This is a genomic window from Escherichia marmotae, assembly GCF_002900365.1.
GTDB classification, from domain to species: Bacteria; Pseudomonadota; Gammaproteobacteria; order Enterobacterales; family Enterobacteriaceae; genus Escherichia; species Escherichia marmotae.
Genome location: NZ_CP025979.1, coordinates 628,817 through 686,487, shown reverse-complemented (window position 1 = coordinate 686,487; position 57,671 = coordinate 628,817). Strand labels below are relative to the sequence as shown.

General features: G+C 50.2%; 55 protein-coding genes and 1 pseudogene (2 of these 56 running past the window's edge). 29 read left to right on the top strand and 27 right to left on the bottom strand.

Annotation, left to right across the window (positions count from 1 at the left end):
• Positions 1–641 carry the 5' portion of a DUF481 domain-containing protein gene (locus C1192_RS03685; RefSeq protein WP_000771407.1) on the bottom strand. Its footprint begins 118 nt before the window's first position, so only the first 641 of its 759 coding nucleotides appear in the window; its start codon is at positions 639–641; the stop codon falls past the left edge of the window.
• A 286-nt stretch (positions 642–927) separates the two neighbouring features.
• On the opposite strand from C1192_RS03685, the gene pfkB reads away from it, so the two are divergent.
• From pfkB to C1192_RS03670, 3 genes are all read left to right on the top strand, one after another.
• Complete coding sequence (pfkB, locus tag C1192_RS03680) at positions 928–1,857, top strand: 6-phosphofructokinase II (protein WP_000251744.1); 930 nt, start codon at positions 928–930, stop codon at positions 1,855–1,857.
• Between the two features lie 100 nt (positions 1,858–1,957).
• Positions 1,958–2,248, top strand: coding sequence for a type V toxin-antitoxin system endoribonuclease antitoxin GhoS (gene ghoS / locus C1192_RS03675; protein ID WP_000896961.1), 291 nt, complete (start codon positions 1,958–1,960; stop codon positions 2,246–2,248).
• Positions 2,249–2,353: 105 nt separating this feature from the next.
• Positions 2,354–3,214, top strand: a complete 861-nt coding sequence (locus C1192_RS03670) for a fructosamine kinase family protein (RefSeq protein WP_000267664.1) — start codon at positions 2,354–2,356, stop codon at positions 3,212–3,214.
• Between the two features lie 40 nt (positions 3,215–3,254).
• On the opposite strand, the gene C1192_RS03665 is transcribed toward C1192_RS03670, so the two are convergent.
• The gene (locus tag C1192_RS03665) at positions 3,255–3,791 is read right to left on the bottom strand and encodes a YniB family protein (protein WP_000222161.1); all 537 of its coding nucleotides are present in this window, start codon (positions 3,789–3,791) and stop codon (positions 3,255–3,257) included.
• A gap of 146 nt (positions 3,792–3,937) precedes the next feature.
• Here C1192_RS03665 and hxpB point away from each other — a divergent pair, with 146 nt between their 5' ends.
• From hxpB to tcyP, 3 genes are all read left to right on the top strand, one after another.
• Complete coding sequence (gene hxpB / locus C1192_RS03660) at positions 3,938–4,606, top strand: hexitol phosphatase HxpB (protein ID WP_000106844.1); 669 nt, start codon at positions 3,938–3,940, stop codon at positions 4,604–4,606.
• A gap of 163 nt (positions 4,607–4,769) precedes the next feature.
• A complete protein-coding gene (locus C1192_RS03655; RefSeq protein WP_001516308.1) occupies positions 4,770–5,360 on the top strand; it encodes a metal-dependent hydrolase in 591 nt (196 codons plus the stop codon).
• A gap of 132 nt (positions 5,361–5,492) precedes the next feature.
• Positions 5,493–6,884 carry a cystine/sulfocysteine:cation symporter gene (tcyP, locus tag C1192_RS03650; protein ID WP_016261973.1) on the top strand — a complete coding sequence of 464 codons (1,392 nt, stop codon included), beginning with the start codon at positions 5,493–5,495 and terminating at the stop codon, positions 6,882–6,884.
• Positions 6,885–6,929: 45 nt separating this feature from the next.
• Here tcyP and cedA read toward each other — a convergent pair whose 3' ends face one another.
• Positions 6,930–7,193, bottom strand: a complete 264-nt coding sequence (gene cedA, locus C1192_RS03645; RefSeq protein WP_001241549.1) for a cell division activator CedA — start codon at positions 7,191–7,193, stop codon at positions 6,930–6,932.
• Positions 7,194–7,375: 182 nt separating this feature from the next.
• On the opposite strand from cedA, the gene katE reads away from it, so the two are divergent.
• The gene (katE, locus tag C1192_RS03640; RefSeq protein ID WP_038354298.1) at positions 7,376–9,637 is read left to right on the top strand and encodes a catalase HPII; all 2,262 of its coding nucleotides are present in this window, start codon (positions 7,376–7,378) and stop codon (positions 9,635–9,637) included.
• 141 nt (positions 9,638–9,778) lie between these two features.
• On the opposite strand, the gene chbG is transcribed toward katE, so the two are convergent.
• The 7 genes from chbG to osmE form a co-directional block, all read right to left on the bottom strand.
• Positions 9,779–10,537, bottom strand: a complete 759-nt coding sequence (gene chbG, locus C1192_RS03635) for a chitin disaccharide deacetylase (protein WP_000440424.1) — start codon at positions 10,535–10,537, stop codon at positions 9,779–9,781.
• A gap of 12 nt (positions 10,538–10,549) precedes the next feature.
• A complete protein-coding gene (gene celF / locus C1192_RS03630; protein ID WP_038354297.1) occupies positions 10,550–11,902 on the bottom strand; it encodes a 6-phospho-beta-glucosidase in 1,353 nt (450 codons plus the stop codon).
• 119 nt (positions 11,903–12,021) lie between these two features.
• Positions 12,022–12,864: a transcriptional regulator ChbR gene (gene chbR / locus C1192_RS03625; protein ID WP_072274912.1), complete on the bottom strand. Its 843-nt coding sequence runs from the start codon at positions 12,862–12,864 to the stop codon at positions 12,022–12,024.
• A 7-nt stretch (positions 12,865–12,871) separates the two neighbouring features.
• Entirely contained in the window at positions 12,872–13,126 is a 255-nt protein-coding gene (locus tag C1192_RS03620; RefSeq protein ID WP_038354296.1) for a PTS lactose/cellobiose transporter subunit IIA, read from the bottom strand.
• 51 nt (positions 13,127–13,177) lie between these two features.
• Positions 13,178–14,536, bottom strand: a complete 1,359-nt coding sequence (gene chbC, locus C1192_RS03615; RefSeq protein WP_016248655.1) for a PTS N,N'-diacetylchitobiose transporter subunit IIC — start codon at positions 14,534–14,536, stop codon at positions 13,178–13,180.
• 80 nt (positions 14,537–14,616) lie between these two features.
• Positions 14,617–14,937 (bottom strand): PTS N,N'-diacetylchitobiose transporter subunit IIB, encoded by a 321-nt coding sequence (gene chbB, locus C1192_RS03610; RefSeq protein ID WP_000412169.1) that lies wholly within the window; start codon positions 14,935–14,937, stop codon positions 14,617–14,619.
• Between the two features lie 300 nt (positions 14,938–15,237).
• Positions 15,238–15,576 carry an osmotically-inducible lipoprotein OsmE gene (gene osmE, locus C1192_RS03605; RefSeq protein WP_001039038.1) on the bottom strand — a complete coding sequence of 113 codons (339 nt, stop codon included), beginning with the start codon at positions 15,574–15,576 and terminating at the stop codon, positions 15,238–15,240.
• 200 nt (positions 15,577–15,776) lie between these two features.
• On the opposite strand from osmE, the gene nadE reads away from it, so the two are divergent.
• Positions 15,777–16,604 (top strand): NAD(+) synthase, encoded by an 828-nt coding sequence (nadE, locus tag C1192_RS03600; RefSeq protein ID WP_016261970.1) that lies wholly within the window; start codon positions 15,777–15,779, stop codon positions 16,602–16,604.
• 59 nt (positions 16,605–16,663) lie between these two features.
• Here the strand turns inward: nadE and ves are convergent, their stop codons facing one another.
• The 7 genes from ves to astC all read right to left on the bottom strand — a co-directional run bounded on the left by ves (position 16,664) and on the right by astC (position 24,283).
• Positions 16,664–17,239 (bottom strand): environmental stress-induced protein Ves, encoded by a 576-nt coding sequence (gene ves, locus C1192_RS03595; RefSeq protein ID WP_016248653.1) that lies wholly within the window; start codon positions 17,237–17,239, stop codon positions 16,664–16,666.
• A gap of 202 nt (positions 17,240–17,441) precedes the next feature.
• The gene (gene spy / locus C1192_RS03590; protein WP_001228965.1) at positions 17,442–17,927 is read right to left on the bottom strand and encodes an ATP-independent periplasmic protein-refolding chaperone Spy; all 486 of its coding nucleotides are present in this window, start codon (positions 17,925–17,927) and stop codon (positions 17,442–17,444) included.
• Between the two features lie 328 nt (positions 17,928–18,255).
• The gene (astE, locus tag C1192_RS03585) at positions 18,256–19,224 is read right to left on the bottom strand and encodes a succinylglutamate desuccinylase (RefSeq protein WP_001516299.1); all 969 of its coding nucleotides are present in this window, start codon (positions 19,222–19,224) and stop codon (positions 18,256–18,258) included.
• Positions 19,217–20,560 (bottom strand): N-succinylarginine dihydrolase, encoded by a 1,344-nt coding sequence (gene astB / locus C1192_RS03580; protein ID WP_038354295.1) that lies wholly within the window; start codon positions 20,558–20,560, stop codon positions 19,217–19,219. The genes astE and astB overlap by 8 nt, the downstream gene beginning before the upstream one ends.
• The gene (gene astD, locus C1192_RS03575; RefSeq protein WP_038354294.1) at positions 20,557–22,035 is read right to left on the bottom strand and encodes a succinylglutamate-semialdehyde dehydrogenase; all 1,479 of its coding nucleotides are present in this window, start codon (positions 22,033–22,035) and stop codon (positions 20,557–20,559) included. Before astD ends, astB begins: the two co-directional genes overlap by 4 nt.
• Positions 22,032–23,066: an arginine N-succinyltransferase gene (astA, locus tag C1192_RS03570; RefSeq protein WP_038354293.1), complete on the bottom strand. Its 1,035-nt coding sequence runs from the start codon at positions 23,064–23,066 to the stop codon at positions 22,032–22,034. Before astA ends, astD begins: the two co-directional genes overlap by 4 nt.
• On the bottom strand, positions 23,063–24,283 hold the full coding sequence (gene astC, locus C1192_RS03565; RefSeq protein ID WP_016261965.1) for a succinylornithine/acetylornithine transaminase: 1,221 nt from the start codon (positions 24,281–24,283) through the stop codon (positions 23,063–23,065). Before astC ends, astA begins: the two co-directional genes overlap by 4 nt.
• 444 nt (positions 24,284–24,727) lie before the next feature.
• Between astC and xthA the strand changes: the two genes are divergently transcribed.
• The 9 genes and pseudogenes from xthA to ynjE all read left to right on the top strand — a co-directional run bounded on the left by xthA (position 24,728) and on the right by ynjE (position 33,076).
• Positions 24,728–25,534 carry an exodeoxyribonuclease III gene (gene xthA / locus C1192_RS03555; RefSeq protein WP_038354292.1) on the top strand — a complete coding sequence of 269 codons (807 nt, stop codon included), beginning with the start codon at positions 24,728–24,730 and terminating at the stop codon, positions 25,532–25,534.
• 166 nt (positions 25,535–25,700) lie between these two features.
• Positions 25,701–26,411, top strand: a complete 711-nt coding sequence (locus C1192_RS03550) for a TVP38/TMEM64 family protein (protein WP_016242631.1) — start codon at positions 25,701–25,703, stop codon at positions 26,409–26,411.
• Positions 26,412–26,415: 4 nt separating this feature from the next.
• Positions 26,416–27,095 (top strand): annotated as a pseudogene (gene ydjY / locus C1192_RS03545) (lipoprotein YdjY).
• A gap of 14 nt (positions 27,096–27,109) precedes the next feature.
• The gene (locus C1192_RS03540; protein ID WP_016248648.1) at positions 27,110–27,817 is read left to right on the top strand and encodes a TVP38/TMEM64 family protein; all 708 of its coding nucleotides are present in this window, start codon (positions 27,110–27,112) and stop codon (positions 27,815–27,817) included.
• The gene (locus C1192_RS03535; RefSeq protein ID WP_000524099.1) at positions 27,817–28,365 is read left to right on the top strand and encodes a carboxymuconolactone decarboxylase family protein; all 549 of its coding nucleotides are present in this window, start codon (positions 27,817–27,819) and stop codon (positions 28,363–28,365) included. Before C1192_RS03540 ends, C1192_RS03535 begins: the two co-directional genes overlap by 1 nt.
• Positions 28,366–28,374: 9 nt before the next feature.
• Positions 28,375–29,541 (top strand): ABC transporter substrate-binding protein, encoded by a 1,167-nt coding sequence (locus C1192_RS03530; RefSeq protein ID WP_038354291.1) that lies wholly within the window; start codon positions 28,375–28,377, stop codon positions 29,539–29,541.
• Entirely contained in the window at positions 29,514–31,049 is a 1,536-nt protein-coding gene (locus tag C1192_RS03525; protein WP_000235013.1) for an ABC transporter permease family protein, read from the top strand. The genes C1192_RS03530 and C1192_RS03525 overlap by 28 nt, the downstream gene beginning before the upstream one ends.
• Complete coding sequence (locus tag C1192_RS03520) at positions 31,049–31,702, top strand: ATP-binding cassette domain-containing protein (protein WP_038354290.1); 654 nt, start codon at positions 31,049–31,051, stop codon at positions 31,700–31,702. The genes C1192_RS03525 and C1192_RS03520 overlap by 1 nt, the downstream gene beginning before the upstream one ends.
• A gap of 66 nt (positions 31,703–31,768) precedes the next feature.
• A complete protein-coding gene (ynjE, locus tag C1192_RS03515; protein ID WP_038354289.1) occupies positions 31,769–33,076 on the top strand; it encodes a thiosulfate sulfurtransferase YnjE in 1,308 nt (435 codons plus the stop codon).
• 8 nt (positions 33,077–33,084) lie between these two features.
• Here the strand turns inward: ynjE and C1192_RS03510 are convergent, their stop codons facing one another.
• Entirely contained in the window at positions 33,085–33,705 is a 621-nt protein-coding gene (locus C1192_RS03510; protein WP_038354288.1) for a CDP-alcohol phosphatidyltransferase family protein, read from the bottom strand.
• A gap of 86 nt (positions 33,706–33,791) precedes the next feature.
• Between C1192_RS03510 and nudG the strand changes: the two genes are divergently transcribed.
• On the top strand, positions 33,792–34,205 hold the full coding sequence (gene nudG / locus C1192_RS03505; RefSeq protein WP_001516288.1) for a CTP pyrophosphohydrolase: 414 nt from the start codon (positions 33,792–33,794) through the stop codon (positions 34,203–34,205).
• Here the strand turns inward: nudG and C1192_RS03500 are convergent.
• Complete coding sequence (locus tag C1192_RS03500; protein WP_000085224.1) at positions 34,165–34,437, bottom strand: YnjH family protein; 273 nt, start codon at positions 34,435–34,437, stop codon at positions 34,165–34,167. The genes nudG and C1192_RS03500 overlap by 41 nt on opposite strands.
• A 331-nt stretch (positions 34,438–34,768) precedes the next feature.
• Here C1192_RS03500 and gdhA point away from each other — a divergent pair, with 331 nt between their 5' ends.
• Positions 34,769–36,112, top strand: coding sequence for an NADP-specific glutamate dehydrogenase (gdhA, locus tag C1192_RS03490; RefSeq protein WP_000373052.1), 1,344 nt, complete (start codon positions 34,769–34,771; stop codon positions 36,110–36,112).
• 165 nt (positions 36,113–36,277) lie between these two features.
• On the opposite strand, the gene topB is transcribed toward gdhA, so the two are convergent.
• The 3 genes from topB to C1192_RS03470 all read right to left on the bottom strand — a co-directional run bounded on the left by topB (position 36,278) and on the right by C1192_RS03470 (position 39,949).
• Positions 36,278–38,233: a DNA topoisomerase III gene (gene topB / locus C1192_RS03485; protein WP_038354286.1), complete on the bottom strand. Its 1,956-nt coding sequence runs from the start codon at positions 38,231–38,233 to the stop codon at positions 36,278–36,280.
• 4 nt (positions 38,234–38,237) lie between these two features.
• Complete coding sequence (selD, locus tag C1192_RS03480; protein WP_001516286.1) at positions 38,238–39,281, bottom strand: selenide, water dikinase SelD; 1,044 nt, start codon at positions 39,279–39,281, stop codon at positions 38,238–38,240.
• Between the two features lie 116 nt (positions 39,282–39,397).
• On the bottom strand, positions 39,398–39,949 hold the full coding sequence (locus C1192_RS03470) for an NAD(P)H nitroreductase (protein ID WP_016261959.1): 552 nt from the start codon (positions 39,947–39,949) through the stop codon (positions 39,398–39,400).
• A 161-nt stretch (positions 39,950–40,110) separates the two neighbouring features.
• Between C1192_RS03470 and sppA the strand changes: the two genes are divergently transcribed.
• The 3 genes from sppA to ansA all read left to right on the top strand — a co-directional run bounded on the left by sppA (position 40,111) and on the right by ansA (position 43,941).
• Entirely contained in the window at positions 40,111–41,967 is a 1,857-nt protein-coding gene (gene sppA, locus C1192_RS03460; RefSeq protein WP_001259890.1) for a signal peptide peptidase SppA, read from the top strand.
• A 115-nt stretch (positions 41,968–42,082) separates the two neighbouring features.
• Positions 42,083–42,793 (top strand): SIMPL domain-containing protein, encoded by a 711-nt coding sequence (locus C1192_RS03455; protein WP_001030440.1) that lies wholly within the window; start codon positions 42,083–42,085, stop codon positions 42,791–42,793.
• Between the two features lie 131 nt (positions 42,794–42,924).
• Positions 42,925–43,941 (top strand): asparaginase, encoded by a 1,017-nt coding sequence (gene ansA, locus C1192_RS03450; protein ID WP_038354285.1) that lies wholly within the window; start codon positions 42,925–42,927, stop codon positions 43,939–43,941.
• Between the two features lie 22 nt (positions 43,942–43,963).
• Here the strand turns inward: ansA and C1192_RS03445 are convergent, their stop codons facing one another.
• The gene (locus C1192_RS03445) at positions 43,964–44,932 is read right to left on the bottom strand and encodes an IS110 family RNA-guided transposase (protein WP_103194776.1); all 969 of its coding nucleotides are present in this window, start codon (positions 44,930–44,932) and stop codon (positions 43,964–43,966) included.
• A gap of 186 nt (positions 44,933–45,118) precedes the next feature.
• On the opposite strand from C1192_RS03445, the gene pncA reads away from it, so the two are divergent.
• Positions 45,119–45,760 (top strand): bifunctional nicotinamidase/pyrazinamidase, encoded by a 642-nt coding sequence (gene pncA, locus C1192_RS03440; protein WP_001120524.1) that lies wholly within the window; start codon positions 45,119–45,121, stop codon positions 45,758–45,760.
• Between the two features lie 153 nt (positions 45,761–45,913).
• Here the strand turns inward: pncA and C1192_RS03435 are convergent, their stop codons facing one another.
• Both C1192_RS03435 and msrB read right to left on the bottom strand, forming a co-directional pair.
• Positions 45,914–46,186 carry a YeaC family protein gene (locus C1192_RS03435; RefSeq protein WP_038355616.1) on the bottom strand — a complete coding sequence of 91 codons (273 nt, stop codon included), beginning with the start codon at positions 46,184–46,186 and terminating at the stop codon, positions 45,914–45,916.
• 41 nt (positions 46,187–46,227) lie between these two features.
• Positions 46,228–46,641 carry a peptide-methionine (R)-S-oxide reductase MsrB gene (gene msrB, locus C1192_RS03430; RefSeq protein ID WP_038355617.1) on the bottom strand — a complete coding sequence of 138 codons (414 nt, stop codon included), beginning with the start codon at positions 46,639–46,641 and terminating at the stop codon, positions 46,228–46,230.
• Between the two features lie 341 nt (positions 46,642–46,982).
• Between msrB and gapA the strand changes: the two genes are divergently transcribed.
• Together gapA and C1192_RS03420 are read left to right on the top strand one after the other, a co-directional pair.
• The gene (gene gapA, locus C1192_RS03425) at positions 46,983–47,978 is read left to right on the top strand and encodes a glyceraldehyde-3-phosphate dehydrogenase (RefSeq protein WP_000153502.1); all 996 of its coding nucleotides are present in this window, start codon (positions 46,983–46,985) and stop codon (positions 47,976–47,978) included.
• An 83-nt stretch (positions 47,979–48,061) separates the two neighbouring features.
• Positions 48,062–48,946 (top strand): D-hexose-6-phosphate mutarotase, encoded by an 885-nt coding sequence (locus tag C1192_RS03420; protein ID WP_038355618.1) that lies wholly within the window; start codon positions 48,062–48,064, stop codon positions 48,944–48,946.
• 50 nt (positions 48,947–48,996) lie between these two features.
• Here the strand turns inward: C1192_RS03420 and yeaE are convergent, their stop codons facing one another.
• Positions 48,997–49,851 carry a methylglyoxal reductase YeaE gene (yeaE, locus tag C1192_RS03415; RefSeq protein WP_001186329.1) on the bottom strand — a complete coding sequence of 285 codons (855 nt, stop codon included), beginning with the start codon at positions 49,849–49,851 and terminating at the stop codon, positions 48,997–48,999.
• A gap of 89 nt (positions 49,852–49,940) precedes the next feature.
• Positions 49,941–50,687, bottom strand: a complete 747-nt coding sequence (gene mipA, locus C1192_RS03410) for a scaffolding protein MipA (protein WP_000163778.1) — start codon at positions 50,685–50,687, stop codon at positions 49,941–49,943.
• A 435-nt stretch (positions 50,688–51,122) separates the two neighbouring features.
• On the opposite strand from mipA, the gene yeaG reads away from it, so the two are divergent.
• From yeaG to dgcJ, 4 genes are all read left to right on the top strand, one after another.
• A complete protein-coding gene (gene yeaG, locus C1192_RS03405; protein ID WP_001019882.1) occupies positions 51,123–53,057 on the top strand; it encodes a protein kinase YeaG in 1,935 nt (644 codons plus the stop codon).
• Positions 53,058–53,180: 123 nt separating this feature from the next.
• A complete protein-coding gene (locus C1192_RS03400) occupies positions 53,181–54,464 on the top strand; it encodes a YeaH/YhbH family protein (protein ID WP_000219671.1) in 1,284 nt (427 codons plus the stop codon).
• A 278-nt stretch (positions 54,465–54,742) separates the two neighbouring features.
• Positions 54,743–56,086 (top strand): sensor domain-containing diguanylate cyclase, encoded by a 1,344-nt coding sequence (locus C1192_RS03395; RefSeq protein WP_001516280.1) that lies wholly within the window; start codon positions 54,743–54,745, stop codon positions 56,084–56,086.
• Positions 56,087–56,266: 180 nt separating this feature from the next.
• A protein-coding gene (dgcJ, locus tag C1192_RS03390; protein WP_001516279.1) for a diguanylate cyclase DgcJ crosses the window boundary here: on the top strand, positions 56,267–57,671 show its 5' portion. 86 nt of this gene lie beyond the right edge of the window; 1,405 of the gene's 1,491 nt are visible here — the first part of the coding sequence; it begins with the start codon at positions 56,267–56,269; its stop codon lies beyond the right edge, outside the window.

Genomic DNA, 57,671 nt, shown 5'->3' with positions numbered 1-57,671 from the left:
ATGGCAACATTCAGCGCGCTTTCCGAGTTTAACGTCGTGTCTTCCGCGCCAAAGACGGAAACACCTTGGGTAAATTTAGTGTTGTCGGTCAACTGCCACGCATAAGCCCCGGAAGCATAACCCAGCGGCTGAGTTTCACTGGCATTGTCGGTATATTTGTCGTAACGCACGCCAGGACCGAATTCAAAGCGGAAACTGTGTACCGGACCATTCAAAAACTGGCGACCATAACCCGCAGTCAGCACATCGCGTTCGCGATAACCGTTATAACGGTCTGTCAGCCAACTAGCCTGACCAAATAAATAGTCATAGTCAGTTAAATTAAAACGGCTACGCCCGCCCACCGCATATTTTTCCGAAGAACGTTCATCATTAGAAGACGTATTGCTGGCGTTCCCCCACAGCGACCAGGCAGTAGTATACCCATACCAGGTCATAGTGGTATCAGCCGTTAGTGAAGAACTTTTCGTGTTACCTGATTGTGCAAGGTAACCTGCATTCAGATTACCTTCGAAAGGTTTTTTGGCGCTGGCAGGGTCGTCCATGACAGTAAAAACGGAATCATCGGCAGTTGCATTCAGAGACGCAAACATACCCCCCGCCAACATAACGATGGCAGGAACTGTCTTCAAAAGCTTCATTTATTAAAAGTCCGTACAACAAAAAAAGAGACCATCGCGGTCCCGGAAACTTTCTTGAGGATCAAAGAGTAGCGTCCCTGGAAAGGTAACAAATTATAAAAAGGAGTGAAAAACTTAGCAATGACTTCTTATTTCATTTTTTGAATAAGCACATTGCGAAAACAGATATTTATTTATATATCTTTACCCGATTAATTTTATATAAATATCCAATAAATCATATTGTTAATTTCTTCACTTTCCACTGATTCAGTGCCAGACTGAAATCAGCCTATAGGAGGAAATGATGGTACGTATCTATACGTTGACACTTGCGCCTTCTCTCGATAGCGCAACAATTACCCCACAAATTTATCCCGAAGGAAAACTGCGCTGTACCGCCCCGGTGTTTGAGCCTGGTGGCGGCGGTATTAACGTCGCCCGCGCCATTGCTCACCTTGGGGGTAGCGCCACGGCAATCTTCCCGGCTGGCGGCGCAACCGGCGAACATCTGGTTTCACTGCTGGCTGATGAAAATGTCCCGGTCGCCACTGTCGAAGCAAAAGACTGGACCCGCCAGAATCTGCACGTACATGTAGAATCTACGGGTGAGCAGTACCGATTTGTCATGCCTGGCGCGACGTTAAGTGAAGATGAATTTCGTCAACTTGAAGAACAGGTTCTGGAAATTGAATCTGGGGCTATCCTGGTCATAAGCGGCAGTCTGCCCCCAGGTGTGAAGCTGGAAAAATTAACTCAACTTATCTCCGCTGCACAAAAACAAGGGATTCGTTGCATTGTCGACAGTTCCGGCGATGCACTAAGCGCGGCACTGGCCATTGGCAATATCGAACTGGTGAAACCTAACCAGAAAGAGCTCAGCGCACTGGTCAATCGCGAACTCACCCAGCCAGATGATGTGCGCAAAGCCGCGCAGGAAATCGTAAATAGTGGTAAGGCCAAACGGGTTGTTGTTTCTCTTGGCCCGCAAGGGGCGTTGGGAGTGGACAGCGAAAACTGTATTCAGGTAGTGCCGCCACCGGTGAAAAGCCAGAGTACCGTCGGTGCAGGTGACAGCATGGTCGGCGCGATGACGCTGAAGCTGGCGGAAAATGCCCCTCTTGAAGAAATGGTTCGTTTTGGCGTAGCCGCAGGTAGTGCCGCCACGCTCAATCAAGGAACTCGCCTGTGCTCCCATGACGATACGCAAAAAATTTACGCTTACCTTTCCCACTAATAGAGATATTCCCCCAACATTGGGGGAATCACCACAAACCTGTCGGCAACGCGTTTCTCCGACTATGCTAAAAAATCACGTGATAACAAAGAGGTGAATTATGGCCGGTGGCGACCTTGTCCGTTATGTCATTACCGTCATGTTGCATGAAGACACATTAACTGAAATTAATGAGTTAAATAACTTTCTGACACGCGACGGTTTTTTACTGACCATGACGGATGATGACGGAAATATCCATGAGCTGGGAACGAACACCTTTGGGCTTATCAGTACTCAAAATGAAGATGAAATAAGAGAGCTGGTTGCCGGGCTTACCCAAAGTGCAACCGGCAAATCCCCGGAAATCACAATCACCACCTGGGAGAAATGGTATAGCGACAGAAAATAAATGGTTTTTGGGCAATAATCAGTCTGTGGTGTGCGTTAGCTCGTGTTTTTTCACCGCATTCTTGCGCTAACTTTATGATCTGGCAGACAACATGGGAGAGACATCATGTGGCAGGCAATCAGTCGTCTTTTGAGCGAGCAGTTAGGTGAAGGCGAAATCGAACTGCGTAATGAACTGCCTGGCGGGGAAGTCCATGCCGCATGGCATTTGCGCTATGCTGGACGTGATTTTTTCGTCAAATGTGATGAAAGGGACCTGCTTTCCGGTTTTACCGCCGAAGCCGATCAACTGGAATTATTATCACGCAGTAAAACCGTTACTGTGCCCAGAGTCTGGGCTGTTGGCGCTGACCGGGACTACAGTTTTTTGGTGATGGACTATCTCCCGCCTCGCCCGTTGGATGCACATAACGCATTTATTTTAGGGCAGCAAATTGCGCGCCTGCATCAATGGAGTGATCAGCCACAATTTGGCCTCGATTTCGATAACGCACTTTCGACTACTCCACAACCCAACACCTGGCAACGTCGCTGGGCAACGTTTTTTGCTGAACAACGTATTGGCTGGCAACTGGAACTGGCGGCAGAAAAAGGGATCGCCTTCGGCAATATCGACGCCATCGTCGAACACATTCAGCAACGTCTGGCCTCACATCAGCCGCAGCCGTCACTGTTACACGGTGATTTATGGTCCGGAAACTGTGCGCTGGGTCCGAATGGCCCGTACATCTTCGATCCCGCTTGTTACTGGGGCGACAGAGAGTGCGATCTGGCGATGTTGCCGCTGCACACTGAACAACCGCCGCAAATCTATGACGGCTATCAGTCAGTTTCACCGCTACCGGCAGATTTCCTCGAACGTCAACCAATTTACCAGCTCTACACGTTACTTAATCGTGCAAGGTTGTTTGGCGGGCAGCATTTGGTTATTGCTCAGCAGTCACTGGATAGATTATTAGCGGCATGATGTGAGTTGATGATAATGGCCGCTTCGCGCGGCCTTTTGATTAAATAAACCCAAGCAGAGAAAAAAACACATACCCAGCAGCAATACAAATGACCGGCAAGATATAGAGTGAAAAAAACTGCAAGAAAATGGTATGGTGCGGAACAACAATGCGTGACTCAATCTGTTCACGCGTTAATCCCTCGTCTCCTTTAGCCTTCTCCAGAATGAGTTGATCCTCAACACCTTCACGTAAGAAACGCGCCTGGCGGCTCATACGGGCACCGGAGTCTTGCAACGCAAGTCCAACAAATATCAGGATGAAAATCACCCAGAACATAATATTCACACCGCCATTAAAATTGGGCGTCGGTGAGTTGTACCAGAACAGATTCAAAAAAGGCGTATTCGCCTGCATCATATCGATCATGACATGGGTAAAGTCGAGCATGACCGCATTAATGCCTTCCTGATTTTCCTGCCGGGTATTCATAAATTTCAGCAAAGAAATCAGCGTAGAGATCAGTGCGGGTATAAAAATCACCCAACCGAAAATCCTTTTCAAAACAGCAATGCGTCCAGCTTGTTGATACGTCATGAGTTCTCCTTGATTAAGACGCGTCGATTCACTTAGTTTACCTGTAGATATCTGTTTTCGCCCATTCTTTAAAGGCGATATGATAGGCGCTTAATCATAAGCACTGCTTAATACCTTACACTTAATGCTCTAAAGGAGAGGTTGTAATGTCAACCCCGCGACAGATTCTTGCTGCAATTTTCGATATGGATGGATTACTTATCGACTCTGAACCTTTATGGGATCGAGCCGAACTGGATGTGATGGCAAGCCTGGGGGTGGACATCTCCCGTCGTAACGAGCTACCGGACACCTTAGGTTTACGCATCGATATGGTGGTTGATCTGTGGTACGCCCGACAACCGTGGCGTGGGCCGGGTCGTCAGGAAGTGGTAGAACGGGTTATTGCTCGTGCCATTTCACTGGTTGAAGAGACTCGGCCATTACTGCCTGGTGTGCGTGAGGCCGTTGCGCTGTGCAAAGAACACGGTTTATTGGTTGGCCTGGCCTCTGCGTCGCCGTTACATATGCTGGAAAAAGTGCTGACCATGTTTGACTTACGTGACAGTTTCGATGCCCTCGCCTCCGCAGAAAAACTGCCTTACAGCAAACCGCACCCGCAAGTGTATCTCGACTGCGCAGCAAAGCTGGGTATTGATCCGCTGGCCTGCGTGGCGCTGGAAGATTCTGTAAACGGTATGATCGCCTCTAAAGCAGCCCGTATGCGTTCCATCGTCGTTCCTGCGCCAGAAGCGCAAAATGATCCACGTTTTGTGTTGGCAAACGTGAAGCTTTCATCTCTCACCGAACTCACCGCGGAAGACCTCCTCGGCTAATAAAAATCGGGCAGTGTCATCACTGCCCCTGGTTTTTTATCTGAATTTTTATTCAACTGGCGGATTTATCATCATTTTGTGATAAAGAGTTACACCGTCACCACTTCCGCACACTGTATAAAAATCCTATACTGTACGTATCGACAGTTTAGTGAGTTTTATCATGACGGCGGAAGGTCACCTTCTTTTTTCTATTGCTTGCGCGGTATTTGCCAAAAATGCCGAACTAACGCCCGTGCTGGCACAGGGTGACTGGTGGCATATTGTCCCTTCCGCAATCTTAACGTGTCTGTTACCGGACATCGACCACCCAAAATCGTTTCTTGGGCAGCGATTAAAGTGGATATCAAAACCCATTGCCCGGGCATTTGGACACCGTGGATTTACCCACAGTCTGCTGGCGGTCTTTGCGTTGCTGGCGACCTTTTATCTTAAAGTTCCGGAAAGCTGGTTTATTCCGGCTGATGCTTTGCAAGGTATGGTGCTGGGTTATTTGAGCCATATCCTTGCCGATATGCTGACACCGGCTGGCGTTCCCCTCCTCTGGCCATGTCGCTGGCGCTTCCGCCTGCCAATTCTGGTGCCACAAAAAGGCAATCAACTGGAACGTTTTCTCTGCATGGCATTATTTGTCTGGTCGGTGTGGATGCCCCATTCATTGCCCGAAAACAGTGCCGTGCGTTGGTCATCGGAAATGATCAATACCTTGCAGATCCAGTTTCATCGCCTTATTAAGCATCAGGTTGAATATTAAAGCGGCAAAAACCGTCTTTCTGGAATAAGCAATTCCATTTGAATATAAGAGCCAGCTCACAGTTCTGTTAATCTTGCGACAACACTATGACTGTTACACAGTGATAGAAATAATAAGATCAGGAGAACGGGGATGAACTTTCCATTAATTGCGAACATCGTGGTGTTCGTTGTGCTGCTGTTTGCGTTGGCCCAGACTCGCCACAAACAGTGGAGTCTGGCAAAAAAAGTGCTGGTGGGTCTGGTGATGGGCGTGGTCTTTGGCCTTGCTCTGCACACCATTTATGGTTCTGACAGCCAGGTACTTAAAGATTCTGTACAGTGGTTTAACATTGTCGGTAACGGCTATGTTCAGCTACTGCAAATGATCGTCATGCCGTTAGTATTCGCCTCTATTCTGAGCGCGGTTGCTCGCCTGCATAACGCATCTCAGTTAGGCAAAATCAGTTTTCTGACCATCGGTACGCTGCTGTTTACCACGCTGATTGCGGCGCTGGTCGGTGTGCTGGTGACCAACCTGTTTGGTCTGACTGCTGAAGGTCTGGTTCAGGGTGGCGCAGAGACGGCGCGTCTGAACGCTATCGAAAGCAACTATGTTGGTAAAGTTGCAGACTTAAGTGTTCCGCAACTCATTCTGTCCTTTATCCCGAAAAACCCGTTTGCCGATTTGACTGGTGCCAATCCGACGTCAATTATCAGCGTGGTAATTTTTGCCGCCTTCCTTGGTGTCGCCGCGCTAAAACTGCTGAAAGATGATGCGCCGAAAGGTGAACGCGTCTTAACCGCTATCGACACGCTGCAAAGCTGGGTGATGAAACTGGTTCGCCTGGTCATGCAATTGACCCCTTACGGCGTGCTTGCGCTGATGACCAAAGTCGTTGCCGGTTCCAATCTGCAAGACATCATTAAGCTGGGTAGCTTCGTTGTCGCGTCCTACCTGGGTCTTATCATTATGTTTGCGGTACATGGCATTCTGCTGGGTATTAACGGCGTAAGCCCGCTGAAATACTTCCGTAAAGTATGGCCAGTACTGACGTTTGCCTTCACCAGTCGCTCCAGCGCCGCGTCTATTCCGCTGAACGTAGAAGCGCAAACGCGTCGTCTGGGTGTTCCTGAATCCATTGCCAGTTTCGCCGCTTCTTTCGGTGCGACCATTGGTCAGAACGGCTGTGCTGGTTTGTATCCGGCAATGCTGGCGGTGATGGTTGCGCCTACAGTTGGCATTAACCCACTGGATCCAGTGTGGATTGCGACACTCGTCGGTATCGTCACGGTGAGTTCAGCCGGTGTTGCAGGTGTTGGTGGTGGTGCGACATTCGCCGCGTTGATTGTTCTGCCAGCAATGGGCTTACCGGTAACGCTGGTGGCTCTGCTAATCTCCGTTGAACCGCTTATCGATATGGGCCGAACTGCATTGAACGTTAGCGGCTCAATGACCGCAGGTACGCTGACCAGCCAGTGGCTGAAGCAAACCGATAAGTCCATTCTGGACAGCGAAGACGACGCCGAGCTGGCACACCGTTAATCCTGGTTTATAACGCAAAGCGCCTGTCATCCGACAGGCGTTTATTTATTCTTCGATCTCATTTTCTTGCCGCACCTGATTTGCCCAACGCTGGGCCGACTCCGGTACGCTAAACGCCGGTGAGCGCAGGAATGATTCCCCCACCAGGACAAACGCCACATACTTGCCGCGCAGTATCCAGACATCACGAAACGAATCCATTTTAACCGCATGTTCTGGCGGCGCGGGTTCTGTGCGCGGAACATAGCTAATAATCGGGCGGTTTTGCTGACGTAGCGGTTTCTTCATTACTGGCTTCACTAAACGCATATTAAAAATCAGAAAAACTGTAGTTTAGCCGATTTAGCCCCCGTCCGTCCTGCTTTGCGTACATTCCCAAAAACCTTCTCTGGCACCACTTCCAGAGCGAGATCCCCCTGGTGGTCTATAGTTAGAAGGTTTTTTGACCAAAACAGCGGCCCTTTCAGCAATGAAATAAGGAGACGAGTTCAATGTCGCAACATAAAGAAAAGAACCCACATCAGCACCAGTCCCCCCTGCACGATTCGAGCGAAGCGAAACCCGGAATGGACTCACTGGCACCTGAGGACGGCTCTCATCGTCCAGCGGCTGAACCGACCCCGCCTGGTGCGCAACCTACTGCGCCAGGTAGCCTGAAAGCGCCGGATACGCGTAATGAAAAAATAAATTCCCTGGAAGATGTGCGTAAAGGCAGCGAGAATTATGCACTGACCACCAATCAGGGCGTACGCATAGCCGACGATCAAAACTCCCTGCGTGCCGGTAGCCGTGGGCCTACGCTGCTGGAAGATTTTATTCTGCGTGAGAAAATCACTCACTTTGACCACGAACGCATCCCGGAGCGTATTGTTCACGCACGCGGTTCTGCTGCTCACGGCTATTTCCAGCCGTATAAAAACTTGAGCGACATCACCAAAGCCGATTTTCTGTCTGATCCGAACAAAATCACTCCGGTATTTGTGCGCTTCTCTACCGTTCAGGGAGGCGCTGGCTCGGCAGATACCGTGCGTGATATCCGTGGTTTCGCCACCAAGTTCTATACCGAAGAAGGTATTTTTGATCTCGTTGGCAACAACACGCCGATCTTCTTTATTCAGGATGCACACAAATTCCCCGATTTTGTTCATGCGGTAAAACCGGAGCCGCACTGGGCGATCCCACAGGGAGGCAGCGCCCACGACACTTTCTGGGATTATGTTTCCCTGCAACCTGAAACCCTGCATAACGTAATGTGGGCGATGTCAGACCGTGGGCTCCCCCGCAGTTATCGCACAATGGAAGGCTTCGGCATTCACACCTTCCGCCTGATTAACGCCGAAGGTAAAGCAACCTTTGTGCGTTTCCACTGGAAACCACTGGCAGGTAAAGCCTCGCTGGTATGGGATGAGGCGCAGAAACTGACGGGGCGAGACCCGGACTTCCACCGTCGCGAACTGTGGGAAGCGATTGAAGCGGGCGACTTCCCGGAATATGAACTTGGCTTCCAGTTGATTGCGGAAGAGGATGAATTCAAATTCGACTTCGACCTGCTTGACCCAACAAAACTTATCCCGGAAGAGTTAGTCCCCGTTCAGCGCATCGGTAAAATGGTGCTCAATCGTAACCCGGATAACTTTTTTGCCGAAAATGAACAAGTGGCTTTCCATCCTGGACACATTGTCCCCGGTCTGGATTTCACCAACGATCCGCTGTTGCAGGGGCGTTTGTTCTCCTACACCGACACACAAATCAGCCGTCTTGGCGGGCCGAATTTCCATGAAATTCCAATTAACCGCCCAACCTGCCCGTACCACAATTACCAGCGTGACGGCATGCATCGGATGGGAATCGACACTAACCCAGCAAACTACGAACCGAATTCGATCAACGATAACTGGCCGCGAGAAACACCGCCGGGGCCGAAACGCGGAGGTTTTGAATCCTATCAGGAGCGCGTAGAAGGCAATAAGGTGCGCGAGCGTAGCCCATCGTTTGGCGAATATTATTCCCATCCGCGCCTGTTCTGGTTAAGCCAGACACCATTCGAACAGCGCCATATTATCGATGCTTTCAGCTTTGAGTTGAGTAAAGTTGTACGCCCATATATTCGTGAGCGCGTTGTTGACCAGCTAGCGCATATCGATCTCAACCTGGCGCAAGCGGTAGCAAAAAATCTCGGTATCGCACTGACAGACGACCAACTGAACATTACGCCACCACCGGACGTGAACGGGCTGAAAAAAGATCCTGCGTTAAGTCTGTATGCCATTCCGGATGGGGATGTGAAAGGCCGTGTGGTCGCGATTTTGCTTAATGATGAGGTGAGATCGGCAGACCTTCTGGAAATGCTCAAGGCGCTGAAAGCTAAAGGCGTTCATGCCAAACTGCTTTATTCACGGATGGGAGAAGTGACAGCAGATGACGGTACAGTATTGCCAATAGCCGCTACCTTTGCTGGAGCCCCCTCACTGACGGTTGATGCGGTTATTGTCCCATGCGGCAATATCGCGGATATCGCAGACAACGGCGACGCAAACTACTACCTGATGGAAGCCTATAAACACCTTAAACCGATAGCCCTGACGGGAGATGCACGCAAGTTCAAGGCAACAATCAAGGTCGATGACCAGGGTGAAGAAGGGATTGTTGAAGCCGACAGAGCTGACGGCAATTTTATGAATGAGTTACTGACTCTGATAGCGGCGCACCGCGTCTGGTCACGTATCCCTAAGATTGACAAAATCCCTGCCTGAATATAGGCGGCGCAGTTGCGCCGCCTTTGCCTGATGCACTGCGCTTATCAGGTCTAGCGTAATAATTCATAATATATTGAAATTGCGACACTTTGCTGGCCGGATAAGGTATTTACGCTACATCCGGCAAAACAACATTACCTACACATCAAGATAACTACCCAACCGATAACCTCGCTCGGCAATGGCATACTTCAACGATGCTGATGTCAACACTTCCAGCTCCGTTAACCGTGGAAAACAGTAAGCACTCTGGCGAATCGTATTATCAATAAACGCCGGATGGCACATCACTTCCAGCGAGCGCTCACCGCGATGACTGGAATCATCCACCGCTTGCAGGAACAGGGACTCGCTGATCTCTTCACCATAGAATGCGCTACTGAAGCCCTGCGAACTGCGCAATTTAGCCGGTAAATCACTATCGTTAAATACTGGCTGACGATCGATGCGCAACGCAATCCCCTCTTCAGCGGCAAACCTGGCCACAATCGGGAAAATCTGCGGGAACATATGCACATGATGATGACTATCAAGATGGGTAGGTTTGCGCCCAAACAGCTCAATGAAACGCAGATACTGGCTGGCAAGTTCCTGAGCAATTTCCTCCAGTGGTAAAGCATCTTCTTTTGCCAGTTGCCAGATCCATTTCCCCAACACGCCTTCGCGGGTTAAACCGGGCATTGCAGTTAGCGGCTTGCCCAAGGTGAGGACAAAATGCATCCCGACGGCCAGGCTCGGCTCATCACGACTCAACTGCACCGCATGGTCGATGGCTTCACCATTTACCAGCGCCGTCGTCGACGTGACAATCCCGTTGCGACAGGCCTCGATAATGCCGTAGTTCTGACCTTTACTTAAGCCAAAATCGTCTGCATTAACAATCAGTAAGCGTTCCATAATCAGCCCCGGTTAATGTGCTTTTTTGAGATCTACAATACAGTCAGCAAAGTTTGGTAGCCACTTCTCGTGCGCCAGAATCATCTCACGTGCCAGCAACTCTGCGTCATGATCGGAATGCACCAACGGGCTAAGGTTTAGCGCCAGTAACACATCGTTAAATTCACCGCTAAGTGCTGCGTTGCTGGCGGCAATTTCAAAGCCTTTAATGGTGTGGATCAGCCCCATGACTTTGTCATCAAAATGGGTAATTCGCGGATGTGGCGTCGCGCCATTGCGACCCAGCGTACAGGTCATTTCTACCGCCCAGTCAGGCGGAATATTATCAATATGCCCATGATGCGGGATATTAATGTAATGTTCCGTTTGCTTGTCGTTGTAGATAGCGTTAATCACCTCGCACGCCGCGTCTGAGTAATAAGCCCCACCGCGCTGCTCCAGCTCTTTCGGTTTAACTTTCAGCTCCGGGTTTTTATACAGCTCAAAGAGTTGTTTCTCGACTTTCTGCACTATCTGCGCACGCGCACCGTCTTTGTAGTATTCACCCATTTCAATCGCCAGCATCTCTTTTTGCTTGAAGTAATAAAGCAGATAAGAACATGGCAACAGATTCAGCGAACGAATTAAGCCTTCGCTAAACGGCAGATCGAAAATGTTTTTTACGCCAGACGCTTTTAACTGCCCGGATGCCACGCCGTCGAGCAATTCGGCAAAGCGCGATTTGCCATTTACCAGCACATCCTTAATAAACACCATATGGTTCAGGCCGAACAGATCGATAGATAAATCATCGCTCTCATTCAACGCTAAAACATCGCTGATAAACATTTTCATACCCACAGGAATATTACACACGCCGATAAAGCGTTTAAATCCAGTGTGACGATAAACCGCTTCAGTGACCATTCCCGCCGGGTTAGTAAAGTTGATAACCCACGCATTCGGACATAGTTCTTCAACATCGTTCACAATATCGAAAATCACCGGAATGGTGCGCAGACCTTTAAACAGGCCTCCCGCACCGTTGGTTTCCTGGCCAAGATAGCCATGACTTAACGGAATGCGTTCATCCAGTTCACGTGCCGGTAATTGACCTACGCGCAGTTGGGTAGTGACAAAATCAGCCCCTTTCAGCGCCTCACGACGATCAAGCGTTTTATAAAGCTTTATCGGTACGCCAGCGTTATCAATCATGCGCTGGCAGAGTTCAAAAATAATATCCAGTTTCGCTTTACCACCTTCGACATCCACCAGCCATAATTCAGTAACCGGCAATTCGTGATAACGCTTAATAAACCCTTCCAGTAACTCCGGGGTATAACTACTCCCGCCACCAATAGTGACGATTTTTAATTTCTGGTTCATAATTTCTCCCTTCATCAGGAAATACTGATATTCTTCATGCCTGCCTCTGTGTCAGGAATATCCCGGTTTCCCCAGGATAAACAAGGCACGCATGTAAATTTAATGATCAGCGATAACAGCTACTGATTAAATTCAGTCAATTTCTTACGATAGCTATTTGGCGTAAAAGACGTTAGTTTCTTAAACGTTTTAATGAACAGACTTGGGCTACTATAACCAGCTTCAAATGCAATATCCGTCACAGAATAGTTGGTCATTTCCAGTTGTTTTTTGGCAAAGTTAATGCGGATTTCATTAATAATCTGCATCGGCGTTTTGCCATAGTATCGCTGAGTCGCACGCGTCAAATACTCCTGCGATTTAGCCGATAACGTCACCATGTTTTCCAACGCATTTTCACTGAACTGCACTTTATCATGCATCTTTTCAACCGTATTTTTTAGCCACTGTGGCACATCATCAATCACCTGTTCTTCGCGGTAATGGCGTAAACGGTTAATGACATAAAAAGTGACTATCTCAACAAACTCTTCCAGCCCGGTTTCACTGAAATTCAATGAAGAAATTACCGTTTCCACATAAGTGAGAAAAGCATTATTAGTGCGGTAAACCTGTGAAGCAACAAAGCAATAAGGTAACAACGGTAAATAATGCTGTTCAAAAAAATGTTTACTGATCCCAACGTTCAATATGCGCGTGGCACCAAACTCATAAAAACTTTGATGGTGTGATCCTAACGGAATAAAAACAAAATCGCCCCGTTCCAGCAACACACGCTTGCCATTAATCTCCTGGAAATAACGACCGGTTAAAACCAGGGTAAATTCATAATAGTCATGCTGATGCAACCCAGTAATACTTTCGGTTTTATTGTAGATAAACACATGGAAATTTTTGCCATTAAATAATTGCTGCTCACGGGCAGTGGCAATTTCCGGCGCGTTAATCACTGGCTGCATCATTGACTCCTTATGCTTTCAGTTTTTCATGAAGCTCAATTAATTCACTAATCAGTTCACGCGCGAGCATTGAAGTCATTAAATGATCCTGCGCGTGGACCAGCACCAGGCTAACTTTCATCTTTCCTTCGCCCTGATCGCCTTCAATCAGCTTCGTCTGTACCAGATGCGCTTCATTCAAGGCCATCCGCGATTGATCCATCACCACTTCTTCCAGTTCTTCGGCTTCGGTTTGCGTGTCAGGAATGTTTTCGAGATCCATCATACATCGTTCCTCTCTATTCTTACCGGCACGAGTTGCCCGCGCCGGTGTCGATTAAAATTTCAGGGCGTTAGCAATATCTTCTTCACTCTCTTCTTTATCAATCACGTTCTGCGCTTTGTTCGCCACCACAACAAATGGCAGATAAATCAGCGTTGCGATACCAAGGTTGAAGAGTGCGACCAGCAATGCGGCGACGCTACCGTTAGTATTAAAGAAGGCTCCCAGACCGGTTGGCATGGTCCACGGCGCAATGTTGGTCACCGGCGGGATAATGCCCATGTAGTACGTCGCCAGGGTAATTGCCGCCAGAATTGGTTGCACCAGCACGAACGGGATAAACATTACCGGATTCATGATAATCGGCAGACCAAACAGAATCGGTTCGTTAATCTGGAAGATGCCTGACGGCAGTGCCAGTTTTGCCACCTGACGATAGTCAGCACGACGAGAAGCGATAAAAATGGCCAGAATAAGCCCCAGGGTCGCGCCGCTGCCGCCGAGGAAAATAAAGGAGTCCAGCATCGGCTTGGCCCAGATATGGAAAGTCTTACCGGCTGCCAGCGCCGCTTCGACGGAACCATATTGCTGGTAGGTGGCGATGTTTTCCAGCGCCCACGGCGTCATAATGCCGTTGTCCAGGGCGGTCAACGCCAGCGCGCCATGAATACCGAAGAACCAGAGCAGCGGAACAAAGATCACATAGGCCCAGCCAACCACGCTACCCAACGATGCCAGCGGCGTCGAAATGGTATCCATAATAATCTGGTGGAAGTTAGTGCCCCAGGTAGTCAGCGCCCAGGCAATAATCCCCATCACGGAAAGAATAATAAAGCCGGGAATTAATGCAGAGAAAGAACGCGATACCGATGTCGGTACACTGTCGGGTAATTTAATGACCCAGTTGCGGCGGACAATAAAGGTAAACATTTCTGCTACCACCAGGCCGATAATAATCCCGGAGATAATATTCGCGCCGCCTAACCAGTTTGCGCCGACCGCATAGGCTTCACCGACGCTATAAGGAGTGACGGTCATAAATGCCGCAACGGATAACAATCCTGCCGCCAGTGCATCGACTTTACGCTCTTCTGCCAGCGCCATGCCGATAAAGAACGGTGTCATTAAAGACATAATCCCTAACGTTCCGTTATAAACGTTGCCGCCAATACCCTTCAGCCCATTGAGTGTTTCAATAGTTGAGGCATCAAGGCGAATACCTAACGAGTAAAAAAACGACCCCTCCCCAAAGCTCAGAAAAACGTTATTGATTAATACAAACATGGCCCCTGCGAGGGTTAACGGCATTAAGCGAATAAAGCCGTTTTTGATTGCATTAACGTGTGGCTGCTTTCCTATTTTGACTGCAAAAGGGAGGAGTACCTTTTCAAGCGATGCAATAACATTACTCATAGAAAAATACCCTTAAAAACCGCAATTAAAATATTGCGGTATAGATTTATGAAATAACTCTTTGACGGAAAATTTAAAAATTAATTTGCTGCGGCTTTTTTAATTGCTGCAACTGCAGCCTTAAGCACGCCTAAACCATCGACTTTGCCATATAACAGTGAGTCAATTACTTCAACCGGTTTGTTGGGTAACAAACGCTGGATTTCGGGCAACATATAAGCAATCTGCGGCCCCAATAACACGACATCGGCATTCTGACCTTTTTCACCAGCCAGTGTTTCCGGAAATGCTTCAATAATGACCGGAACTTCATATTTTTCTGCCTGAGCGCGCATTTTTGATACCAGTAAAGAGGTAGACATGCCCGCAGAACAAAACAGATAAATGTGTTTCTTTTCCATAAAACTGCCCTCATCAACGACTATCTGTCAGCCAGACACTCCGCAAGTCTTAACCTGCTTCCATGCTCTGGGTAACTTGCGAAACCAACATGACTTTTTTTGGTGGCTGAAAAGAGTATACGGTATTGACCTGAACGATAGTATTTCCTTGACCTCATAAATTGTCTCTCCTTGACCTGCCGTTATGACCTTCTTCACATTTCAGTTAAATAATTCGCGACAATAAATAAGAACAAGGGTCAAAAAAAAACCGGCGCAATGGCCGGTTTCTGTTGTAACTCAAGCTTTCTGGCGAAGAAATTACTTCGCTGCTTGTGGATCGGTGTCGTATTCGGCACAGGTCTGATAGCCGGAGTTGATGACATGTCCGGTATCATCTAACGCGACAAAATAGGTTTCTGCTTTACCATCACGTTGACCCAGGATATAGGTCTGGCAAGTACCACGAGCATGGATCATGCTCACTTCAGACGAAGGTTTACCCGCAATTTGTGCAACCTGCGCCCGGCTCATGCCTTTTTTGACGTCTTTCACCACAGGCTGTACAAACTGGTCTTTGGTACGATCATACGCCGTACAACCTGCCAGCATGGTTAATACCGCCGCTGCACCCAGAATTCCTGCCATATTCTTGTTCATATTTCGTCCTCTTGTTTATCAGCGTGTTAGATAAGCCTGGAATACATCGGGGGCTTTTTCAAGCCCGTGAACGAAACGGCTCCGCTTTCAGAGGATTCCTGTATGACGTTTTAACCGCCATTCAACTTGCTGTCGCTTGTCGTTTCTGTAGCAACGGGTTAGCTTTAAGGAAGTTTTATTTTTTTGTCTGGAGGGGTTCAATGACATTGCAACAACAAATAATAAAGGCGCTGGGCGCAAAACCGCAGATTAATGCCGAAGAGGAAATTCGCCGCAGTATCGATTTTCTGAAAAGCTATCTGCAAACCTATCCGTTCATTACATCACTGGTACTTGGTATTAGTGGTGGTCAGGACTCCACGCTTGCCGGGAAACTGTGTCAGATGGCGATTAACGAACTTCGTCAGGAAACGGGCAACGAGGCACTGCAATTTATTGCAGTACGCCTGCCCTACGGTGTTCAGGCCGATGAACAGGATTGTCAGGATGCCATTGCCTTTATTCAACCGGATCGCGTATTAACCGTTAATATCAAGGGCGCGGTATTGGCCAGCGAACAGGCACTGCGCGAAGCGGGTATTGAATTAAGTGATTTCGTTCGTGGCAATGAAAAAGCACGTGAGCGGATGAAAGCACAATACAGCATTGCAGGCATGACCCACGGCGTCGTGGTGGGCACCGATCATGCGGCAGAAGCCATTACCGGATTCTTCACTAAATACGGTGACGGAGGCACTGACATTAACCCGCTATACCGTTTGAACAAGCGTCAGGGTAAACAATTACTGGCAGCGTTAGGTTGCCCGGAGCATCTCTATAAGAAAGCACCAACCGCCGATCTGGAAGATGATCGTCCGTCACTGCCGGATGAAGTCGCGCTTGGCGTCACTTATGACAACATTGATGACTATCTGGAAGGGAAAACCGTACCGGAACAGGTCGCCAGAACCATTGAGAATTGGTATCTGAAAACCGAGCATAAACGCCGCCCGCCCATTACCGTTTTTGATGATTTCTGGAAAAAATAACGCAGACATGCTGTGTCAGATATCACCAGTGTTATCGGGCGCAGCATTCTAATAATGAATCACTGAACTTGATCCGGTGAATAGCCTGCAAGCCAGCTAATTTCACTGAACAGCAGTTTGCCTTGCGGTTGTAAAAGCCGCAGGGTGTGCCTGCCATCGTACCAGCATGCGCCCTGGTCGGTAGTCAACAGCTTGTCGCCCAGTTGCCACGCTCCGCTAATAACAAACACCACCCCACCACGTGAGCCAAAAGTGGTGAACGTGCGATCGGCAATTCTGACTTTCGCCTTACAGGCATCAAGGCGCGTCATAATATTGAAATCCATCGACATCTGCCCTTCGGTCAGTTTTGCTTTTACCACCTGGTCCGCCGCGAAGGCAAAAGGCTGTAACGGTTTTAAGGTATGGCTAAAATGGCCTGCGCTTTCAAGGAGCATCTCGCCACCTTCCAACAGCGTCACACTCCTTTCCATGCCCGGAAACAAAGAAAACTCACCATTTGCGGCAATGGAAGCAATGCTGGCGCGCCAGTAAAAATCACGTTTTGCCGGGGGAAAGCTACAGATTTCGCGAGTTTCACCGGCAGCGTTTCGCCACAGGTTCACCGACATTTTACGCATATCAAAGTATTCCATACTCGCTCCCGGCATGCTCTTTTCATTGTTATCGTTCAGGCAACCGGGGATTGTTATCGGCAACTCGGGTGATTTACCTTAGTGGTGATTAGGCTTTTTTTGCAAAAGTTGAACAGCAGAAAAGAAAACCGCCGATCCTGTCCACCGCATTACAGCAAGGTAGTGGACAAGACCGGCGGTCTTAAGTTGTCAGGCTGAAAGATTATTCAGCAGTTGCAGGCATTTTACCCTTTGCCGCAGGGCGTTCTGTCAGACGCTTCTCAAAATTGGCATTAAATTGCTTTTTCTGCTCCGGCGTCAGGATGTTGTAAATCTTGTTCTGGGTTTCCAGGTGCGCCAGCATGTTAGCTTTGCGCTGCTCTTCCATTTTTGCGATCTGCGCTTCAGCTTTTGCTTTGTCGAAGGTATCGCTGGCAATAATGTCATGCATTGCGCGGCGTTCTTCCAGCGGCGGACGTTTCATCTGATCACGCTGACCTTTCATGATTTCGCGGATCTGCTGTTTCTGCGCGTCGGTCAGGTTCAGGTCTTTAAACATCATGTCGTGATGTGGACCAAATTTACCTTTATGGTGCATCATCGGCTTGGCGTCAGCCGGTGCTGCGGTAGTGGTATCAGCGGCATGGGCCAGGTTAGCCGCGCCAAAAGCCAGGGTAGAGGCAACAAACAGTGCAGTTAATTTACGCATATTCAATATCCTTCCTTTCAGTTATTTATTACGGCTTTCTTAAGTAACGTGCCGTGTTGACGAGATTAACTTTACTGACTTTAGCGTCAATTAATCAGAGCAACGGTAAATCAATGAAAGTGTAAAAAACACTTTTTCGCCAATTATGGAGAAAAAAAGAAAATTTGATGGAGAGTGATGAATAAATATCACAACACGCTGATTTTACAGAAATTATGAAGAACTATACCTGATGGCTGGTGATAATTAAAGCAAATAACCAGGATTAATCCGTATTATTTCATTAAAAACCCAGTAAATACCCGCAGATGATTTCTGCAGGTAAGCATCAGATTATTTGCTCCAGCATTAACCCTGCACGCAATCCCAGCGCCACCAATGGATTAGGGAATAACACATATTCAACATCATGAGTCACCGTAAAGCGTTCTTCGCCATCCTGCGCTAACAACGTCCCCTTCTTAAACGCCGTGAAGTTCAATGTCTCGCTCGCCATATGCAGTTCAAAATCAGTGGAGTGGCGGGTAATTTGCGAAACCACCCGGTAACGTAATGGCGGCTTTTTATCAAAACCGACGCTCATCCCGGATAACAGCGCGGCAATCGCGCTGGACGTTGGCGCAAACTGGCAAAGATCGTTTTGCCCAAACGGCAACGCTTTGCCAAGTTCCAGCGTACACGCCTGGGTGCCAAAATGTTCGGCGCTAAAATGGGTAAACGTGCCGCCAGGCGTCTGGTGAAACACCAGTGCCTCCAGCCCCGCTGCGCCCAGCCACGTCAGAAACTTCTCATCCCAGGGAATATCACGTTGCGGTAAAACACCAAAACGCGGATGGTATGAACCACGAATTGCGGTATGCAAATCAAGGTGCCAACGAACGGACTCTTTACCCTGTTGATAAAAATCTTCCAGACTCTGTTCCAGTTCGCGGGCGCGACAGGTTTCGCCGCTTTCGGCAAATAGCTGCCAGCGTCCGCCAAACATTCGATTCATATCGCTATGACAATAACGCTTGCCTTGCTTCAGGGCGGGAGGATTTCCGAGGATCGCCAGCAGCCGCCAGCGCAACTGAATCTCACCGTGATAAATTGCCCCAAGCAACGCCTCCAGCATCTCAACAGGTGCCGTTTCATTACCGTGGATCCCCGCTGATATCACCAGCGCACCTTGCGGTGGGGTGACTGGCGTCAGTTCCAGCAGCCCGTCACCCAGCCAGCGCCAGTGGACACCGTTGCTTTCTCTCGCTGTTACGGCTGGCTTTTTACCCGTTAACGTCAGGGCAAGAAAATTATCCATTGCCACTCCCCTCCCGTTGGAACGGGTAAACCGAACCGAGATTCAGCAAACGAGTCAGTGCATCCAGAGCTTCCCTTCCTTCGCGCAGCAATTGCGGATCGGCAAGATCGGCAGCGGTAAGACGATCGCGGTAGTAACGATCCACCCAGTCATTGAGCGCATTAAACTGTGTCTCGTTCATCATCACCGCCGGATTCACCGCCTGACGTTCTTCTGCCGTCAGCACCACGCGCAAACGCAGGCACGCAGGGCCGCCACCGTTTGCCATACTTTCGCGTAAATCAAAAACTTTCAGTTCACTGATCGGGTTATCGGCAACAAGTAATTCATTGAGATAACGCCATACCCCGGCATGTTCCCGACACTCCTGCGGCAGCACCAACACCATCGAACCGTCATCACGGCTCAACAACTGGCTGTTAAACAGATAGGTCGAGACAGCATCCGCTACGGAAACCTGTGCCGACGGAACTTCTATTGCCATAAAGCCGCTCACCCGCGCACACAGATTTGCCAGTAATTGCGCCTGACGGGCGAATGCCTGCTGATGGCAAAACAGCACCTGGCGGTTGCTCACGGCAATCACATCATTATGAAAAACCCCCTGATCGATAACTTCCGGGTTTTGTTGAGCGAAAATTACCTGTTGTGGATTAACCTGATTCAGCCTTGCTACCGCCTCGCTGGCTTCGCGGGTTTGCCGCGCCGGATAACGGGAAGGTCGCGTGCCAGTGCCCTCTTCCCGGCCATAGACGAAAACCTGTATACCCGGATCACCATAGTTACCACTGAGCCGATTGTGGTTTGCCGCCCCTTCATCACCGAGCAGCGCCACTTGAGGCAGTGCCGAATGCACGGTGAATTTCTCTTCATCAATAAAAATGGCTTTTAACAGCAATTCGGTGGTCGGTGCTTCCAGCGAACGGTGAAATTTGTTGTTCAGATTGGCAACCGTCAGGTGCACTTTGCCATCCAGCGTGTCGGCAGAAGGTGCCACCGTCGCCGCATTCGCGACCCACATTGGCGAAGCGGAACTGACACTGGAAAGCCAGTGCGGCGCCTGACGGGCAACTTTTTCCAGTACTTGCTCATCGCTGCCGCTGAATCCCAGTTGACGCAAAACCGGAATAAACGGGCGCTCGTGAGGCGGGATCACCGCCTGCGGTAATCCCGCATCGGCAAGGGCTTTCATTTTCAGCAAGCCCTGTTTTGCCGCCAGTCGCGGGTTAGATACCTGAAAACGGTGGCGGGTAGAAGCTTCATTACCAAACGACAGGCCAGCGTAATGATGCGTCAGCCCCACCAGCCCGTCGAAATTAACTTCCCGGGCGTTCATGGCACCACCTCATCGGAAAAATCCAGCCCGGGGTTAAGCGTAGTGGGCAGCGTTAACGAGTCCGATTCCAGGCTTGCCATCGGCCAGGCACAATAATCAGCGGCATACCATGCACTGGAGCGATGATTGCCGGAAGCGCCTACGCCACCAAATGGTGCAGTACTGGCCGCACCGGTCAGCGGTTTGTTCCAGTTAACGATCCCCGCTCGTGCCTCCAGTAACAGTTGTTCGAATTTTTCCCGCACTGGTGAAACCAGCCCACAAGAGAGGCCAAAGCGAGTGTTGTTCGCCATCTTAATTGCCTCATCGAAGGTGTCATAACGCCAGACACGCAGTAACGGCCCGAACACTTCTTCATCCGGCACGCCAGAAATGCCCGTCATGTCAATGATTCCAGGTGAAAGCAGTGAAGTACCTGGTTGCAGTAAGCGTGGCGTAAGCAACGTCCGTCCGCCCATGTTTTCCAGCTCCTGCCAGGCGGTAACAACATGCTGCGCGGCCTGTTCAGAAATCAGCCCGCCGATAAACGGCTGTGGTTCGTCATCCCAGTTGCCCGGTGTTAATCGCTGGCTGACGGCAACCAGGCGAGCAAGAAACGCATCGCCCTGCGCTCCACTTTTCAACAATATACGACGGGCGCAGGTGCAGCGTTGTCCGGCAGTGACAAATGCCGACTGGATAGTCAGATGCACTGCGGCGTCGATATCCGCCACTTCATCAATAATCAGCGGGTTATTGCCGCCCATTTCGAGGGCGAGGATTTTTTCTGGCTGACCGGAAAGCTGACGATGCAACTGGTAGCCAGTGTTGGCGCTACCGGTAAACAGCAAACCATCGAGATCTTCCAGCGCACTCAGCGCCTGACCGGTTTCGCGCCCACCCTGCACCAGATTCAGCACCCCTGGCGGCAATCCAGCCTGCTGCCATAAGCGCATTACCGCTTCGCTGCTCCACGGTGTCAGCTCACTGGGTTTAAAGATAATTGTGTTGCCTGCCAGCAACGCCGGAACAATATGCCCGTTAGGTAAATGCCCAGGAAAATTGTACGGACCAAACACCGCCAGCACGCCGTGTGGGCGATGGCGTAAGCTTGCCGCCCCATCTGGCATTTCACTGCGCTGATCACCCGTGCGCACGTGATATGCCTTGATTGAAATAGCAATTTTATTAATCATCGCCGTCACTTCGGTTGCCGCCTCCCAACGCGGCTTACCCGTTTCTCTGGCAATAATCGTCGTTAATTCAGCTTTATTGCTTTCCAGCAGTCCGGCAAATCGTTCAACTCTTACCTGACGATCGCCAAAGGAGAGCCGCGCCCAACGCGGAAACGCTGCGCGAGCAGCACGACATGCCAGCGCCACCTGAGCAGCATCAGCATCATTGCCTTGCCATAAAACGTCGCCAGATACCGGATTACGCTTCACGCGCAGCGCACCCAGGCCCGTCACCCAGTCGCCGTTGATCCATAAAGTCATACTGTTTTCTCCTCTGCGCACAGGCGTACCAGACGAACGTGATCCCCGGCATGACACTTGAGAGCGTCCAGTTGTGCGGCGGTTAAAATCAAACGCTCGGTAGCCGGATCGCTACGCACCAGCACCACGCGGAAATGATGATAATTTTCATTGGCGACCAGACAGGCCGGAAAATCGCCCTGTGCGGGTTGCCCTTCTGCCACTTCCACCAGCCGGCTTTTGCGAATGGCGCGAACGCGGTCGATGTCACACTCCAGCGTCGGCCCACCGTCGAAAATGTCGATATAGTTGCGGTAGCGAAAGCCCTCTTTTTCCAGCACCGCCCGCGCGGGTGCCGTTTGCGGATGTACCTGACCGATAACGTCTTGCGCTTCCTGGGATAAAAAGTCCGTATAGATCGGATGTTTTGGCATCAACTCAGCAATAAATGCCTTTTGACCAGTACCGCAGAGAAAATCGGCTCGGCTAAAATCCATCGAAAAGAAGCGTTTACCGAGGCTTTGCCAGAACGGCGAATAGCCGTGTTCGTCAATCACCCCACGCATTTCGGCAACCACTTTGTCGTTAAACTTGTCGCGAAAGGCTGCCATAAACATGAAGCGAGATTTCGACAACAAATAGCCGTTGCCCTCTTTGCGCCAGTCCGGATCGAGAAACAGCGTGCACAATTCGCTACTTCCGGTGTGATCATTACTGAGAAAAAGCGTCGGTAGCGCGTTATAAACATTCAGCTCTTTCGAAGCATGAACCAGCGTGCCGACGCGATAGTTGTACCAGGGATCGTTTAGCCCAACAGCCACCTCAATGGCGCAAATGCCCGCCACCGTACCTGTTTCACTCTCTTCCAGCACGAACACATAACCCTGCTCACTTTTGGGTAATTCGCCTTGCCATGTTTTGATGGCTCTATCGATACGCGCCGAAAGTGTGGCTTCATTGGCAGGAAGCGACGTTAAACCGCCGCTCGTTTTACTGGCAAGTTGCATTAACGCCGCGACATCGCTGCGCTCAACGGGACGGATGACCATCATGATGAACCTCGGCTAACAACGCGTTCACAGGCCAGCGCAAAGCGATCCAGCCCGGTAGCCATATCTTCTTCGCTGACATTCAGCGCCGGAGCAAAACGCACCACGCTGCCGCCCGCAATCAGCACCATCACGCCTGCTTTTGCCGCTTCCTGAGAAATCTGTTTCGCTTGTCCGGCGTAGTCGGCATTCAGAACACAGCCAATCAGCAGACCCAGGCCACGAATTTCACTGAACAAACCGCAGCGATGATTAATAGCGTTAAGCCGCTCAACAAACCCGTCGTGGCGCTGTTTGACGCCATTACGCATTTCCGGCGTATTGATAAGATCCAGCACTTTGCCCGCCACTGCTGATGCCAGCGGATTACCGCCATAGGTGGTGCCGTGGGTGCCAACGGTCATCACGCTGGCGCACTCCTCCGTTGCCAGCAGCGCACCAACGGGGAAACCGCCGCCCAGCGCTTTGGCGGTGGTCAGCAGATCGGGGGTTACGCCGTAGTGCATATAGGCATACAGTTCACCGGTACGCCCGACGCCGGTTTGTACCTCATCAAAAATCAGCAATGCATTGTGGCGGTCACACAATTCTCGCAGCCCCTGTAAAAACGCTTTGCTGGCTGGCACCACGCCGCCTTCACCCTGCACTGGCTCGACAATTACCGCGCAGGTGGCGTCGTCAATCAGCGCACTGGCAGAATTGAGATCGTTATACGCGGCATGACGGATGTCCGGCGGCAGTGGCGCAAAATCCTGAGAATAGGCTGGCTGGCCGCCTGCGCTAACGGTAAACAGCGTGCGCCCGTGGAACGCATTGTTAAACGCCACGATGCCGCTCTTATGGCTGCCGTAGCGGTCATGGGCGAATTTGCGCGCCAGTTTCAACGCTGCTTCGTTGGCCTCCGCACCGGAGTTACAAAAGAACACGCGATCGGCAAACGTCGCGTCGATAAGTTTTTTCGCCAGTCGCAGCACTGGTTCGTTGGTATAGCCGTTACCGGTATGCCAGAACTTACTCGCTTGCTCGTTTAGCGCCTCGCGCAATTCCGGATGCGCATGGCCCAGCGCGTTCACTGCAATGCCACCCGCGAAATCGATATACTCTTTCCCCTGCTGATCCCACAAGTGCGAACCTTCACCGCGTACCGGAATAAACGGTGCCGGAGCGTAAACAGGTATCATCCATTCATCAAAGTTTTCACGCGTAATTGACTGAGACATAGCGACCCCACAGTAAATAAATAGTTATTTATATGTTAATTATAAGTAATGTTTTCGCTGTAAATGTAGATTGCAGGGTTCGTGCCAGCCAGGGGGAAAATTGCATAAGCGACGGCGGCCAACTGAAAATCAACGAGTTATAACCAACTGACATGCACTTAAAGTGCATATAAAGTGAATACGTTTGCGATACGGATGAATAAAAAGAATAAAAAACGCAATGTTATGCAGAAGTAAAATATAATTCTGGAATTGTGATCATTGACGAAATTTACTGGGAATTACTGCGCCATTCTGACGCAGACCGCACCAAAAGCGGGCATTTTTTGCGTCATCGTTGACATCATTAACAACCATCGATCAAATCACTTAACAACGGGCGGTAAGTACAGCGAATTTCTGCTACCATCCACGCACTCTTAATATGAATAAACGGCAGCGACTATGAAATTTGTCTCTTTTAATATCAACGGTCTGCGCGCCAGACCTCACCAACTTGAAGCCATCGTCGAAAAGCACCAACCGGATGTGATTGGTCTGCAGGAGACAAAAGTTCATGACGATATGTTTCCGCTTGAAGAGGTGGCAAAGCTCGGCTACAACGTGTTTTATCACGGGCAGAAAGGCCATTATGGCGTGGCGCTGCTGACCAAAGAGACGCCGATTGCTGTGCGTCGCGGATTCCCGGGCGACGGCGAAGAGGCTCAACGGCGGATTATTATGGCAGAAATCCCCTCGCCGCTGGGCAATGTCACCGTGATCAACGGCTACTTCCCACAGGGCGAAAGCCGCGACCATCCAATTAAATTCCCGGCAAAAGCGCAGTTCTACCAGAACCTGCAAAACTATCTGGAAACTGAGCTTAAGCGCGATAATCCGGTGCTGATTATGGGCGATATGAACATCAGCCCCACCGACCTGGATATCGGCATTGGCGAAGAGAACCGCAAACGCTGGCTGCGTACCGGTAAATGCTCCTTCCTGCCGGAAGAACGCGAATGGATGGACAGACTGATCCGCTGGGGGCTGGTAGATACCTTCCGTCACGCTAATCCGGAAACAGCAGATCGCTTTTCGTGGTTTGATTACCGCTCAAAAGGTTTTGACGATAACCGAGGTCTGCGTATCGACCTGCTGCTCGCCAGCCAGCCGTTGGCGGAATGCTGCGTAGAAACCGGCATCGACTATGAAATCCGCAGTATGGAAAAACCGTCAGATCACGCACCTGTGTGGGCGACCTTCCGCCGCTAATTTATCTGCTCTCCTGACCCGCACGAGGTCAGGAGAATTAACCTTGAGAAAAATCAACAAACTGTCAGTAATGATTTGTTGCCTGCCTTCCTTTGTTATACCGTCACTGCGTTTTTAGTTGTCTGACCACTTCTCTATTATCAAGTTTGATATAGGAAACTCTACGATGAACGCTGAGCGTAAATTTCTTTTTGCCTGTCTGCTTTTTGCACTGATAATTTACGCTATCCACGCTTTCGGTTTATTCGATCTGGTCACCGATTTACCCCACTTACAAACGCTCATTCGCCAGAGCGGATTTTTCGGTTATAGCCTCTATATTCTGTTATTCATTATCGCTACCCTCTTTCTGTTACCCGGTAGCGTACTGGTGATCGCCGGTGGAATAGTCTTTGGCCCGTTGTTGGGAACGCTACTTTCGTTAATTGCCGCTACGCTGGCCTCGTCGTGCTCATTCCTGCTGGCGCGCTGGCTGGGGCGTGACTTGCTGCTGAAATACGTCGGTCATAGCCATACTTTTCAGGCTATTGAAAAAGGTATTGCGCGTAATGGTATCGATTTTCTTATTCTGACCCGCTTAATCCCGCTGTTTCCTTACAATATTCAAAATTACGCTTACGGATTAACTGCTATAGCCTTCTGGCCTTTTACCCTTATTTCGGCATTAACTACCCTGCCTGGGATTATTATTTATACCGTGATGGCCAGCGATCTCGCCCGTGAAGGCATTACCGTGCACTTTATTTTAAACCTCTGTCTGGCTGGACTGACGCTGTTTATTCTCGTCCAACTCGCCAAACGCTACGCCCGCTTTAAACACGTGGATCTGACTGCTTCTGACAGCCAACCGCTTACTCACCCTAAAAACGAAGGATAGAACGATGTTGCAACAATATTCAGTGTCATGGAAAAAAGGACTGGCTGCGCTGTGTTTACTGGCAGCGGCAGGGCTTAGCGGCTGTGATCAAAAAGAGAATACCGAGGCCAAAGTGGAATACGATGGGCTTTCGGCCAGTGAGCCACTGCGCGTCGATACACAGGCACATACGGTAACTATGCTGGTGCAAATTAATGGTCGTTTCCTCACCGACGATACCCGTCACGGCATTGTGTTTAAAGACGGCTCCAACGGGCATAAATCACTGTTTATGGGATATGCCACCCCGAAAGCATTTTATGACGCTCTGAAACAGGCGGGTGGCACACCGGGCGAAAATATGACTATGGATAACAAAGAAGCTACCCATGTTGCAGGCAGCAAACTGGATATTTCGGTGAACTGGCAAGGGGCGGCAAAAGCGTATTCCTTCGATGAAGTGATTGTTGATAGTAATGGCAAGAAACTGGACATGCGCTTTGGTGGCAATTTAGCGGCGGCAGAAGAGAAAAAAACCGGTTGTCTGGTGTGCCTGGGGATAGCTGCCCGGTCGGTATTGTCAGCAATGCGACATACACTTATGGTGCGGTGGAAAAACGTGGCGAAGTGAAATTCAAAGGCAATGCGTCAGTTCTCCCGGCAGATAGCACGCTGGCAACGGTGACCTTTAAAATCACAGAATAAAACATGGATAAAGGATGATGAAGATGCATTCGCGTAAAATCTGGTACTACCGTACAGCCATCATCATCCTGTTGTTCGCTACGCTGCTCGCATGGGCGCTGGTTCCTGGCGTCCATGACTTTATCAATCGCAGCCTTGCGGCGTTTGCCGCTGTGGACCAACAGGGTATAGAACGATTTATTCAGTCTTACGGCACACTGGCGGCAGTTGTCTCATTCTTGTTGATGATTTTGCAGGCCATTGCCGCACCGCTGCCTGCGTTTTTGATCACCTTTGCCAATGCGTCGCTGTTTGGCGCGTTCTGGGGGGGCTTGCTGTCGTGGACCAGTTCGATGGCGGGTGCGGCGCTGTGCTTTTTTATCGCCAGAGTGATGGGCCGCGAAGTAGTGGAAAAGTTAACCGGTAAAACCGTGCTCGATAGCATGGACGGCTTTTTCACTCGCTACGGCAAACATACCATCCTGGTATGCCGGTTATTGCCTTTTGTCCCTTTTGATCCAATCAGCTATGCTGCCGGCCTGACATCAATACGTTTTCGTCCATTTTTTATCGCCACCGGGCTTGGTCAGTTACCCGCAACCATTGTCTATTCCTGGGCGGGCAGCATGTTAACGGGCGGCACATTCTGGTTTGTTACCGGACTGTTTATCCTGTTTGCCCTGACTGTGGTGATTTTCATGGCGAAAAAAATATGGTTTGAGCGCCAGAAGAGGAATGTCTGATGGGTTTACCGCCGCTTAGCAAAATTCCTTTAATTTTACGTCCGCAGGCGTGGCTACATCGTCGCCATTACGGTGAGGTGCTAAGTCCGATTCGCTGGTGGGGGCGGATCCCATTTATCTTCTATCTGGTGTCGATGTTTGTCGGCTGGCTGGAGCGCAAACGCTCCCCGCTCGATCCGGTGGTGCGATCGCTTGTCAGCGCGCGCATTGCGCAAATGTGCCTGTGTGAGTTTTGCGTAGACATCACCAGCATGAAAGTCGCTGAACGAACCGGCAGCACCGATAAACTGCTGGCGGTGGCCGACTGGCGGCAAAGCCCGCTGTTCAGCGATGAGGAGCGGCTGGCGCTGGAATACGCCGAAGCCGCCAGCGTTACGCCGCCAACGGTAGATGATGCCCTGCGCACCCGACTGGCAGCCCATTTTGACGCTCAGGCGCTCACCGAACTGACGGCATTAATCGGCCTGCAAAACCTGTCGGCCCGTTTTAATTCTGCTATGGCCATTCCCGCCCAGGGACTGTGCCGACTTCCTGAAAAACGTTCTTAAGGAGAAATGATGCGCCATTGTGGGTGGTTGCTGGGACTGTTATCGCTGTTTTCTTTGGCAACACATGCCAGTGACTGGCAGGAAATTAAAAACGACGCCAAAGGGCAAACCGTCTGGTTTAACGCCTGGGGCGGCGACACCGCGATTAACCGCTATCTCGACTGGGTCAGCGGTGAGATGAAAACGCATTACGATATAAACCTGAAGATTGTTCGCCTGGCTGATGCCGCTGACGCAGTAAAACGCATTCAGACCGAAGCCGCAGCCGGACGTAAAACGGGCGGCTCGGTAGATCTCTTGTGGGTAAATGGTGAAAATTTCCGCACGTTAAAAGAGGCGAATTTGCTGCAAACCGGCTGGGCGGAAACATTACCTAACTGGCGTTATGTCGACACGCAACTACCTGTACGGGAAGATTTTTCTGTCGCTACCGAGGGGGCAGAATCCCCCTGGGGCGGCGCACAACTTACGTTTATCGCTCGCCGCGATCTGACACCACAACCACCGAAAACACCGCAAGCCTTGCTGGAGTTTGCCAAAGCCAATCCAGGCGCAGTTACCTATCCACGCCCACCAGACTTTACCGGCACAGCATTTCTTGAACAGTTATTGATTATGCTGACGCCAGATCCCGCTGCATTAAAAGAAGCGCCGAACGATGCTACTTTCGCCCAGATTACTGCAGCGCTGTGGCAGTATCTCGATGCGCTGCATCCGTATTTGTGGCGCGAAGGAAAGGATTTCCCCCCTTCGCCCGCGCGAATGGATGCCCTGCTGAAATCCGGCACATTGCGCCTGTCGCTGACCTTTAACCCCGCTCATGCCCGGCAAAAAATAGCCAGTGGCGATTTGCCAGCGAGCAGTTACAGCTTTGGCTTTAGCGAGGGAATGATTGGCAACGTGCATTTCGTCACCATTCCTGCCAACGCCAGTGCCAGTGCTGCGGCGAAGGTGGTCGCCAACTTCCTGCTCTCACCCGAAGCGCAACTGCGTAAAGCGGATCCTGCGGTCTGGGGCGATCCTTCTGTTCTTGATCCACAAAAACTGCCTGCCGGGCAGCGCGAAACATTACAATCAAGAATGCCGCAGGATCTGCCGCCAGTACTGGCGGAACCGCATGCTGGTTGGGTAAATGTGCTGGAACAAGAATGGCTACGCCGTTACGGTACGCATTAATTTTATTGCTGTGGGTGGTGATGGCGGTGATTTACGCACCGCTGATCCCGGCAGCGCTCACGCTGATAACGCCTGCCTTGTCGTTGACACACTGGCAGGCGTTATTTGCCGATCCGCAGTTATCACAGGCAATACTGGCAACGCTGGTGTCGACAACTATCGCGGCGGTAGGTGCGTTGTTGATTGCCCTGCTGGTGATTGTGGCGCTGTGGCCTGGCGCGAAATGGCTGCATTTGTGCGCCCGTCTGCCGTGGCTGCTCGCCATCCCCCACGTCGCTTTTGCCACCAGCGTCCTGCTACTGTTTGCCGAAGGCGGCCTGGTTTATCAGTTTTTCCCTTTCCTCACTCCGCCGACAGACAGATTGGGTATCGGTCTGGGCATTACTCTGGCGGTGAAAGAAAGCGCATTTCTGCTGTGGATTTTGGCGGCAGTATTGAGTGAAAAAAGGCTGTTGCAACAAGTCATCGTGCTGGATTCACTGGGCTACAGCCGCTGGCAATGCCTGAACTGGCTGCTGTTACCCTCAGTCGCTCCCGCACTGGCAATGGCGATGCTGGCAATTGTGGCCTGGTCGCTATCGGTCGTGGATATCGCAATTATCCTTGGGCCGGGTAATCCACCGACGCTGGCGGTAATTAGCTGGCAGTGGTTAACCCAGGGCGACACCGATCAACAGATAAAAGGCGCACTTGCCAGCCTGCTGCTGATGCTGTTACTCGCCACCTGTGTTTTGCTGGGCTATCTTTTATGGCGCACCTGGCGGCGCACAATTCCCCGCAAAGATGGCGTTCGCAAACCAGCCACGCCTTTATTGCCCGGTAGTACGCTGGCGAGATTATTACCATTAACTGGCGTGCTCTGTGTGGTTCTGCTGGCGATCCTTGCAGATCAATCGACGATCAATGACGAGGCGCTATTCAATAGCCTGACGATGGGACTGGCAACGACATTCATCGCTTTGATCCTATTACTGCTGTGGCTGGAATGGGGAGCAAAGCGTCGCCAGTTGTGGTTATGGCTGCCCATTTTATTACCAGCGCTGCCGCTGGTGGCAGGCCAGTACACGCTGGCGCTGTGGTTACATCTGGATGGCTGCTGGGCTGTGGTGGTGTGGGGACATCTGCTGTGGGTGATGCCGTGGATGTTGTTTATCCTGCAACCGGCCTGGCGGCGTATTGACTCACGGTTAATTCTGATTGCCCAAACGCTGGGTTGGTCGCGAGGCAAAATATTCTTTTACGTGAAATGCCCGCTCATGCTGCGTCCTGCGCTTATTGCCTTCGCTGTCGGATTTTCAGTCAGCATTGCGCAATATATGCCGACGCTGTGGCTGGGTGCGGGGCGCTTCCCGACGCTGACGACTGAAGCAGTGGCGTTAAGCAGTGGCGGCAGCAACGGTATCCTCGCCGCTCAGGCTTTATGGCAACTGCTATTACCACTTATTATTTTTGCCCTTACCGCCCTGCTTGCAAAATGGGTAGGTTTTGCCAGACAAGGACTCCGTTAATGCTCTGCGTAAAAGATATTTCGCTACGTTTGCCTGAAACCTGCTTACTGGAAAACGTTAATTTCACAGTCAATAAAGGTGACGTTGTCACGTTAATGGGCCCGTCTGGCTGCGGAAAATCTACGCTGTTTTCCTGGATGATTGGCGCACTGGCGGGACAATTTTCTTGCACCGGTGAGCTATGGCTCAATGAGCAACGCCTCGACACCCTGCCCACCGCCCGGCGTCAGATTGGTATTCTTTTCCAGGATGCGCTGTTGTTTGATCAGTTCAGCGTTGGACAAAATTTACTACTGGCACTACCGTCAACGCTCAAAGGTGACGCAAGACGCAATGCAGTGGATGATGCGCTTGAGCGTGCGGGAATTGGCGGAACTTTCCATCAGGACCCGGCCACGCTGTCTGGTGGCCAACGTGCGCGGGTGGCTCTGCTGCGCGCCCTTCTCGCCCAGCCAAAGGCATTATTGCTTGATGAACCGTTCAGCCGTCTTGACGTAGCTCTGCGCGATAATTTTCGTCAGTGGGTATTCAATGAAGTCCGCGAACTGGCGATCCCCGTCGTTCAAGTCACCCACGATTTTCAGGATGTTCCTGCCAATAGTCCCGTTCTGGATATGGCTCAGTGGTCAGAAAATTACAACAAACTGCGATAACGCAAAGTTTTTCCCGATGCGTCAGTTCAGAATGGCGCACTCAAAACTACAATGTCGGGATTTTCGATGAAACGTGTTTCTCAAATGACCGCGCTGGCAATGGCTTTAGGGCTGGCTTGCGCTTCTTCGTGGGCCGCTGAACTGGCGAAGCCTCTTACACTTGACCAGCTTCAACAACAAAATGGCGCAGCAATAGATACCCGCCCCAGCGCGTTTTATAACGGCTGGCCACAAACCTTAAATGGCCCTTCCGGCCATGAACCTGCCGCCTTAAACCTTTCTGCAAGCTGGCTCGACAAAATGAGCACTGAACAGCTCAACGCGTGGATTACGCAACATAACCTGAAAGCCGATGCGCCGGTGGCGTTATACGGTAATGACAAAGACGTCGAAGCCGTTAAAACGCGTCTGCAAAAAGCAGGCTTTACGCATATCTCCATCTTGAGTGGCGCGCTAAGCGAACCTTCCCGTCTGCAAAAATTGCCGCACTTTGAGCAACTGGTTTACCCGCAATGGCTGCATGACCTGCAACAAGGCAAAGAAGTTACGGCGAAACCTGCGGGTGACTGGAAAGTGCTCGAAGCAGCATGGGGCGCTCCGAAACTTTACCTCCTCAGCCATATTCCTGGTGCCGATTACATTGACACCAACGAAGTGGAAAGCGAACCACTGTGGAATAAAGTCTCTGACGAACAACTTAAAGCAATGCTGGCAAAACATGGCATTCGTCATGACACCACAGTAATTCTGTACGGGCGTGACGTTTACGCCGCCGCGCGCGTGGCGCAGATTATGCTCTACGCTGGCGTGAAAGATGTGCGCTTGCTGGACGGTGGTTGGCAAACCTGGTCTGATGCGGGTCTGCCCGTTGAACGCGGTACGCCACCGACAGTGAAACCCGAACCTGACTTCGGCGTGAAGATCCCGGCGCAACCGCAACTGATGCTCGATATGGAACAGGCGCGCGGTCTGCTGCATCGCCAGGATGCGTCACTGGTCAGCATTCGTTCATGGGCTGAATTTATCGGCACCACCAGCGGCTATGACTACATCAAGCCAAAAGGTGATATCCCTGGCGCACGTTGGGGTCATGCGGGCAGCGACTCAACGCATATGGAAGATTTCCATAACCCAGACGGCACTATGCGTACTGCGGATGACATCACAGCGATGTGGAAAGAATGGAACATCCTGCCGGATCAACAAGTCTCGTTCTACTGCGGCACCGGCTGGCGCGCATCAGAAACCTTTATGTATGCGCGGGCAATGGGCTGGAATAATGTCTCTGTTTACGACGGTGGTTGGTACGAATGGAGCAGCGATCCGAAAAACCCGGTAGCAACCGGTGAACGCGGCCCGGACAGTAGCAAATAACACTGCAATTACTGACGCTGAAGCCCCTTCAGCGTCAGATACCCACTCCACACCCGTGTAAATGTCGTCATCCAGCACAGCGCGCCAAATATCCACGCAAACCACGGGAAATACGCTGGAAAGAGGCAACTCAGAACAAACAGCAAAATCGTCTCGCTGCCTTCAGTTAATCCCCCCAGATAGTAAAACGATTTATGCGCATAACCGGGGTTATCGATCTGATGCTTCGCCGCCAGCGCAGCAAAAGCAAGAAAACTGCTGCCCGTGCCGATAAACGCAAACAGCAGCCAGCCGCCCGCCAGCGCATTTTGTTCTGGTGCCGCGAGCATAAAGCCAAACGGCACCAGCGCATAAAAGAGAAAATCGAGAGAAATATCAAGAAAACTGCCTGCGTCAGTTAATCCTCTACGCCGCGCCAGCGCGCCATCCAGACCATCAAGTAATCTGTTCAGCAAAATGGCGATCAGCGCAGGCAGATACCAGCCCAACGCCAGAAACGGCAGTGCCAGCACACCAACAGCAAACCCGACTAACGTTAAACCATCTGGCGTGATGCCGGGTTTATCAAGCACCTGCACGCATTGATGCAGCAAAGGTTTAATCCGGGGGTGAAGATGGCGGTCTAACACGGGCACTCCTTAAATATAAAGCCCTTCAGCTCGGGCAACACTGCGGATATTATGGCATTTTTCGCTTATCTGCCTGTGGGTAATTTATGAAAATGATTGATGTTGTTGCCGCCATTATCGAACGGGATAGCAAAATTTTACTCGCACAGCGCCCCGCTCATAGCGATCAGGCGGGGTTATGGGAGTTTGCAGGTGGCAAAGTCGAGCCGGATGAAAGCCAGCCGCAGGCGCTGGTGCGGGAATTGCGCGAAGAACTCGGCATCGAAGCTACTGTCGGTGTTTACGTTGCCAGCCATCAGAAGGAAGTGTCTGGCCGGATTATCCATCTTCATGCCTGGCACGTACCGGACTTCCACGGTACGTTACAGGCACTCGAACATCAGGCGCTGGTCTGGTGTTCGCCAGAAGAGGCTTTGCAATATCCGCTGGCCCCTGCTGATATTCCACTTTTACAGGCGTTTATGGCTTTACGCGCCGCCAGACCAGCGGATTGGTGCTAATGGTTTTGTCATCCCGCTGGCATTGCAGCAATATCCCCTCCGCTTTAATCACTGCCCCCTCCGAATAGTTTTGATCCTGATAAACGCAGCACTGGTTACAGGGCTGCACCGATTGTCCGCCAGAACTAAACACCTCCGGCGGCACATTCACCTCTACATCCGGACGATATTGCGGGTTGGCCAGCGCAAAGAATGGAAATGCCAATGTTACGGCGAATAATGCTCTACTCACAGGAAACTCCTTATATTCGTTGTCTCTGCTACTGATAACGGTAACCGGGCAGAAAAACTTTAGCGTCTGGTTGCCGGATGCGACGTGCACGTCTTATCCGCCTCGAACCACTCTTGAAAATGCGCACGGTTTTCCAGGTCTGATAAAACGCACCAGAGTCACAGCAAACATTAGGTGACGTTTATAAAACCCGCAGATCATTAATTTGCTTTCCTGCGTCATTTTTTTCTTGCTTACCGTCACATTCTTGATGGTATAGTCGAAAACTGCAGAAGCATCTAAAACAAACAACACCAGCACAATCGTATTAATATATAAGGGTTTTATATCTATGGATCAGACATATTCTCTGGAGTCATTCCTCAACCATGTCCAAAAGCGCGACCCGAATCAAACCGAGTTCGCGCAAGCCGTTCGTGAAGTCATGACCACACTCTGGCCTTTTCTTGAACAAAATCCAAAATATCGCCAAATGTCGTTACTGGAGCGCCTGGTTGAACCGGAGCGCGTGATTCAGTTTCGCGTAGTCTGGGTTGACGATCGCAATCAGGTACAGGTTAACCGCGCATGGCGTGTCCAGTTCAGCTCCGCCATCGGCCCGTACAAAGGCGGTATGCGCTTCCATCCTTCAGTAAACCTCTCCATCCTTAAATTCCTCGGCTTCGAACAAACCTTTAAAAATGCTCTGACTACCCTGCCAATGGGCGGTGGTAAAGGTGGTAGCGATTTCGATCCGAAAGGGAAAAGCGAAGGCGAAGTGATGCGTTTCTGCCAGGCGCTGATGACTGAACTGTATCGCCACCTGGGCGCGGATACCGACGTTCCGGCGGGCGATATCGGCGTTGGTGGCCGTGAAGTCGGCTTTATGGCGGGGATGATGAAAAAACTGTCTAACAATACCGCCTGCGTCTTCACCGGTAAGGGGCTTTCTTTTGGCGGCAGTCTGATTCGTCCGGAAGCCACCGGTTACGGTCTGGTTTATTTCACTGAGGCGATGCTGAAACGCCACGGTATGGGTTTTGAAGGAATGCGTGTTTCCGTTTCTGGCTCCGGCAACGTCGCCCAGTACGCTATCGAAAAAGCGATGGAATTTGGCGCTCGCGTGGTTACAGCATCAGACTCCAGCGGCACCGTGGTTGATGAAAGTGGATTTACCAAAGAGAAACTGGCGCGTCTTATCGAAATCAAATCCAGCCGTGATGGTCGCGTTGCGGATTACGCCAAAGAATTTGGTCTGGTCTATCTCGAAGGCCAACAACCGTGGTCTGTGCCGGTTGATATCGCCCTGCCGTGCGCGACCCAGAACGAACTGGATGTTGACGCTGCACATCAGCTTATCGCCAACGGCGTTAAAGCGGTGGCCGAAGGGGCAAATATGCCAACGACCATCGAAGCGACTGAGCTGTTCCAGCAGGCAGGCGTGCTGTTTGCTCCAGGTAAAGCGGCTAATGCAGGTGGCGTTGCAACATCGGGGCTGGAAATGGCGCAAAACGCTGCGCGTCTGGGCTGGAAAGCCGAAAAAGTTGATGCGCGTTTACACCACATTATGCTGGATATCCACCATGCCTGTGTTGAACATGGTGGTGAAGGTGAGCAAACTAACTACGTGCAGGGCGCGAATATTGCTGGTTTTGTGAAGGTTGCCGATGCGATGCTGGCGCAAGGGGTGATTTAAGTCATCAGGCGTTTGTGCCGGATGCGGCGTGAACGCCTTATCCGGCCTACGAAACCCCTCTGAATCAGAGAACAGCTCTGTAGGCCTGATAAGACGCGCAAGCGTCGCATCAGGCATTTGTCCGAGTGCGACGTAAACACCCTGAAAATCTTCAGCATCACGCCTTTATGTTATCGCTCCACTGCCCGCATCTTCCGATGGTGGGCTTTTTTTCGGCGTTCGCTTGCGTGGTGAAGCCTTTTTCTTCTCTTCGCCGCTGCCCGGAGCCACTATGCCGCGAAACTGCCACACCGGCGTGCGCTTAGCCTGATCAATCAGTTGGTACAGCGTCCCCACCAGCGGCTGCATAAAGTCCTGGTAGCGGCACTGTTTTTCGCTGATTTGCGTCAGCACCGATTCCCAGTGCGCTGTCATGTCCGGTCGCGTCGCCATTTCTGGCAGCGAATGGAATAACGCTTTTCCGGCATCAGTAGAGTGGATGTAGCGCCCTTTTTTGGTCAGGAAGCCGCGCTTGAACAGCAGTTCAATAATCCCCGCGCGGGTCGCTTCTGTGCCCAGACCATCGGTCGCACGAAGGATCTTCTTCAGATCTTTGTCCTGTACAAAGCGCGCAATCCCGGTCATTGCCGAAAGCAGTGTTGCATCGGTGAAATGGCGCGGCGGCTGGGTTTGCCGCTCTACCACTTCGCCCTTCTCGCACAGCAACTCATCGTCTTTTGCCACCACAGGAAGTGGCGTGCCGTCGTTTTCTTCGTCACGCTCTTTGCTGCCTAACAGCGTGCGCCAGCCCGCTTCGGCAAGAAAACGTGCTTTTGCAACAAATTTGCCTTTTGCTATGTCCAGTTCGATCACACACTTGCGGAACACCGCGTCCGGGCAGAATTGCATCAGATACTGACGAGCAATCAGACTATAAACCTTCGCTTCGTTCTCCGTCAGGTTGATAGCCGAACTCCGCGCGGTCGGGATGATGGCGTGGTGGGCATCCACCTTTTTGTCATCCCAGCAGCGGTTGCGTAAATCTGGATCAACCACGGGCTGCGGCAGAAGACTCGGCGCATGGACACTGATGGCATTCATCACCGCATGGCGTCCGGCAAAATGTTCCTCCGGCAAATAACGACAATCGGAACGTGGATAGGTAATCAGCTTGTGCGTTTCGTACAATTTCTGACAGATATCAAGCACGTTCTGCGCACTCAGGCCAAAACGTTTTGCCGCTTCAATCTGTAACGTCGAAAGCGAAAATGGCAGCGGCGCGGATTCTGATTCCCGTTTATCGTTATAACTGGTGACAATCGCCGGTTGGCCGCTGATGCGGTTAACGACATGCTCCGCCAGCGGACGATGCAACAAACGCCCCTCTTCATCCTGGTACGGCTCACACGCTTCGCTCGGTTGCCAGATGGCGGTAAACCGCTCATCGGCAGGCGTCACGATATGCGCCTTGACTTCAAAGAAATCTTTCGCGACGAAGTTTTCAATCTCTTCGTCGCGACGCACCACCAGCCCAAGCACTGGCGTCTGCACGCGCCCAACGGAAAGTACCCCCTGGTAGCCAGCATTACGCCCCAGAATGGTATATGCGCGGGTCATATTAATGCCGTACAACCAGTCGGCACGCGCTCGCGCCAGCGCAGAAACGCACAACGGTACAAACTCACTGTTGGAACGAAGACGATCGATCGCCCGCTCAACCGCCTGCGGGTTCAGGTCGTTGATTAAACAACGCTGAACTTGCTGGCGCTTTTCCGGCGCAAGTTGCAGGTAATCCAGCACTTCATCCACCAGCAATTGCCCTTCACGATCCGGGTCTCCGGCATGAACGATTTCGCTGGCTTCGTGCAGAAAGCGTTTGATGACGTTAAGTTGTTTGGTCACGGAAGGCCGCGGTTGCAATTGCCACTTTTCCGGGACAATCGGCAGATCTGCCAGATTCCAGCGCGCATAGCGGCTGTCGTAGACATCTGGCTGCGCCTGCTCAAGCAGGTGACCGATACACCAGGTCACCACCTGACCATTGCCGCATTCGATAAAGCCATCGCCTTTACGGTGCGGTTTGGGCAGGACATCAGCAATAGCGCGCGCCAGACTCGGTTTTTCGGCAATAAATAACCGCATTGAATTAACGGATCTCAACCATGGCACGACCACCGCGCGCAGGCACCAGTTCGCCAATCGCTGTCAGTTCGATACCAAATTCGGCTGCGGTTGCTTTAACTTCGTTTTCTGCCTCTGGCATAACCGCCAGTAGCAGGCCGCCGGAGGTTTGCGGATCGCACAGCAGATCGCGCACTTCGCGTGGCATTTCACCCATCAGATGACCGTAGCTGGCAAAGTTGCGTTCGGTGCCCCCCGGCACAGCGCCCAGCTTAATGTACTCTTCCACGCCCGGCAGTTTCGGGATTGCTTCATAGTCAATGCGCGCCTGCACGCCTGCGCCCTGGCACATTTCGCTTAAATGGCCCAGCAGACCAAAACCGGTAACGTCGGTCATCGCTTTTACGCCTTCAATGTTGGCAAAGGACGCTCCCGCGATATTCATCCGACACATCACTTCCGTCGCCAGTCCCTGATGTTCCGGTTTCAGCAGTGATTTTTTCTCGGCAGTGGTAAGAACACCAATCCCCAGCGGTTTCGTCAGGAACAGTTTACATCCCGCTTGTGCGGTACTGTTTTTCTTCACCCGTTCAGTCGGTACGATCCCCGTCACCGCCAGACCAAAAATCGGTTCCGGCGCGTCGATGGAGTGACCACCGGCCAGCGCGATACCCGCCTGACGGCATGCATAACGGCCACCTTCGGTCACTTCACGGGCAATTTCCGGGGACAGTTTGTTAATCGGCCAGCCGAGGATCGCAATTGCCATAATCGGTTTGCCGCCCATCGCAAAAATATCGCTGATGGCGTTAGTCGCCGCAATGCGACCAAAATCGAAAGGATTATCAACAATCGGCATAAAGAAGTCGGTGGTGCTGATGACGCTGGTGCCATTGCCCAGATCGTACACCGCCGCGTCGTCGCGGGTTTCGTTACCCACAAGCAAATTCGGATCAACAAACTTCGCCTGCTCACTGTGCAGGATGGTTTCCAACACTTTTGGGGAAATTTTACAGCCGCAACCAGCTCCGTGGCTGTATTGGGTCAAACGAATCGAGTTCTCGCTCATGGACATCTCCTGTCAATGCAATCCGGGTATGGTAACCCTCATTCCGTGAAGTGATAAGTGAGAGTGTCTGAATTCCTGCGTCTTTGCTCACAATCCACTCAGTTTCACCGCAATTATCAGAAATAAGTCACAAACGGTGTCGGGTCCGGAACGTTAATTGACGTTGACGCTTTCAACTGCGGTGTGCCGAGGTAGAGAAACCCGACGATTTTATCCTGATCCCGACAACCGAATGCATCACGTACCACCGGGCTTTCGGTTAACGCCCCACTACGCCAGATCCCGCCAAAGCCCTGGGCAACCGCAGCCATTTGCATTGCCATGACCGCGCAACCGGCAGACATTTCCTGTTCCCAGCGCGGGACTTTATGATTTTCTTCGCATTTCGCCACCACCGTTATGATAAGTGGCGCGCGGAACGGCGCATTACGGGCTTTGTCGATCGCTTTCTCATCACTCCCCGCAGCAACTGCGCCCTGTTCCAGAACGGCGCTGAAACGTTCGCGCCCTTCCCCCTCAATCACAAAAAAATGCCACGGTTGCATGGACTTATGGTCCGGCGCACGCATCCCCGCACGCAGGATGTTTTGCAGTTGCTCACCTGTTGGTGCGGGTTCCGCCAGGCGGGAGGCGCTACGGCGATTGATCAATAGTTCGAGTGCATCCATTTGATTAACTCCTGTCATGATGTTTATTCACAAAATTAACACGAGAGTGGATTTTGTTACAGCACAGGCCGCGATTCCTGCTGACAAGTGCCGGTTGGGTCATTACGATAACCACATCTATTGCACCTGCGACAGGTGTAACTTTTAGTCTGGGAGAATACATGCGAACCCTTTGGCGACTTATTGCCGGATTTTTTAAATGGACGTGGCGTCTACTGAATTTTGTCCGTGAAATGGTACTTAACCTGTTTTTTATTTTTCTCGTGCTTGTTGTCGTGGGTATCTGGATGCAGGTCAGTGGTAGCGATAGCAAAGAAACCGCCAGTCGTGGCGCGTTGCTGCTCGATATCTCCGGCGTGATCGTCGATAAGCCTGACAGTTCGCAGCGGTTTAGCAAGCTGAGCCGTCAGTTACTTGGTGCCAGTTCTGATCGTTTGCAGGAAAACTCACTGTTTGACATTGTAAACACCATTCGCCAGGCAAAAGATGACCGGAACATCACCGGTATCGTGATGGATCTGAAAAACTTCGCGGGCGGCGATCAGCCTTCCATGCAGTACATTGGTAAAGCCCTGAAAGAGTTTCGTGACAGCGGCAAACCGGTTTATGCCATTGGCGAGAACTACAGCCAGGGGCAATATTATCTTGCCAGTTTTGCCAACAAAATCTGGCTATCACCACAAGGCGTGGTTGATCTGCATGGTTTTGCGACCAACGGACTGTATTACAAGTCATTGTTGGATAAGTTAAAAGTTTCCACCCATGTGTTCCGCGTCGGTACGTATAAATCTGCCGTTGAGCCGTTTATTCGTGATGATATGTCACCGGCAGCCCGCGAGGCTGACAGCCGCTGGATTGGTGAGCTGTGGCAAAACTATCTCAACACTGTGGCTGCTAATCGTCAGATCACCGCCCAGCAAGTATTCCCTGGCGCACAAGGGGTGCTTGATGGCTTAACCAAAACCGGTGGCGATACCGCGAAGTACGCGCTGGATAACAAACTGGTCGATGCACTGGCATCAAGTGCCGAAATCGAAAAAGCCCTGACCAAAGAGTTCGGCTGGAGTAAGGCGGATAAAAATTATCGCGCCATCAGTTATTACGATTATGCTTTGAAAACTCCGGCAGATACCGGCGACAGCATCGGTGTCGTCTTCGCAAATGGCGCAATTATGGATGGCGAAGAAACCCAGGGTAATGTTGGCGGCGACACAACCGCAGCGCAAATCCGCGACGCTCGTCTTGACCCGAAAGTGAAAGCGATTGTTCTGCGTGTTAATAGCCCTGGCGGCAGCGTTACTGCGTCTGAAGTGATTCGATCTGAACTGGCAGCAGCCCGAGCGGCTGGCAAGCCTGTGGTTGTATCGATGGGCGGCATGGCGGCATCTGGTGGTTACTGGATCTCCACGCCGGCCAATTACATTGTGGCTAACCCCAGCACTCTGACCGGTTCTATCGGTATCTTCGGCGTGATCACTACCGTAGAAAACAGTCTGGATTCGATTGGTGTACATACTGATGGCGTTTCAACCTCACCTCTGGCGGATGTTTCCATTACTAAAGCACTGCCGCCGGAAGCGCAGCAGATGATGCAGTTAAGCATTGAGAACGGTTATAAACGCTTCATCACGCTGGTTGCGGATTCGCGTAACTCGACGCCAGAGCAGATCGATAAAATCGCTCAGGGCCACGTCTGGACTGGTCAGGATGCGAAAGCTAACGGTCTGGTCGATAGTCTCGGTGATTTCGATGATGCAGTTGCCAAAGCGGCAGAACTGGCCAAAATGAAACAGTGGCATCTGGAATATTACGTCGATGAACCAACCTTCTTCGACAAAGTGATGGACAACATGTCAGGTTCTGTACGGGCGATGTTGCCAGATACGCTCCAGGCTATGTTGCCTGCACCGCTGGCCTCGGTGGCTTCAACCGTTAAAAGCGAAAGCGACAAGCTGGCGGCCTTTAACGATCCGCAAAACCGTTACGCGTTTTGCCTGACCTGCGCCAACGTGCGGTAATCCCTGCAAATATGTGGCCGATATGCTGTCGGCCACACTCCTGAACCGGACTGTCTTTCACTTCCTCTCTCCACTACATTGCCTTGCTCATTCTGCATCTGATAAGGAGTCATCAGTGAATAAGGCACCCTCTTTAATTGCCGCTATTGTCCTCGGACTGGGGATCAGCGCCTGTGGTTATTTCGTTGGCGATGGAGTTAAGCATTTAAAAACTAACAACCGTTATGTGAACGTGCGGGGGCTTTCGGAAAAAGAAGTTCGCGCAGATACGGCTGAATTAACCATTGCGATTAACTTTAAGGGCAATGTTCCCGGCGAGCTTTTCCCAAAACTGGAAGACGCGCAGAAAAAAATTGTTGCCGAACTCAACGCTCAGGGGATTAGCAGCACAGAGATAAACCTGGGCCAATGGACAAGCAAGCGAACGGACTCCTTTTATCTCAAAGATGATCCAACGATGCCTCGCTATAATGCCGACGGGTCAGTGACGATAAAAACCCATAACGTTGCTGCCGTCGAAAAAGTCGTCGCTAAACTAAACGAACTGCAAGTCGCCACGGATGGTGCTATCGCTGATAGCAAAATCGCCTATCGTTTTAATGGCATTGGCGCACTTCGCGCTGAGATGATTGCCGCCGCGACAAAAGACGCACGCAACGCAGCATTACAGTTTGCGACGGATTCAGGTAGTCAGGTGGGGTCAATCAGCGATGCTTCGCAAGGGGTGTTCCAGATCTTCGCCAGTGGCAGTGATGAAGATGATCCTACGGCGATTAATAAAACGGTGCGCGTGGTAACGACCGTAACCTATGCGTTGCAGGATTAATCACTTTTCTCCGGCGGGACGCTACACCCTCTGTTCCGCCAGACTTTTCTCATATCCACAGAGTATCCAGGTGCGCTCCCTGCCCCTCACGTATATACTTTTGCTCTTTCGATATCATTCATATCAATATCATGCAAAAGAAATCAATTTACGTTGCCTACACGGGCGGAACCATCGGGATGCAGCGTTCCGAGCAGGGTTATATTCCAGTGTCAGGTCATCTGCAACGCCAGTTGGCGTTGATGCCGGAATTCCATCGCCCGGAGATGCCAGATTTCACTATTCATGAATATACGCCGCTAATGGATTCTTCCGATATGACGCCGGAAGACTGGCAGCATATCGCTGAAGACATTAAAGCGCACTATAACGAGTACGATGGTTTTGTCATTCTGCACGGCACCGATACCATGGCATATACCGCCTCTGCACTGTCGTTCATGCTGGAGAATCTTGGTAAACCGGTCATTGTGACAGGGTCACAAATCCCGTTAGCCGAGCTACGCTCTGACGGACAAATCAATCTGCTGAATGCGTTGTACGTTGCTGCTAACTACCCGATCAACGAAGTAACGCTGTTTTTTAATAACCGCCTGTATCGCGGAAACCGAACCACTAAAGCCCATGCCGATGGTTTTGATGCCTTTGCTTCCCCCAATCTTCCACCGTTACTGGAAGCAGGTATCCATATTCGTCGTTTGAATACACCACCCGCCCCGCACGGTGATGGAGAACTGATCGTTCATCCAATTACGCCACAACCGATCGGCGTGGTGACAATTTATCCGGGGATCTCTGCCGATGTTGTGCGTAATTTCCTGCGCCAACCGGTTAAGGCGTTGATTCTTCGCTCTTACGGTGTGGGTAATGCGCCGCAAAACAAAGCTTTCCTGCAAGAATTACAGGAGGCCAGCGATCGCGGTATCGTGGTGGTTAATCTGACGCAATGTATGTCCGGTAAAGTGAATATGGGGGGATATGCCACCGGTAACGCCCTCGCCCACGCCGGCGTTATTGGCGGCGCGGATATGACTGTGGAAGCCACTCTCACCAAGCTGCACTATCTACTTAGCCAGGGACTGGATACTGAAACCATTCGCAAGGCTATGAGCCAAAACCTACGCGGCGAGCTGACGCCGGATGATTAAGCAACTGTCTTGAACGTAAAAATCATGGAGCAACATGATGGTGCGATTCATTCCATTCTTCGTTCTTTCTGAGCATTGCGTTCAGGATAGTCAGCAACTTACGCATACAGGCAACCAGCGCCACTTTTTTGGCTTTTCCGGCTGCAAGCAGACGCATATAAAACGCCTTTATCACCGGATTAAACCGGGTTGCCACAAGAGCTGCCATGTACAGGGCTGCTCTTGCCCCCGCTCGACCGCCAAAAATGGTTCGTCGACCGCGCATGGTTCCCGAGTCCCGGTTTACCGGAGCAACACCTATAAGTGCACTGATTTCACGTCTCGAGAGGTTGCCCAGTTCTGGCACTTCTGCCAGCAATGCAGCAGCCGTCATGGTGCCAACACCTTTGATGCTGCTCAGACGTTCAGTAAGCTCTTTAAAATGACTCTGAATGTGCCTGTTCATATCTTCATCGATCCGGGCAAGTTCATTCTCCAGAGCCTGGATGATGATATTAATGCTTTTTCTGCTTTGCGGATGTGCAGGATGCAGACGGTTACGCTCAGCCACCAACATGGTAATCAACTGGCGTCTGCGTACCACCATTGCAGCAAGCACCTGACGTTCGCCATCCGGCAGAGCCCGAATAAAGCGTTCCCGTTCCGGATGGCGATTAATGACTTCAGCCATCTGAGCAAGCACTCTGGCGTCAATGCGGTCAGTCTTTGCCAGGTATCCCATTGCACGGGCAAAGTCTCTGGCCTGCCTTGGATTGACAACCGCAACATCAAAACCTTCGGCCTGAAGCGAGCAGGCCACAGCAGCCTCAAGCCCTCCGGTGGCTTCCATCAGAATCAACGCCACCGAATGCTTTCTGAGTTCAGCAACAATGGCATCAAAGCCATCAGCGTCGTTACCTGTAGTGAACTGGGCGAACTCACTGGTAGTAGCAATGTCCAGTGTCGCTTTGGAAACATCAATTCCCACACAGAGTGGATTTGGCAGACTCATTATTACCCATCCTTGCAAATGCGTTATGGAGTACGGACAACTGTTCGGGTTTCAGATGAGTGGCTCAGTGTATGCGCCAAACGCTTAATCACGGGCTATAAACCCCAGGAGACAACAGGCTGCATACACATTGCCAAATCTAATCGCTGTTATATTAACCAATTTTCAAGATACAAGGAGATTGCAATGCCCCATCGCGCCCTGTTACTGGTCGATTTACAAAATGATTTCTGTGCCGGTGGCGCGCTCGCCGTGCCAGAAGGTGACAGCACTGTGGATGTCGCTAACCGCTTGATTGACTGGTGTCAGTTGCGCGGTGAACCAGTTATCGCCAGTCAGGACTGGCATCCGGCTAATCACGGCAGTTTTGCCAGCCAGCATCAGGTGGAGCCATACAGCCAGGGGACGCTCGACGGTTTGCCGCAAACATTCTGGCCTGAACACTGCGTGCAGAGCAGTGAAGGCGCGCAATTACATCCGTTACTCAATCAAAATGCGATCGCAGCAGTGTTCCATAAAGGCGAAAACCCTTTAGTTGACAGTTACAGTGCTTTTTTTGATAACGGACGTCGGCAGAAAACCGCGCTCGATGGCTGGTTACGCGACCATGAAATCAATGAATTGATCGTTATGGGGCTGGCTACTGACTATTGTGTGAAGTTTACCGTGCTGGACGCGTTGCAGTTAGGTTATAGCGTGAGCGTGATTACCGATGGCTGTCGTGGCGTAAATATTCAGCCGCAGGACAGTGCACACGCATTTATGGAGATGTCAGCGGCTGGAGCAACACTGTACACGCTGGCGGACTGGGAAGAGACGCAGGGATAATTTTGCTGGCCTACGATTCAGTACTGACGTTGTAGGCCAGATAAGACACATCAACGGCACATCTGGCGTGCTCGTAGTTAAATCAAACAATCAACTCGTAACAGTAAAGATTATCCCTCTCTTCATAAACGTCTGATAAAGGGAACAAATCTCTTACTTAAACATGGCTATCGGCTTTGCCGAGATACCAAAATCTTCTTTCAACTGTTGTTTGCTCTTCATGACCATCTGACCGTTAGTGTCGATTGTCATATGCTGCGCATCGGTATTGTTTCGGGCCTGCCATAACATCACCAGTTGCAGGCAGTTCTCTTTTTGTTCTTCAGTCAGCGCAACACCATCTGGCCATTTTCCCAGTTCAACGGCGGTCGATAAACGCTGGTAAACCTCAGGCGTCATGCTGTTGATTATTTCATCAAGACCCATAATTTTCCCGCTCCTGTGGAATAAGTTGCTGAATCGTTTTTTCAACCGTTGATTTCTTCGCCATTTTCGTCATCAGTAAAGCGCAATGATGCCGAGTTAACACAATAACGTTCGCCTGTGGGTTGCGGGCCGTCGGGAAAGACGTGCCCCAGATGGGCATCACAGTTTCCACAACGAATTTCTATCCGCTGCATACCATGTGACAAGTCTTTGATATAACGGATCGAATCTTCACCCACCGGCTCATAAAAACTGGGCCAGCCACAGCCTGAATCATACTTGGTTTGGGAGTGAAACAGAGGTGCATCGCAAATCAAACAGTGGTAAACACCGCCGCGCTTGTTATGCAGTAAACGTCCAGTGAATGGCGGCTCCGTCCCGTGATTCTGAGTCACGTAAAACTGCATCTCGGACAAATTTTTTTTCAGTTCTTCTGCCGAAGGTTTGTTAGCCATTTGCTCACATCTCACTTTAATCACGCTCACATTACGTGACTTATTCTAACAAAACATTAACACCTACTGGCAAAATTTTGTCCTAAACTTGATCTCGACGAAATAGCTGCACCTAAATCGTGATGAAAATCACATTTTTATCATAATTGCCCTTTAAAATTCTGGGCGCCGCCCTCATGTGGTTTCAAGCCCAAAGGAAGAGTGAGGCGAGTCAGTCGTGTAATGCCAAGGCACAGGATTGATTTGTCGCAATGATTGACACGATTCCGCTTGACGCTGCGTAAGGTTTTTGTAATTTTACAGGCAACCTTTTATTCACTAACAAATAGCTGGTGGAATATATGACTATCAAAGTAGGTATCAACGGTTTTGGCCGTATCGGTCGCATTGTTTTCCGTGCTGCTCAGAAACGTTCTGACATTGAGATCGTTGCAATCAACGACCTGTTAGACGCTGATTACATGGCATACATGCTGAAATATGACTCCACTCACGGTCGTTTCGACGGCACCGTTGAAGTGAAAGACGGTCATCTGATCGTAAACGGTAAAAAAATCCGTGTTACCGCTGAACGTGATCCGGCTAACCTGAAATGGGACGAAGTTGGTGTTGACGTTGTCGCTGAAGCAACTGGTCTGTTCCTGACTGACGAAACTGCTCGTAAACACATCACCGCTGGTGCGAAAAAAGTGGTTATGACTGGTCCGTCTAAAGACAACACTCCGATGTTCGTTAAAGGCGCTAACTTCGACAAATATGCTGGCCAGGACATCGTTTCTAACGCTTCCTGCACCACCAACTGCCTGGCTCCGCTGGCTAAAGTTATCAACGATAACTTCGGCATCATCGAAGGTCTGATGACCACCGTTCACGCTACTACCGCTACTCAGAAAACCGTTGACGGCCCGTCTCACAAAGACTGGCGCGGCGGCCGTGGCGCTTCCCAGAACATCATCCCGTCCTCTACCGGTGCTGCTAAAGCTGTAGGTAAAGTACTGCCAGAACTGAATGGCAAACTGACTGGTATGGCGTTCCGTGTTCCGACTCCGAACGTATCCGTAGTTGACCTGACCGTTCGTCTGGAAAAAGCTGCAACTTACGAGCAGATCAAAGCTGCCGTTAAAGCTGCTGCTGAAGGCGAAATGAAAGGCGTTCTGGGCTACACCGAAGATGACGTAGTATCTACCGATTTCAACGGCGAAGTTTGCACTTCCGTGTTCGATGCTAAAGCGGGTATCGCTCTGAACGACAACTTCGTGAAACTGGTATCCTGGTACGACAACGAAACCGGTTACTCCAACAAAGTTCTGGATCTGATCGCTCACATCTCCAAATAAGTTGAGATGACTCTGTGATCTAAAAAGAGCGACTTCGGTCGCTCTTTTTTTTACCTGATGAAATGAAGTTAAAGGACTGCGTCATGATTAAGAAAATTTTTGCCCTTCCGGTCATCGAACAAATTTCCCCTGTCCTCTCCCGTCGTAAACTGGATGAACTGAACCTTATTGTGGTCGATCATCCCCAGGTAAAAGCCTCTTTTGCATTACAGGGCGCACACCTTCTCTCCTGGAAACCTGCAGGTGAAGAAGACGTTCTGTGGTTGAGTAATAACACGCCGTTTAAAAATGGCGTCGCCATTCGCGGCGGCGTGCCGGTTTGTTGGCCGTGGTTTGGTCCGGCAGCACAGCAAGGTCTGCCTGCTCACGGTTTTGCCCGCATTCTGCCGTGGACGCTGAAATCGCACAGTGAAGATGCCGATGGCGTAGCGCTGACTTTTGAACTGACACAAAGCGACGAGACGAAAAAATACTGGCCGCACGACTTTACGCTGTTAGCGCATTTCCGCGTGGGTAAGACTTGTGAAATTGATCTTGAAGCGCACGGCGAATTTGAAACCACCTCTGCCCTGCATACCTACTTTAACGTGGGTGATATTGCTAAGGTGAGCGTCAGTGGCCTGGGAGATCGCTTCATTGATAAAGTCAATGAAGCGAAAGAAGGCACTTTGACCGGGGGGATTCAGACATTCCCGGATCGTACCGATCGCGTGTATCTGAATCCGCAAGATTGTAGTGTGATTAATGACGAAGCGTTGAATCGCATTATTACCGTTGGTCACCAGCATCTTCTGAACGTTGTTGGCTGGAATCCAGGTCCGGCGCTTTCAGTCAGCATGGACGATATGCCAGATGACGGCTACAAAACCTTTGTCTGCGTAGAAACCGCTTACGCCTCTGAAGCACAAAAAACGTCCAAAGATATGCCCTCTCGTCTGGCACAATCCATCCGCGTTGCCAAACGCTAATCTGCGCTAGTTTTGTGTGCCGGATGCGATGTATCCGGCACTGCTCAGCATCACACCATATCCAGCGCAGTTTTTACTTTTGGTGCCGGATACGCTTTGTCCAGCATCGCTAATTCTTCTGGCGAAAGCACAATCTCCAGCACAGCCGCATTTTGTTGAACATGCGCGATAGTTGCCGCTTTTGGAATCGCCATCACGCCTTGATGGCTGATTACCCACGCCAGCAGAACTTGCGCCGCGCTGACATTGTGGGCATGTGCGATTTCGTTGACGACCGCGTTTTTTAGCAGTCCATTGCGCAACCGCCCAGCCTGGGCTAACGGGCTGTAAGCCATCACCGGCATCTGCTGTTGCTGGCACCAGGGAAGTAAATCGAACTCAATACCCCGTGAGCCAAGATGATAAAGCACCTGATTAGTCGCACACTGATTTCCCCCCGGCACCTGCCAGAGCTCCTGCATATCGGCATAATCAAGATTAGAAACGCCCCAGCGGCGGATTTTGCCCTGGGCGATCAATTTTTCCATCGCGGCAACAGTTTCTTCAAAAGCGAAACTGCCAGACCAGTGTAATAAATAAAGATCGAGATAATCGGTATTAAGACGGCGTAAGCTGGCTTCGCAGGCATTAATCGCTTTTTGTCCGCCAGCATTCCACGGATAGACCTTAGAGACGAGAAAGGCCTTATCACGCAGGCCAGTTAATGCTTCACCAACTACCTTTTCAGCACCACCGTCCGCATACATTTCGGCGGTATCAATGAGGGTTAAACCGAGTTCAATGCCCGCGCGCAGTGCAGCGACTTCTGTTTTGCGCTGACTGACATCTTCGCCCATAAACCATGTTCCCTGCCCTATGGCTGGCACTGAGTCCCCATCACTAAACTGAATCATTTTTTGTTGCATTGTTTCCTCCCAGGTTACGCACCACCGTAATGCAAAACAGGGCGTGACGCCCTGTTTTTATGCACAAAATGCCCTGGAAAGATGCACTATCAGAATTTGTAGGTGATCCCGGTCGAAATCAGACCTGTCCAGGACTTATCAACCATCGGGCTATCGGTAACTTCATCGGACAGACGGGTGTAGCGCGCAGTACCGTAAATGCTCCAGTCGCCCATGAAGTTGTAGTTGGCGCTCAGTTCCAGATACGGACTCCAGCTATCATTCGGGTTATAGCCACGCAGACCGCTGCGCGCAGACTCTTTACGCGATACGCCATAATAGTATTCGTTATGGTTTTCGCTGTTCCACTGTACACCGATACCCGGGGTCAGAGTCAGACCACCGTTAGTGTAACGGTACAACCAGGCCGTATCCCAGACGATACCGTTGCTGTTATCCAGTGTGTCGGCTGCCAGAGAGGTACGCAGATAACCGTACTGGGTAAAGTGAGCGTAGGACAGACCGGCCATCATAGTGCTCTTACGGTCATCCAGGTGGCGCATCTGGTGGTTGCCACTGTCTTTAGCTTTGAAGTAGAGCGGCGACCAGTAAGCGGTAATCGAAAGTTTATCCGTTGCATCGTTCCACAGGTAGTAACCACCACCTAAGCCACGGAACCAGAAGTTATCGCCTTCATAGTTGATTACCGGTACTGGGTAAACATCGGTATCGTAATCTTTATAAGGGTGTTCAACGACACCTACGCCTGCGCCCAGGGAAAATTTACCTTCAGCGTGTGCTACGCCTGCAGACGTTGCGATAAGCACTCCAAGTGCCAGAAGTTTGAGTTTGGTCACAATTAATCATTCCTTAAACAAATGTTTAGCGGGCGACAAAGTTTACCCGTCAATACATCGAAACCCAACCTTTTTACATTTTCATTTCTAAAGGTAACTGTTTAATTTTCCTGACGCTGGTGACATCAGGCTTACACCTGAATGAATTTTGCATTACCGACGGCAATATTCTTTACATTAGTTATGCAATTTTTATGGGTGAGTTGTTGATATGCCATTGAAATCCAGAAAGCCGTGCAGGCAAGTTTTCCATTTGCCATCTACGCTTAATTTTGAAGGTGTATCACCGGGCACGTTCTTCTCGCAGTCGGTAAGATGGCATGAGAGTTGCTGTGTTTTAGCAAGAGACGTCGTTCAGTTTACCTCTTCCGGGAGCCTCTACTATTCATATGAACGGCTCTTAACCTGTGCTAAAAAACGAAAGGACGGCATACCATGAATATATTCGATCACTATCGCCAGCGATATGAAGCTGCCAAGGACGAAGAGTTCACACTGCAGGAGTTTCTTACCACTTGTCGGCAAGATCGCAGTGCTTATGCCAACGCGGCTGAGCGGCTACTGATGGCTATTGGTGAGCCTGTCATGGTCGATACAGCCCAGGAACCCAGACTTTCTCGACTCTTCTCGAACCGGGTCATCGCACGTTATCCGGCGTTTGAAGAGTTTTACGGCATGGAAGACGCGATTGAACAGATTGTCTCTTATCTGAAACACGCGGCTCAGGGGCTGGAAGAGAAGAAACAAATTCTGTATCTGCTGGGGCCTGTGGGTGGGGGGAAATCGTCGCTTGCGGAGCGACTGAAATCATTAATGCAACTCGTGCCTATTTATGTATTGAGCGCCAATGGTGAGCGCAGCCCGGTCAACGATCATCCGTTCTGTCTGTTCAATCCACAGGAAGATGCGCAGATCCTCGAAAAAGAGTACGGCATTCCGCGCCGCTACCTCGGCACTATCATGTCGCCGTGGGCCGCGAAGCGCCTGCATGAATTTGGTGGCGATATCACTAAATTTCGGGTTGTGAAGGTCTGGCCGTCGATTCTACAACAAATTGCCATCGCTAAAACGGAGCCCGGCGATGAGAACAACCAGGATATCTCAGCGCTGGTAGGGAAAGTCGATATTCGTAAGCTCGAACACTACGCGCAGAACGATCCAGACGCCTATGGTTATTCCGGTGCGCTGTGCCGCGCCAACCAGGGGATCATGGAATTTGTCGAGATGTTTAAAGCACCGATTAAAGTGCTGCATCCTCTGTTGACCGCCACCCAGGAAGGCAACTACAACGGGACGGAAGGTATCTCCGCCCTGCCGTTCAACGGGATTATTCTCGCCCACTCGAACGAATCCGAATGGGTCACTTTCCGTAACAATAAAAACAACGAGGCCTTCCTCGACCGTGTCTATATCGTGAAGGTGCCGTACTGCTTGCGCATTTCCGAAGAGATTAAAATCTACGAGAAATTACTTAATCATAGTGAACTGACTCACGCACCATGCGCACCTGGCACGCTGGAAACTCTGTCACGTTTTTCCATTCTTTCGCGTCTGAAAGAGCCAGAAAACTCCAGCATTTATTCAAAGATGCGCGTTTATGATGGCGAAAGTCTGAAAGATACCGATCCGAAAGCCAAATCGTATCAGGAGTATCGGGATTACGCGGGCGTCGATGAAGGGATGAACGGTCTGTCCACACGTTTTGCATTTAAGATCCTCTCTCGCGTGTTCAACTTCGATCACGTGGAAGTGGCAGCTAACCCGGTCCATCTGTTCTACGTTCTTGAACAGCAGATTGAGCGCGAGCAGTTCCCGCAAGAGCAGGCAGAACGCTATCTGGAGTTCCTGAAAGGTTATCTGATCCCAAAATATGCCGAGTTTATCGGCAAAGAGATCCAGACGGCTTATCTGGAATCTTATTCCGAATATGGACAGAACATTTTCGATCGTTATGTCACCTATGCGGATTTCTGGATCCAGGATCAGGAGTATCGCGACCCGGATACCGGTCAGTTGTTTGATCGCGAGTCGCTGAACGCCGAGCTGGAGAAAATCGAAAAACCAGCGGGGATCAGCAATCCGAAAGATTTCCGTAACGAGATTGTCAACTTCGTGCTGCGCGCCAGAGCAAATAACAGCGGACGCAATCCGAACTGGACCAGTTATGAAAAACTGCGCACGGTTATTGAGAAAAAAATGTTTTCCAATACCGAAGAATTACTGCCAGTCATTTCGTTTAACGCTAAAACCTCAACCGACGAGCAGAAGAAACACGACGATTTTGTCGACCGTATGATGGAGAAAGGCTACACCCGTAAACAGGTGCGTTTACTGTGCGAATGGTATTTGCGCGTACGTAAATCCTCTTAACAACCATAGCCCGGAGCACATGCTCATGGGCCTACAACGACAGCGAACCGTAGGCCGGATAAGCGAAGCGTGTCCGGCAATACAGGTGCAGCATACAGTTGGCAAATGCAGTACGGGGGGCATATGACCTGGTTTATTGACCGGCGTCTGAACGGCAAAAACAAAAGCATGGTGAATCGCCAGCGTTTTTTACGCCGTTATAAAGCGCAAATTAAACAGTCGATCTCCGAGGCCATTAATAAGCGTTCGGTGACTGACGTCGACAGCGGCGAGTCCGTCTCCATTCCAACGGAAGATATTAGCGAACCGATGTTTCATCAGGGGCGTGGCGGCCTGCGCCATCGCGTTCACCCGGGTAACGACCATTTCATCCAGAACGATCGCATTGAACGTCCCCAGGGCGGCAGCGGCGGTTCCGGTAGTGGTCAGGGCCAGGCTAGTCAGGACGGTGAAGGTCAGGATGAATTTGTCTTCCAGATTTCGAAAGACGAATATCTCGACCTGCTGTTTGAAGATTTAGCCTTACCGAATTTAAAACAGAACCAGCAACGCCAATTGACCGAGTTTAAAACGCATCGGGCGGGTTATACCGCTAACGGCGTTCCGGCCAATATCAGCGTGGTGCGTTCATTGCAAAACTCACTGGCGAGACGTACCGCGATGACCGCAGGTAAACGGCGGGAACTTCATGCTCTGGAAGAAGATTTGGCAATCATCAGCAACAGTGAACCTGCGCAATTGCTGGAAGAGGAACGGCTACGCAAAGAGATTGCCGAATTACGCGCCAAAATTGAACGCGTTCCGTTCATCGACACCTTCGATTTACGTTATAAGAACTACGAAAAACGACCCGATCCCTCCAGTCAGGCGGTAATGTTTTGTCTGATGGACGTTTCTGGTTCAATGGATCAATCCACCAAAGATATGGCCAAACGTTTTTATATTTTGCTGTATCTGTTCCTGAGCAGAACTTACAAGAACGTGGAGGTCGTTTACATCCGCCACCATACCCAGGCGAAAGAAGTCGATGAACATGAGTTTTTCTACTCGCAGGAAACGGGTGGCACCATTGTTTCCAGCGCTCTGAAACTGATGGATGAGGTGGTGAAAGAGCGTTATAACCCGGCACAATGGAATATTTATGCCGCGCAGGCGTCGGACGGTGATAACTGGGCCGATGACTCTCCGCTTTGCCATGAAATTCTGGCGAAAAAATTGTTGCCCGTTGTTCGTTATTACAGCTATATCGAAATTACCCGTCGCGCTCATCAGACATTGTGGCGGGAATATGAGCATCTGCAATCTACATTCGAAAACTTTGCGATGCAGCATATCCGCGATCAGGATGATATTTATCCGGTGTTTCGCGAACTATTTCATAAACAAAATGCAACTACTAAAGACTAAAACCATCAGCCAGGTCATTATTCCCTGGCTGATTTTTAGTTAATTGTAAATACAGTTATTTATTATCTACATTAGCTTACAAACAACTTAAATATAATAGCGTAACCTTTACAGAACTTAGTTTCATGAAACAATCATTCGGAAAAATGATTCTGTTAGCACGCTTTTCTCAATGCTATACTTTAATTCTTTTTTACTGATAATGATAATTGATCCCGGTCAAAACTCCATTTCTCTGCAATCAATAAAATCGACTACTCAGATTGCTCTCCTTTTTTATGGTTCCCATGGGTACACAAAAATTAAAAGCACACAGCTTTTTTATTTTCAGCTTACTATTGACATTAATTTTATTTTGCATTACCACCTTATATAATGAAAACGCCAATATAAAGCTCATCCCTCAGATGAACTACCTGATGGTCGTTGTGGCTTTATTTTTCCTTAACGCCGTCATTTTCCTTTTCATGTTAATGAAGTATTTTACTAATCGAGATATTTTCCCAACCCTAATTTTAAGTCTTGCTTTTTTAAGTGGCCTTGTCTATTTAACTGAAACGATCGTTATTATTCACAAGCCTATCAGCGATAGTACGCTGATCCAGACGAAATCGAATGACGTTTCCATTTTCTATCTTTTTCGCCAACTAAGTTTTATTAGCTTAGCATCGCTGGCTCTTTTCTGTTATGACCGAAACAGCATTCTGACAAACAACAAGAAAAAAACCTGCATCCTGTTGCTGGCACTAATACCTTTTATGTTGTTTCCATTACTGGCGCACAACCTGAGCAGTTATAATCCTGACTATGCCTTATATGTCGTAGATTACTGCCCGAATAATAATACTGCGAGTTGGGGTATTAACTACACCAAGATTCTGGTTTGTCTGTGGGCATGTTTACTATTTTTTATTATCACACGGACAGGTTTAGCGAGCGAACTTTGGCCGTCAATCGCGTTATTATGTCTGGCCTCACTCTGTTGTAACTTGTTGCTACTGACTCTGGATGAATATAATTACACCATCTGGTATATCAGCCGCGGTATTGAGGTTTCCAGTAAACTGTTTGTGGTTTCTTTCCTGATTTATAACATTTTTCAGGAACTACAACTTGCCAGTAAACTGGCGGTTTATGATGTACTGACCAATATTTATAACCGCCGTCACTTTTTCAACAGTGTAGAGTCATTACTCTCTCGCCCTGTTGTGAAGGATTTTTGTATCATGCTGGTAGATATTAACCAGTTCAAACGCATAAATGCTCAGTGGGGTCATCATGTGGGCGATAAAGTTCTGGTTTCAATTGTCGATATTATCCAGCAAAGTATCCGCCCCGATGACATCTTCGCGCGTCTGGAAGGTGAAGAGTTCGGTTTACTATTTACCGAATTGAATGCTGCCCAGGCAAAAATTATCGCCGATCGGGTGCGTAAAAATGTCGAACTACTGACCGGTTTTAGTAATAGATATAATGTCCCTGAACAAATGACCATCAGCATTGGCTGTGTTTTTTCCACTGGCGACACGCGTAATATCTCGCTTGTCATGACGGAAGCTGATAAAGCGTTACGAGAAGCGAAAAATGATGGTGGCAACAAAGTGATTATTCATTATATTTGAGTGCAAAATTATTCACAGCCATGCGTTTTGCGTGGCTTTGGCATACAATTTATTATCAATACCCCTAAATTTCCCCTCCCCAGCGGCGCAGAGATGAGTATAATTAGCGCCCCTGTACCAGGCCGCAATCGAACTTTATCTGGTTTTCTCGTTTCACTAACCGAAGGAGTGCCATTTATCATGAAATTGCACCATAGAATGCTCCGGCATTTTATCGCCGCAAGTGTCATTGTGCTGACATCTTCCTTCCTTATTTTTGAACTTGTCGCCAGCGACAGGGCAATGAGTGCTTATTTGCGCTATATCGTCCAGAAAGCAGATTCCTCCTTTCTCTACGACAAGTATCAAAATCAGAGTATCGCCGCACATGTGATGCGCGCGCTGGCTGCGAAACAGTCTGAGGTGTCGCCAGAACAGCGACGTGCCATCTGTGAAGCTTTTGAATCAGCCAACAATACCCATGGCTTAAACCTGACAGCCCATACTTACGCGGGTTTACACGGAACATTGCAGACTGCATCCACTGACTGCGACACGATTGTGGAAGCTGCGGCGCTATTACCGGCATTTGATCAGGCAGTTGAAGGCAACCGCCATCAGGATGATTATGGTTCCGGTCTTGGCATGGCCGAAGAGAAATTTCACTATTATCTCGATCTCAATGACCGCTATGTCTATTTTTATGAGCCAGTCAATGTTGAGTACTTCGCGATGAATAACTGGTCCTTCCTGCAATCAGGAAGCATTGGCATTGATCGTAAAGATATTGAAAAAGTGTTTACCGGACGTACTGTGTTATCGAGCATTTACCAGGATCAGCGTACTAAACAGAACGTGATGAGTTTGCTGACACCGGTTTATGTTGCAAGGCAGTTAAAAGGTATTGTACTGCTGGATATTAATAAGAATAATCTACGAAATATCTTTTACACTCATGATCGCCCTCTCCTCTGGCGTTTTCTTAATGTCACGCTAACCGATACAGATTCGGGACGGGACATTATTATCAACCAGAGCGAAGATAACCTGTTTCAGTATGTCAGTTACGTCCACGACTTACCTGGCGGTATTCGCGTTTCGTTATCCATTGATATTCTTTACTTTATCACGTCTTCGTGGAAAAGCGTTCTGTTCTGGATTTTGACAGCGTTAATTTTGCTGAATATGGTCCGGATGCACTTCCGCTTGTACCAGAACGTGACGCGCGAAAATATCAGTGATGCGATGACCGGACTGTATAATCGCAAAATATTAACGCCTGAACTGGAGCAGCGTTTGCAGAAACTGGTGCAATCCGGTTCTTCTGTCATGTTTATTGCAATTGACATGGACAAGTTAAAGCAAATTAATGACACCCTCGGTCATCAGGAGGGCGATTTAGCGATTACATTATTAGCCCAGGCGATTAAGCAGTCGATTCGTAAAAGCGATTATGCCATCCGTCTCGGTGGCGATGAATTTTGCATCATTCTGGTCGATTCTACGCCGCAAATTGCCGCGCAACTGCCTGAACGTATCGAAAAACGCCTGCAACATATCGCGCCGAAGAAAGAGATCGGCTTCTCTTCCGGTATTTACGCGATGA

Excerpts from the sequence above, each read along its gene's own strand:
- tcyP (WP_016261973.1), top strand. The coding sequence starts at position 5,493 with ATGAACTTTCCATTAATTGCGAACATCGTGGTGTTCGTTGTGCTGCTG.
- xthA (WP_038354292.1), top strand. The coding sequence starts at position 24,728 with ATGAAATTTGTCTCTTTTAATATCAACGGTCTGCGCGCCAGACCTCAC.
- katE (WP_038354298.1), top strand. The coding sequence starts at position 7,376 with ATGTCGCAACATAAAGAAAAGAACCCACATCAGCACCAGTCCCCCCTG.
- spy (WP_001228965.1), bottom strand. The coding sequence starts at position 17,927 with ATGCGTAAATTAACTGCACTGTTTGTTGCCTCTACCCTGGCTTTTGGC.
- pncA (WP_001120524.1), top strand. The coding sequence starts at position 45,119 with ATGCCCCATCGCGCCCTGTTACTGGTCGATTTACAAAATGATTTCTGT.
- astD (WP_038354294.1), bottom strand. The coding sequence starts at position 22,035 with ATGACTTTATGGATCAACGGCGACTGGGTGACGGGCCTGGGTGCGCTG.
- ynjE (WP_038354289.1), top strand. The coding sequence starts at position 31,769 with ATGAAACGTGTTTCTCAAATGACCGCGCTGGCAATGGCTTTAGGGCTG.
- C1192_RS03620 (WP_038354296.1), bottom strand. The coding sequence starts at position 13,126 with ATGATGGATCTCGAAAACATTCCTGACACGCAAACCGAAGCCGAAGAA.
- C1192_RS03525 (WP_000235013.1), top strand. The coding sequence starts at position 29,514 with ATGGCTACGCCGTTACGGTACGCATTAATTTTATTGCTGTGGGTGGTG.
- yeaE (WP_001186329.1), bottom strand. The coding sequence starts at position 49,851 with ATGCAACAAAAAATGATTCAGTTTAGTGATGGGGACTCAGTGCCAGCC.
- C1192_RS03420 (WP_038355618.1), top strand. The coding sequence starts at position 48,062 with ATGATTAAGAAAATTTTTGCCCTTCCGGTCATCGAACAAATTTCCCCT.
- C1192_RS03655 (WP_001516308.1), top strand. The coding sequence starts at position 4,770 with ATGACGGCGGAAGGTCACCTTCTTTTTTCTATTGCTTGCGCGGTATTT.
- ves (WP_016248653.1), bottom strand. The coding sequence starts at position 17,239 with ATGGAATACTTTGATATGCGTAAAATGTCGGTGAACCTGTGGCGAAAC.
- hxpB (WP_000106844.1), top strand. The coding sequence starts at position 3,938 with ATGTCAACCCCGCGACAGATTCTTGCTGCAATTTTCGATATGGATGGA.
- nudG (WP_001516288.1), top strand. The coding sequence starts at position 33,792 with ATGAAAATGATTGATGTTGTTGCCGCCATTATCGAACGGGATAGCAAA.
- msrB (WP_038355617.1), bottom strand. The coding sequence starts at position 46,641 with ATGGCTAACAAACCTTCGGCAGAAGAACTGAAAAAAAATTTGTCCGAG.
- chbC (WP_016248655.1), bottom strand. The coding sequence starts at position 14,536 with ATGAGTAATGTTATTGCATCGCTTGAAAAGGTACTCCTCCCTTTTGCA.
- C1192_RS03400 (WP_000219671.1), top strand. The coding sequence starts at position 53,181 with ATGACCTGGTTTATTGACCGGCGTCTGAACGGCAAAAACAAAAGCATG.
- gapA (WP_000153502.1), top strand. The coding sequence starts at position 46,983 with ATGACTATCAAAGTAGGTATCAACGGTTTTGGCCGTATCGGTCGCATT.
- C1192_RS03540 (WP_016248648.1), top strand. The coding sequence starts at position 27,110 with ATGATGAAGATGCATTCGCGTAAAATCTGGTACTACCGTACAGCCATC.
- astE (WP_001516299.1), bottom strand. The coding sequence starts at position 19,224 with ATGGATAATTTTCTTGCCCTGACGTTAACGGGTAAAAAGCCAGCCGTA.
- C1192_RS03470 (WP_016261959.1), bottom strand. The coding sequence starts at position 39,949 with ATGGATGCACTCGAACTATTGATCAATCGCCGTAGCGCCTCCCGCCTG.
- astA (WP_038354293.1), bottom strand. The coding sequence starts at position 23,066 with ATGATGGTCATCCGTCCCGTTGAGCGCAGCGATGTCGCGGCGTTAATG.
- C1192_RS03670 (WP_000267664.1), top strand. The coding sequence starts at position 2,354 with ATGTGGCAGGCAATCAGTCGTCTTTTGAGCGAGCAGTTAGGTGAAGGC.
- topB (WP_038354286.1), bottom strand. The coding sequence starts at position 38,233 with ATGCGGTTATTTATTGCCGAAAAACCGAGTCTGGCGCGCGCTATTGCT.
- osmE (WP_001039038.1), bottom strand. The coding sequence starts at position 15,576 with ATGAACAAGAATATGGCAGGAATTCTGGGTGCAGCGGCGGTATTAACC.
- C1192_RS03395 (WP_001516280.1), top strand. The coding sequence starts at position 54,743 with ATGGTTCCCATGGGTACACAAAAATTAAAAGCACACAGCTTTTTTATT.
- gdhA (WP_000373052.1), top strand. The coding sequence starts at position 34,769 with ATGGATCAGACATATTCTCTGGAGTCATTCCTCAACCATGTCCAAAAG.
- astB (WP_038354295.1), bottom strand. The coding sequence starts at position 20,560 with ATGAACGCCCGGGAAGTTAATTTCGACGGGCTGGTGGGGCTGACGCAT.
- chbR (WP_072274912.1), bottom strand. The coding sequence starts at position 12,864 with ATGATGCAGCCAGTGATTAACGCGCCGGAAATTGCCACTGCCCGTGAG.
- C1192_RS03530 (WP_038354291.1), top strand. The coding sequence starts at position 28,375 with ATGCGCCATTGTGGGTGGTTGCTGGGACTGTTATCGCTGTTTTCTTTG.
- C1192_RS03535 (WP_000524099.1), top strand. The coding sequence starts at position 27,817 with ATGGGTTTACCGCCGCTTAGCAAAATTCCTTTAATTTTACGTCCGCAG.
- C1192_RS03445 (WP_103194776.1), bottom strand. The coding sequence starts at position 44,932 with ATGAGTCTGCCAAATCCACTCTGTGTGGGAATTGATGTTTCCAAAGCG.
- yeaG (WP_001019882.1), top strand. The coding sequence starts at position 51,123 with ATGAATATATTCGATCACTATCGCCAGCGATATGAAGCTGCCAAGGAC.
- sppA (WP_001259890.1), top strand. The coding sequence starts at position 40,111 with ATGCGAACCCTTTGGCGACTTATTGCCGGATTTTTTAAATGGACGTGG.
- selD (WP_001516286.1), bottom strand. The coding sequence starts at position 39,281 with ATGAGCGAGAACTCGATTCGTTTGACCCAATACAGCCACGGAGCTGGT.
- cedA (WP_001241549.1), bottom strand. The coding sequence starts at position 7,193 with ATGCGTTTAGTGAAGCCAGTAATGAAGAAACCGCTACGTCAGCAAAAC.
- C1192_RS03550 (WP_016242631.1), top strand. The coding sequence starts at position 25,701 with ATGAACGCTGAGCGTAAATTTCTTTTTGCCTGTCTGCTTTTTGCACTG.
- ghoS (WP_000896961.1), top strand. The coding sequence starts at position 1,958 with ATGGCCGGTGGCGACCTTGTCCGTTATGTCATTACCGTCATGTTGCAT.
- nadE (WP_016261970.1), top strand. The coding sequence starts at position 15,777 with ATGACATTGCAACAACAAATAATAAAGGCGCTGGGCGCAAAACCGCAG.
- C1192_RS03665 (WP_000222161.1), bottom strand. The coding sequence starts at position 3,791 with ATGACGTATCAACAAGCTGGACGCATTGCTGTTTTGAAAAGGATTTTC.
- chbG (WP_000440424.1), bottom strand. The coding sequence starts at position 10,537 with ATGGAACGCTTACTGATTGTTAATGCAGACGATTTTGGCTTAAGTAAA.
- astC (WP_016261965.1), bottom strand. The coding sequence starts at position 24,283 with ATGTCTCAGTCAATTACGCGTGAAAACTTTGATGAATGGATGATACCT.
- ansA (WP_038354285.1), top strand. The coding sequence starts at position 42,925 with ATGCAAAAGAAATCAATTTACGTTGCCTACACGGGCGGAACCATCGGG.
- C1192_RS03520 (WP_038354290.1), top strand. The coding sequence starts at position 31,049 with ATGCTCTGCGTAAAAGATATTTCGCTACGTTTGCCTGAAACCTGCTTA.
- pfkB (WP_000251744.1), top strand. The coding sequence starts at position 928 with ATGGTACGTATCTATACGTTGACACTTGCGCCTTCTCTCGATAGCGCA.
- celF (WP_038354297.1), bottom strand. The coding sequence starts at position 11,902 with ATGAACCAGAAATTAAAAATCGTCACTATTGGTGGCGGGAGTAGTTAT.
- chbB (WP_000412169.1), bottom strand. The coding sequence starts at position 14,937 with ATGGAAAAGAAACACATTTATCTGTTTTGTTCTGCGGGCATGTCTACC.
- C1192_RS03435 (WP_038355616.1), bottom strand. The coding sequence starts at position 46,186 with ATGGGTCTTGATGAAATAATCAACAGCATGACGCCTGAGGTTTACCAG.